General features: G+C 42.4%; 48 protein-coding genes and 2 pseudogenes (1 of these 50 running past the window's edge). 28 read left to right on the top strand and 22 right to left on the bottom strand.

Annotated elements, in window-relative coordinates; all coding sequences use genetic code 11:
* A protein-coding gene (locus RM347_RS08165) for an aspartoacylase (RefSeq protein ID WP_322720017.1) crosses the window boundary here: on the bottom strand, positions 1-72 show its 5' portion. The gene continues 828 nt to the left of window position 1, outside the view; only the first 72 of its 900 coding nucleotides appear in the window; the start codon lies at positions 70-72; its stop codon lies off the left edge, out of view.
* 190 nt (positions 73-262) lie between these two features.
* Here RM347_RS08165 and RM347_RS08160 point away from each other — a divergent pair, with 190 nt between their 5' ends.
* A complete protein-coding gene (locus RM347_RS08160; protein ID WP_322720018.1) occupies positions 263-1444 on the top strand; it encodes an AGE family epimerase/isomerase in 1182 nt (393 codons plus the stop codon).
* A 38-nt stretch (positions 1445-1482) separates the two neighbouring features.
* A complete protein-coding gene (locus RM347_RS08155; RefSeq protein WP_322720019.1) occupies positions 1483-1965 on the top strand; it encodes a cupin domain-containing protein in 483 nt (160 codons plus the stop codon).
* Between the two features lie 46 nt (positions 1966-2011).
* Here RM347_RS08155 and RM347_RS08150 read toward each other — a convergent pair whose 3' ends face one another.
* From RM347_RS08150 to RM347_RS08140, 3 genes are all read right to left on the bottom strand, one after another.
* Positions 2012-3340 carry an ATP-binding protein gene (locus RM347_RS08150; RefSeq protein WP_322720020.1) on the bottom strand — a complete coding sequence of 443 codons (1329 nt, stop codon included), beginning with the start codon at positions 3338-3340 and terminating at the stop codon, positions 2012-2014.
* 96 nt (positions 3341-3436) lie between these two features.
* Positions 3437-4726, bottom strand: a complete 1290-nt coding sequence (locus RM347_RS08145) for a tellurite resistance TerB C-terminal domain-containing protein (RefSeq protein WP_322720021.1) — start codon at positions 4724-4726, stop codon at positions 3437-3439.
* Positions 4727-4996: 270 nt separating this feature from the next.
* Complete coding sequence (locus RM347_RS08140) at positions 4997-6346, bottom strand: ATP-binding protein (protein ID WP_322720022.1); 1350 nt, start codon at positions 6344-6346, stop codon at positions 4997-4999.
* Between the two features lie 87 nt (positions 6347-6433).
* On the opposite strand from RM347_RS08140, the gene RM347_RS08135 reads away from it, so the two are divergent.
* The gene (locus tag RM347_RS08135) at positions 6434-6754 is read left to right on the top strand and encodes a TMEM14 family protein (protein ID WP_322720023.1); all 321 of its coding nucleotides are present in this window, start codon (positions 6434-6436) and stop codon (positions 6752-6754) included.
* Between the two features lie 222 nt (positions 6755-6976).
* Here the strand turns inward: RM347_RS08135 and RM347_RS08130 are convergent, their stop codons facing one another.
* The gene (locus RM347_RS08130; RefSeq protein WP_322720024.1) at positions 6977-7123 is read right to left on the bottom strand and encodes a hypothetical protein; all 147 of its coding nucleotides are present in this window, start codon (positions 7121-7123) and stop codon (positions 6977-6979) included.
* A gap of 644 nt (positions 7124-7767) precedes the next feature.
* On the opposite strand from RM347_RS08130, the gene RM347_RS08125 reads away from it, so the two are divergent.
* Both RM347_RS08125 and RM347_RS08120 read left to right on the top strand, forming a co-directional pair.
* Complete coding sequence (locus tag RM347_RS08125; RefSeq protein ID WP_322720025.1) at positions 7768-9027, top strand: aminoglycoside phosphotransferase family protein; 1260 nt, start codon at positions 7768-7770, stop codon at positions 9025-9027.
* 101 nt (positions 9028-9128) lie between these two features.
* Positions 9129-10217: a T3SS effector HopA1 family protein gene (locus RM347_RS08120; protein WP_322720026.1), complete on the top strand. Its 1089-nt coding sequence runs from the start codon at positions 9129-9131 to the stop codon at positions 10215-10217.
* A gap of 107 nt (positions 10218-10324) precedes the next feature.
* Here RM347_RS08120 and xth read toward each other — a convergent pair whose 3' ends face one another.
* A complete protein-coding gene (xth, locus tag RM347_RS08115) occupies positions 10325-11107 on the bottom strand; it encodes an exodeoxyribonuclease III (protein ID WP_322720027.1) in 783 nt (260 codons plus the stop codon).
* Positions 11108-11562: 455 nt separating this feature from the next.
* Between xth and RM347_RS08110 the strand changes: the two genes are divergently transcribed.
* The 5 genes from RM347_RS08110 to RM347_RS08090 all read left to right on the top strand — a co-directional run bounded on the left by RM347_RS08110 (position 11563) and on the right by RM347_RS08090 (position 14782).
* Positions 11563-12633, top strand: coding sequence for a glycosyltransferase family 4 protein (locus RM347_RS08110; protein ID WP_322720028.1), 1071 nt, complete (start codon positions 11563-11565; stop codon positions 12631-12633).
* A 56-nt stretch (positions 12634-12689) separates the two neighbouring features.
* A complete protein-coding gene (locus tag RM347_RS08105) occupies positions 12690-12875 on the top strand; it encodes a hypothetical protein (RefSeq protein WP_181931823.1) in 186 nt (61 codons plus the stop codon).
* A 115-nt stretch (positions 12876-12990) separates the two neighbouring features.
* Positions 12991-14013, top strand: coding sequence for a zinc-dependent alcohol dehydrogenase (locus tag RM347_RS08100; protein WP_322720064.1), 1023 nt, complete (start codon positions 12991-12993; stop codon positions 14011-14013).
* Positions 14014-14046: 33 nt separating this feature from the next.
* A complete protein-coding gene (locus tag RM347_RS08095) occupies positions 14047-14346 on the top strand; it encodes a hypothetical protein (RefSeq protein ID WP_322720029.1) in 300 nt (99 codons plus the stop codon).
* A complete protein-coding gene (locus RM347_RS08090) occupies positions 14336-14782 on the top strand; it encodes an HNH endonuclease (RefSeq protein ID WP_322720030.1) in 447 nt (148 codons plus the stop codon). The genes RM347_RS08095 and RM347_RS08090 overlap by 11 nt, the downstream gene beginning before the upstream one ends.
* 18 nt (positions 14783-14800) lie before the next feature.
* On the opposite strand, the gene RM347_RS08085 is transcribed toward RM347_RS08090, so the two are convergent.
* Together RM347_RS08085 and RM347_RS08080 are read right to left on the bottom strand one after the other, a co-directional pair.
* Positions 14801-15388 carry a hypothetical protein gene (locus RM347_RS08085; protein ID WP_322720032.1) on the bottom strand — a complete coding sequence of 196 codons (588 nt, stop codon included), beginning with the start codon at positions 15386-15388 and terminating at the stop codon, positions 14801-14803.
* 36 nt (positions 15389-15424) lie between these two features.
* Positions 15425-15685 (bottom strand): ribbon-helix-helix domain-containing protein, encoded by a 261-nt coding sequence (locus tag RM347_RS08080; protein ID WP_322720034.1) that lies wholly within the window; start codon positions 15683-15685, stop codon positions 15425-15427.
* Between the two features lie 158 nt (positions 15686-15843).
* Between RM347_RS08080 and RM347_RS08075 the strand changes: the two genes are divergently transcribed.
* Positions 15844-16455, top strand: coding sequence for a hypothetical protein (locus RM347_RS08075; protein WP_322720065.1), 612 nt, complete (start codon positions 15844-15846; stop codon positions 16453-16455).
* A gap of 73 nt (positions 16456-16528) precedes the next feature.
* On the opposite strand, the gene RM347_RS08070 is transcribed toward RM347_RS08075, so the two are convergent.
* Positions 16529-16897 carry a Dethiobiotin synthetase gene (locus tag RM347_RS08070; protein ID WP_322720035.1) on the bottom strand — a complete coding sequence of 123 codons (369 nt, stop codon included), beginning with the start codon at positions 16895-16897 and terminating at the stop codon, positions 16529-16531.
* A gap of 210 nt (positions 16898-17107) precedes the next feature.
* On the opposite strand from RM347_RS08070, the gene RM347_RS08065 reads away from it, so the two are divergent.
* The 4 genes from RM347_RS08065 to RM347_RS08050 all read left to right on the top strand — a co-directional run bounded on the left by RM347_RS08065 (position 17108) and on the right by RM347_RS08050 (position 21109).
* Entirely contained in the window at positions 17108-17344 is a 237-nt protein-coding gene (locus tag RM347_RS08065) for a hypothetical protein (protein WP_322720036.1), read from the top strand.
* Between the two features lie 752 nt (positions 17345-18096).
* On the top strand, positions 18097-18342 hold the full coding sequence (gene psaC / locus RM347_RS08060; protein ID WP_012411495.1) for a photosystem I iron-sulfur center protein PsaC: 246 nt from the start codon (positions 18097-18099) through the stop codon (positions 18340-18342).
* 390 nt (positions 18343-18732) lie between these two features.
* Positions 18733-20613, top strand: coding sequence for a glutamine--fructose-6-phosphate transaminase (isomerizing) (gene glmS / locus RM347_RS08055; RefSeq protein WP_322720037.1), 1881 nt, complete (start codon positions 18733-18735; stop codon positions 20611-20613).
* Between the two features lie 259 nt (positions 20614-20872).
* Complete coding sequence (locus RM347_RS08050) at positions 20873-21109, top strand: hypothetical protein (RefSeq protein WP_322720038.1); 237 nt, start codon at positions 20873-20875, stop codon at positions 21107-21109.
* On the opposite strand, the gene RM347_RS08045 is transcribed toward RM347_RS08050, so the two are convergent.
* Both RM347_RS08045 and RM347_RS08040 read right to left on the bottom strand, forming a co-directional pair.
* On the bottom strand, positions 21087-21629 hold the full coding sequence (locus RM347_RS08045; protein WP_322720039.1) for an ImmA/IrrE family metallo-endopeptidase: 543 nt from the start codon (positions 21627-21629) through the stop codon (positions 21087-21089). The two genes, RM347_RS08050 and RM347_RS08045, sit on opposite strands and share 23 nt — an antisense overlap.
* Positions 21630-21649: 20 nt before the next feature.
* A complete protein-coding gene (locus tag RM347_RS08040; protein WP_322720040.1) occupies positions 21650-22012 on the bottom strand; it encodes a helix-turn-helix domain-containing protein in 363 nt (120 codons plus the stop codon).
* A gap of 109 nt (positions 22013-22121) precedes the next feature.
* On the opposite strand from RM347_RS08040, the gene RM347_RS08035 reads away from it, so the two are divergent.
* Genes RM347_RS08035 through RM347_RS08025 form a run of 3 tightly spaced genes read left to right on the top strand, consistent with a single transcriptional unit; the run spans position 22122 to position 29843 of the window.
* On the top strand, positions 22122-23273 hold the full coding sequence (locus RM347_RS08035) for a hypothetical protein (RefSeq protein ID WP_322720041.1): 1152 nt from the start codon (positions 22122-22124) through the stop codon (positions 23271-23273).
* Between the two features lie 4 nt (positions 23274-23277).
* Complete coding sequence (locus RM347_RS08030) at positions 23278-26898, top strand: hypothetical protein (protein WP_322720042.1); 3621 nt, start codon at positions 23278-23280, stop codon at positions 26896-26898.
* On the top strand, positions 26895-29843 hold the full coding sequence (locus tag RM347_RS08025; protein WP_322720043.1) for an RNaseH domain-containing protein: 2949 nt from the start codon (positions 26895-26897) through the stop codon (positions 29841-29843). The genes RM347_RS08030 and RM347_RS08025 overlap by 4 nt, the downstream gene beginning before the upstream one ends.
* A 205-nt stretch (positions 29844-30048) precedes the next feature.
* Here the strand turns inward: RM347_RS08025 and RM347_RS08020 are convergent, their stop codons facing one another.
* The 3 genes and pseudogenes from RM347_RS08020 to RM347_RS08010 form a co-directional block, all read right to left on the bottom strand.
* Positions 30049-31284: an LL-diaminopimelate aminotransferase gene (locus RM347_RS08020; RefSeq protein WP_322720044.1), complete on the bottom strand. Its 1236-nt coding sequence runs from the start codon at positions 31282-31284 to the stop codon at positions 30049-30051.
* 157 nt (positions 31285-31441) lie between these two features.
* Positions 31442-32800 (bottom strand): NAD(P)/FAD-dependent oxidoreductase, encoded by a 1359-nt coding sequence (locus tag RM347_RS08015; protein ID WP_322720045.1) that lies wholly within the window; start codon positions 32798-32800, stop codon positions 31442-31444.
* A gap of 224 nt (positions 32801-33024) precedes the next feature.
* Positions 33025-33786: pseudogene (locus RM347_RS08010) on the bottom strand (IS5 family transposase).
* A 416-nt stretch (positions 33787-34202) separates the two neighbouring features.
* Between RM347_RS08010 and RM347_RS08005 the strand changes: the two are divergent.
* The 3 genes from RM347_RS08005 to RM347_RS07995 all read left to right on the top strand — a co-directional run bounded on the left by RM347_RS08005 (position 34203) and on the right by RM347_RS07995 (position 38835).
* Positions 34203-35690, top strand: coding sequence for a tetratricopeptide repeat protein (locus tag RM347_RS08005; RefSeq protein ID WP_322720046.1), 1488 nt, complete (start codon positions 34203-34205; stop codon positions 35688-35690).
* Positions 35691-35806: 116 nt separating this feature from the next.
* Positions 35807-36313: a hypothetical protein gene (locus RM347_RS08000; RefSeq protein ID WP_322720047.1), complete on the top strand. Its 507-nt coding sequence runs from the start codon at positions 35807-35809 to the stop codon at positions 36311-36313.
* Positions 36314-36456: 143 nt separating this feature from the next.
* Positions 36457-38835, top strand: coding sequence for a DUF3160 domain-containing protein (locus tag RM347_RS07995; protein WP_322720048.1), 2379 nt, complete (start codon positions 36457-36459; stop codon positions 38833-38835).
* A gap of 110 nt (positions 38836-38945) precedes the next feature.
* Here RM347_RS07995 and RM347_RS07990 read toward each other — a convergent pair whose 3' ends face one another.
* Complete coding sequence (locus tag RM347_RS07990; protein ID WP_322720049.1) at positions 38946-39140, bottom strand: hypothetical protein; 195 nt, start codon at positions 39138-39140, stop codon at positions 38946-38948.
* A gap of 292 nt (positions 39141-39432) precedes the next feature.
* On the opposite strand from RM347_RS07990, the gene ilvC reads away from it, so the two are divergent.
* From ilvC to tnpA, 3 genes are all read left to right on the top strand, one after another.
* Complete coding sequence (gene ilvC, locus RM347_RS07985) at positions 39433-40428, top strand: ketol-acid reductoisomerase (protein WP_322720050.1); 996 nt, start codon at positions 39433-39435, stop codon at positions 40426-40428.
* Between the two features lie 292 nt (positions 40429-40720).
* A complete protein-coding gene (locus tag RM347_RS07980) occupies positions 40721-42229 on the top strand; it encodes a hypothetical protein (protein WP_322720051.1) in 1509 nt (502 codons plus the stop codon).
* A 102-nt stretch (positions 42230-42331) separates the two neighbouring features.
* Positions 42332-42739, top strand: coding sequence for an IS200/IS605 family transposase (gene tnpA / locus RM347_RS07975; protein ID WP_322720052.1), 408 nt, complete (start codon positions 42332-42334; stop codon positions 42737-42739).
* A gap of 147 nt (positions 42740-42886) precedes the next feature.
* Here tnpA and RM347_RS07970 read toward each other — a convergent pair whose 3' ends face one another.
* Positions 42887-45043 carry a polyribonucleotide nucleotidyltransferase gene (locus RM347_RS07970; RefSeq protein WP_322720053.1) on the bottom strand — a complete coding sequence of 719 codons (2157 nt, stop codon included), beginning with the start codon at positions 45041-45043 and terminating at the stop codon, positions 42887-42889.
* A gap of 101 nt (positions 45044-45144) precedes the next feature.
* The gene (locus tag RM347_RS07965; protein WP_322720066.1) at positions 45145-45690 is read right to left on the bottom strand and encodes a GNAT family N-acetyltransferase; all 546 of its coding nucleotides are present in this window, start codon (positions 45688-45690) and stop codon (positions 45145-45147) included.
* Positions 45691-45833: 143 nt separating this feature from the next.
* Between RM347_RS07965 and RM347_RS07960 the strand changes: the two genes are divergently transcribed.
* Positions 45834-49133, top strand: coding sequence for a DEAD/DEAH box helicase (locus RM347_RS07960; protein ID WP_322720054.1), 3300 nt, complete (start codon positions 45834-45836; stop codon positions 49131-49133).
* 885 nt (positions 49134-50018) lie between these two features.
* On the opposite strand, the gene RM347_RS07955 is transcribed toward RM347_RS07960, so the two are convergent.
* Positions 50019-50171 (bottom strand): hypothetical protein, encoded by a 153-nt coding sequence (locus tag RM347_RS07955; protein ID WP_322720055.1) that lies wholly within the window; start codon positions 50169-50171, stop codon positions 50019-50021.
* 49 nt (positions 50172-50220) lie between these two features.
* Between RM347_RS07955 and RM347_RS07950 the strand changes: the two genes are divergently transcribed.
* From RM347_RS07950 to RM347_RS07940, 3 genes are all read left to right on the top strand, one after another.
* Positions 50221-53304, top strand: coding sequence for a beta strand repeat-containing protein (locus RM347_RS07950; protein ID WP_322720056.1), 3084 nt, complete (start codon positions 50221-50223; stop codon positions 53302-53304).
* A gap of 94 nt (positions 53305-53398) precedes the next feature.
* A complete protein-coding gene (locus tag RM347_RS07945; protein WP_428850528.1) occupies positions 53399-53548 on the top strand; it encodes a hypothetical protein in 150 nt (49 codons plus the stop codon).
* A gap of 191 nt (positions 53549-53739) precedes the next feature.
* A complete protein-coding gene (locus RM347_RS07940; RefSeq protein WP_322720057.1) occupies positions 53740-54576 on the top strand; it encodes an SWIM zinc finger family protein in 837 nt (278 codons plus the stop codon).
* Positions 54577-54663: 87 nt separating this feature from the next.
* Here RM347_RS07940 and RM347_RS07935 read toward each other — a convergent pair whose 3' ends face one another.
* From RM347_RS07935 to RM347_RS07920, 4 genes and pseudogenes are all read right to left on the bottom strand, one after another.
* Positions 54664-55320: a Uma2 family endonuclease gene (locus tag RM347_RS07935; RefSeq protein WP_322720058.1), complete on the bottom strand. Its 657-nt coding sequence runs from the start codon at positions 55318-55320 to the stop codon at positions 54664-54666.
* A 21-nt stretch (positions 55321-55341) separates the two neighbouring features.
* Positions 55342-55527: a PCP reductase family protein gene (locus RM347_RS07930; RefSeq protein WP_322720059.1), complete on the bottom strand. Its 186-nt coding sequence runs from the start codon at positions 55525-55527 to the stop codon at positions 55342-55344.
* Positions 55528-55655: 128 nt separating this feature from the next.
* On the bottom strand, positions 55656-57047 hold the full coding sequence (gene psbC / locus RM347_RS07925; RefSeq protein WP_322720060.1) for a photosystem II reaction center protein CP43: 1392 nt from the start codon (positions 57045-57047) through the stop codon (positions 55656-55658).
* Positions 57031-57671 (bottom strand): annotated as a pseudogene (locus RM347_RS07920) (photosystem II D2 protein (photosystem q(a) protein)); the annotation flags it as partial. The gene psbC and the pseudogene RM347_RS07920, both read right to left, overlap by 17 nt.

The raw sequence follows: 57671 nt of genomic DNA, 5'->3' as shown, positions 1-57671 counted from the left end.
GACTAAATGTACTCCTGTTAACTCATTACCGTGGTTTCCTCCAACGATCGCAACTCGTTTAATCTGACTCATAACAACCTCACTGTCTCCCCGACGGTTATTGAGAATAGTGCAAGATACAAGATAGAAGTATAACTTCTGCTGACTAAATCTTGTAAAAGACTGACGCGATGTCTACGACGGGCTACACCTACGCTCCATGTTCGAGCCAAAATGTGATAACTGTTAAGCTGTTGGTTTGAGCACAAAAGGGGAGGAATTTATGGAGCAGGACTTTCAAGCAATCGCTGAACTTTACAAAAACGCTCTCCTTAACGACGTACTCCCATTTTGGGAAAAATATTCTCTCGACTGGGAGCAAGGCGGCTATTTCACCTGCCTCGATCGCGAGGGTAAAATTTATGATAGAGACAAATTCATCTGGCTGCAAAACCGCCAGGTGTGGACTTTTTCCATGCTTTACAACCAGCTAGAAAAGCGCGAAAACTGGCTAAAAATTGCCAGCAATGGTGCTAATTTTCTCGCCCAACACGGCAGAGATAGTGATGGTAACTGGTACTTTGCTCTCACCCGTGAAGGAAAACCATTAGTTCAACCTTACAACATCTTTTCTGATTGCTTTGCAGCGATGGCATTTAGTCAATATGCACTCGCTGGCGGCGAAGAATGGGCAAAGGATGTGGCAATGCAGGCTTATAACAATGTGTTACGCCGCAAGGACAACCCAAAGGGCAAATATAATAAAACCTATCCCGATACACGCGCGATGAAATCATTGGCTGTACCGATGATTTTAGCCAACCTGACTCTAGAAATGGAATGGCTGCTACCAAAGGAAACACTAGAGAATGTCCTAGCTGAGACTGTCCGGGAAGTGATGACCGATTTTCTCGACCAAGAACGGGGGCTAATGTACGAAAATGTTGCCCCTGACGGTTCCCACATAGATTGTTTTGAGGGACGCTTAATTAATCCAGGTCACGGCATCGAAGCTATGTGGTTCATTATGGACATCGCGCGTCGCCAAAACGATACCAAAACTATTAACCAAGCCGTTGATGTGGTGCTAAATATCCTGAATTTTGCTTGGGATAGCGAGTATGGCGGATTGTATTACTTTATGGATGCAGATGGTCATCCCCCACAACAATTGGAATGGGATCAAAAGCTGTGGTGGGTTCACGTAGAGTCTTTGGTTGCATTAGCGATGGGCTATCGCCTGAGTGGGCGTGAGGTATGTTGGGAATGGTATCAAAAGATGCACGATTACGCCTGGTCACATTTTGCTGATTCAGAGTACGGTGAGTGGTTTGGCTACCTGAATCGGCGTGGAGAAGTATTGTTGAACCTTAAAGGTGGCAAATGGAAAGGATGTTTTCACGTACCGCGTGCATTGTACCTTTGTTGGCAGCAATTTGAGGCGATCGCTCTAAACACACAATGATTTAATTAAAGGTATTGCCCAAATAAAAAAATTTTAATATGAGAAAACTGTCTCTGATTCTCCCCTTAGCTATCCTAGCTTTTGGCAGTGTAGTTGTTAAGAGCCAAGAAATCTCCTCACCCAATACTTACACTCAATCTGTTACCCGTGAAGTTTTAGCGAGTGGTTATCCTACTCAAGATAAAAAACAGATTCTTGAGCTTGTACGCTATACCATCGCACCAAGAGCAAAACTCCCTACTCATACTCATCCGGGAATGCAGATTGAACGAGTAGAGGTGGGAAGTTTAACTTATACTGTTGTGCAAGGAGAAGCTAAAGTAACGAAAGCTAACGGCACAGAATTGATTCTTCAAAAAGATAAAACTATACAGCTTACAGTGGGAGATTCTTTAGTTGAATCTGCCGGAATGGTTCATTATGGAGAAAACCAAACAAACAAGCCGATTATTCTGTTGTCTGCTTCTCTATTTAATGCTAATCAACCCAAAGCTATTTTAACCAATCCTGAAAACAGATGAATTTTTCAATCTGCTTGTTCTTCTGGCTCAGTGTCTTCATTATTAATTACAAACTAAATTCTGCTGCACTATCCTCATCCACATCTGCATCTTTACCCATAGCAGTAGGTTTAAATTTAGAGCCATGAATTAATTCACTAAACACAATTCGTGGATTTTGGTGAAGAATATTCAGCACACTCATAAAATCTCGCACAATTTCCCCTGGTGTAAGTAATGCTTCTGCACCTAAGCGATTAATAATTTCTTGCACAAACTCCTTCAACTCACGATTGGTCAAAGTCTGTTCATACCCAAAATTGAGTGCATGAATCTCAGCTAAACGTTGTAGAAGCGTCAAAATTTCTGCTTCACTCAACGGATTCAGGCGAATCACTGGCCCTAAATGTTCCTGAACATTAGCTTGTGTGACAAAACGGCTTTCTTTTGTGCGTCTTTGCCAAGCTTGGTCTGCAAAAAGTCCTCGTTTGGGGTCTTCTAAAAATTTAGTTGTTCCACCAACGACAATGCCAAGATGTTCTGCTTTACACTGCATGGTGTCATTAAACATTGCGAGGAGTCGATTATAATTTTTTTCCCGCGTAACTGTGGTAGATATTTGATATAAATGTACGGCTTCATCAACTAAAATTAACAGTCCTTTATAGCCAATTTCAGCTACAAATTTCGCGAATAGTTTTATATAGTCATACCAACTATCATCATCAATAATGACACGCACTCCTAAAGCTGCTTTCGCCTCAACTTTAGTAGTAAATTCTCCCCGCAACCAGCGCATCGCCGCATTTTTTAAATTATCATCATCCAATCGATAGCCACGCCAATAAGCGATAATAACACTACCAAAATCAAAACCGTGAACTAAGTCTTCAATATACTGAACTACTTCTCTAATTTTTGATTCAACTTGGTCATCAAAACCATCGTCATTTGGACGCATTTCAGTTTCTTTAACCACTTCTTGTTGAATTTTATTAATCCATCCTTCTAAAATCGAGACTAAAGCACCACCATCAGGACGAGTTTTTGTAGCTAGGTGGCTCATTAATTCTCGATAGGTGGCTACACCTTCATTGTTGCTTCCTGCTAATCGGCGTTCCGGGGATAAATCTGCATCAGCTACTACAAAACCTTGCTCCATAGCACGGTTGCGAATTAGTTGCAGTAAAAAACTTTTCCCGGAACCGTAGTTTCCAATTATGAAACGAAACGCTGCTACACCTTCTGCAATATCATCGAGATTTTGTAATAGGCTTTTTAGTTCTTTTTCTCGACCTACTGCGATATATTCAACTCCCACTCTTGGTACTACCCCCGCACCAAGGGAATTGATTAAAGCAGTGGAGATTTTTTTCGAGATTTTGAGCTTTGCCATGTATTACACTTCACTTTATTCTAAACGCATAAGCACGCAGCAAGTAAGTAAAGTACATATTCACCTTACTACTAATCTGACGACGGCAATAATAATTTAATTTGACGAAGCATGTCTAGCCATGAGACTTTCATGCATTGCAATCATTTTTTTGACATGGGTAATATGCTCAGGGTATACTTCTAGACTTTCCAAATCTGTATTAATTATTAATTCACCAATAGTATCATTTGCCCGTTCATTTATAGAATCGATTAATAGATTCGGCATAGTGATGTTTGCTTCGGCAATTTTTTTAATAGCAGCCTGGGAGTTATCTTGTTCGACTATAGCTTTTAATACTTGTAGCTCGTATCCTGGAAGATTTTCTAAAAAATTAGTCCATTCTTCAGGTATATTCTCTAATATCTTAACTTCCGAATCGTCTGTGACTGTTGTAGTTTCCATTATTTCAGAAAAAGGAAACAATTCAGTATCATCTTCTTTGGAATTCTCAGCCAAAGGTTCTAGATTGAATGTTTCTAGTTGTTGGAGTAATTCCCATACTTGATTTTGTAATGAGTCTCGTTCTTCTTGCAATAATGAAATTTGTCCTTGCAACTGCTGTAATTCGGCTTTTTGTTCTGCAAGTTGAGTTTGTGAAGAATTCAGGATAGCTTGAATATTTTCTTTTTCGGTTTTTGTCGCTACCAACAATTGATTTTTTTGGGTTGTCTCAACTTCTAGTTCTTGAATTGCAATTCGTAATTCGTATAGTTTTTCTTCTAATTGGGGTTTGAGTCTGCCTAAAAGAGTTAAATTGCTTTCAACTTCTTGTTTTTCGTGCTGGAGTTCGGAAATTTGACTTTGCAAATGGGTGATTTCAGTACGAGATACATTACAATTCGACTCTAGACGGCGCTTCTCTGCTGTGAGGACAGAAAAAGCATTGTTTAATTCTGCTTGATTTTTCTGCAAGTTGTTAATTTCGGTTTGCAGGCTACTGATTTCGGTTTCTAACTGCTTTTTTTGCCCTGCAAATGTTCTTAATTCTCGATGTAGACTATCCCTTTGATTACGGCTTTCTGTTACTTGATTTTGCAGTTGTTGTGACTCAGCATATAGTAAATTATGATGTTCTTCGATTTGATTGATTTCTCTGACAACACGAGCCTTCAATCCCTCCATATCTTTAATTCGCTTGCGGAGAGAACCTAAAACAAACATTTCATAATTTCTGCGTCGCTTATCTACGAATAATGCTGCTGCATAGATAGTAACGGCAGTAATTATACCTGTAAGAAAGGCTTTATTAAAATCCCAGTTTGGGACAAGGCTAAGACCAAAACTTACACTAAAGGCAACTATGCCTAAGATAAATCGATTGCTGATCATTACTGATTGCATATTGCTATTTTTTAGCGTTGTTAGATTATCAGAATAAGTAGCTCTCATACATACTAATTTGTAATTCGTAATTCGTAATTTAAAAAACACATCCACAGAAAATACTTAATATAAGTGATTTCTAGTCTGTTTTTCTGTTCTGGGAAACAAGACATTTCTAGCAACTTTGGGATCATAGTCTTTCTAAAATCTCTAGTTTTTAGTTACTGGTGTATAACATTGTTCTGTAAGTAACAAAAAAGTGCAATAATCAATGAAATAATTTTAATGCTAGGTGTTGGATGTATTGTTATTTGCATGAAAAAGTGTTAAATCTGCTTTTAAAAAATCAACAAACTGCCGGGCTGTACGTCCAGAACGACCATTGTGGCGAGTTGCCCATTGTAATGCTTGAAATTCTAAGTCTTCTTGGGTAATATTAATTTCAGCTTGTGCCGCTAGATGTTGTACAATCTTCAAATAAGTTTTCTGGTTGGCTGGTTCAAAGGTCAAGGTTAAACCAAAGCGATCGCTAAACGAAAGTTTCTCTTGCATCGTATCCCAGGCATGAATTTCCTCGTTATCCTTAGGGGCAGGTCTATCCACAAAAAACTCCCGAATTAAGTGGCGACGATTGGAAGTAGCGTAAACAACTACATTTTGAGGCCGCGCGGTTAAATTACCTTCTAAAACCACCTTGAGGGCTTTGAAAGCATCATCATCTTCTTCAAAAGAAAGATCGTCGACAAAGATGATAAATTTTTGTGACAATCCCCGTAAATGTTCCACAATTTCTGGTAAGTCTTTTAAATCAGATTTTGACACTTCCAACAAGCGGAGGCTGCGATTACCATATTCATTCAACAAAGATTTCACCAAAGAAGATTTGCCAGAACCTCGACTACCGTAAAGTAATACGTGGAGTGCCATCTCTCCTGCTAATAAAAACTCTGTATTTTTCAGCAAAGCATCTCTTTGAGACTCGTAACCTACAAGCGCACTCAGCTTAACTGGGTCAGAATACCGAATACCGATAAACTGTCCAGCTTGCCAACGCAAAGCGCGATATTCTGCAAATAAACCAGAGCCATATTGCCGATAATAAGCTGCTAACTCTTTTACAGCATCACCCCAATTATCTAACTCGTGTAGATATGTAGCGAACTTTGTCTCTACTCCTACCAATTCTTGCTCTTTATACCACACTACTGGTGAAATCGGCATGTGAGCGACGCCTTGTATCCACTCACTCAAAGAAGCGCAGCTACATTCATGAAGACTTTGCAATACTTGTAAATCATGCTGGACTGCCGCTACTAAAGCCGGGGGCAAATCCTCAAATTCTCGCACTTGAGCAAGCCTTGTAAAAGGATTCTCAGAGAAGAGAAGTTGAGTAATTAAATAGTCTTCCCAGTTTTGATTTTTAGCAGCTAAAGCGTGGAAGTAACTGCCGTAAGCTTGGAGACAACTCCGTGCATCGGCGTCAGTGTAACGTATAGCTTGCAATAGTTCCAGAAATGCCATCCCCACTTCGCCTTGCAGAACAGACTGGTACAGTAAAAGTGACGCTGCTTGGCGCTGGAGATGTTGAACCTTTGTATATGAGGAAGTACTTGCCATTGGCATCGCTTGATTATCCATCAATCAATTGTGTGGTATAGCTAAATAGCTATGGTAAATTGTCTGCTGACCCTGGCAGTAAAGTCAAAATCTACAGATGTTTTAACAATGAATTTAGGTATAATTGCTGCTTTTGCCTACGGCATATTAGCGATTGTTGGTGGCATTATTGGCTACATTCAGGCTACAAGTAAGGTTTCACTCCTAAGTGGTAGCATTAGCGGTTTATTACTAATACTTGCCGCTTACTTTCAACTCCAAGGGCAAACCTGGGGTTTGATTCTAGCAGTGTTAGTTACTGCTGTTTTAGTCGTAGTTTTCGCATTTCGATTGGTAAAAACACGCAAGTTTATGCCTGCGGGATTAATGACGATTTTGGGTCTGCTAGCATTGGCGGTGATGGTGAATCAAATTGTGGCTTTAAGGTAGCATTAGTATCCAAGCAATAACCACCCTCCTGTTTTGTTGGCATGGCATGACCTCCTTGCCTTAAGTTACGTTAGTACATTTATATTACTATGACTTGTTACCCTTGCCTGATAACTTTCAGGATTCTCAGTGAGTTATGGCGATATAAATCACCGCACCACAACGGAACTGTAGATTATCTCTTAGACTTTCGAGCTTATATCCATCTAGTGAGTTCAGCCGTTATGTCTCTTCAGAAAAATTATTGGAGTTGAGTTGTAAGGTTTTCTGTGGAGCGATCGCATTTACATTGGTAATTATGTACTTGACAAAAGTGCAGTTCCATAAGATGCACTCATGTAGCCTTTGTTTGCGATCGCCTATAGTCATCTACAATTTATAGGTGACCAAATGACGTAATAACAAGGCTTCAAGGCATTAATTATCAAAATTCCAGAAAAATATAATGACTAACCGCCGAAAAAGTCCGGTTTTTTTGGCTTTGTGATGATAAATAAAAGTAATAGCGTTGAATGTCATGCTTCGTACAGCGAAGGATTACTGAAATTCTTCACTGCTTTCAGGATGACTACTGAACATCTAACAATATCTGCCGCCAATCAGTTTTTTGCTGGGGATGCTTCTTTGCTACAAAAAAGGAGATGGAGCTATATCAAAAGGCTCTACCACAACACTTACTTTAGATGTATCTAAGTAACTATGCTGATAAAGTGTAAAGATGTCACGGTATCTTGGAGCAAATTTTAAAAGAATTGTAAAGGACTTGGTGCCATTTTGGCAGGTTTTTACCCCCGAAATGAGATATTAGTAGATTGTACAAATCTTTATTGTTATTCACAACATTAGTGCAAGTGGCGGAAATAACTATCCAGTTGAAAAAGGCTAAAAAATCGGCGAAACAAGCAGTATTCCTTCAGCCTTCTTGCACTAGTTACTATCTACTGAAAGCTGTTAAGACCAAGCAAATTTGACACAGATAAGTTTAAGTAATTTAATGAAGTAGGAAATAATACATGGTATTATCACTGTCTTCTCATAACGTTATCCAGTATCTGCAAGACGCGGGTCTGTGTAGCTCAGAAGATGGCGCATCAGACATATCTGAGTTGCCAGGAAGTAGTAAGAACAATGTCAATTTACTAGTGACTTTAGCAGATAATCGCAAACTGCTCCTGAAACAAGAACGTAACGTTAACAACAATGACGCCGCGCCTCATGAATTGTTTCAGGAGTGGCTATTTCACCAGTTGCTCCAGCAGTTTCCAGTTCTAGGCAATATTTCAGCGATGCCTACGGCGGTAAACCACGCACCATTGGTGGTGCATTTTGACGAAGAAAATTCTATTCTCGTCTGTAACTACCTGAGTGAGTATTTAGAGCTTGCGACATTCTACCACAACAATGAGATTTTTCCACAAGAAATTGCTTCTGCGATCGGTACTACTTTAGCGGGACTACATCGAGCAACCTTCAACCGCCGAGAATATCGGGACTTTATGGCAACTGCTCCTCAAGGAGAGTTTCGTTATGGCTTTTACAATCCGGCGCAAGGGGTAGGGTCAATTGGGCCAGAGATTTTTGGAACGGTTCCGACAGATGCGCTGAAATTCTATCTACTCTACCAGCAATCAGAGAGTTTGGAGTCAGCGATCGCTGATTTGGCATACAACTGGAATCCTTGCTGCTTGACTCACAACGACCTGAAATTGAACAACATTTTGGTTCATTCCAGGTGGGAGCAACTAGACAATTGCCTAGTACGACTAATTGACTGGGAAGCTTGTTCTTGGGGAGACCCAGCCTTTGATTTAGGAACTTTACTGGCAAGCTACTTAGGAATTTGGCTCAAGAGCCTCGTAGTAGACCCCACCATTGAGTTAGAAGAATCTCTAAATTTGGCGTTGATACCGTTAGAAATTTTACAACCTTCAATTATTGCCCTAATTAGAGCTTATGTGGATGCTTTTCCTATGATTTTGGAATATCGCAGTGACTTTATTTTGCGCGTTATCCAGTTTGCGGGGCTGGCACTGATTCATCAAATTCAGGATATGATTACGTGCCGAAAATACTTTAATAATGCTGATATTTCTATGCTCCAAGTAGCTAAAAGTTTACTTACTATGCCGCAGCAAGCTGTACTGACCATTTTCGGGATATCAGAGTCAGAAATCCTGAATCCTGTGGCAAAAATCCATAAATTTCCTCAGCCTGTAAAGGAGCAGCAGTTACTTCGTATTTATTACGAAAAAACTCGGCTTCGTGGTTGTTAGTAATAGGGAGTAGAACAATTTGAAGAAGAACACACAATTCTGAATTCTGTATTCTGACTCCTGAATTCTATTTTATTAAAGTTTGAATTCTGAATGGATTAATGCTAAATTACTCTATCAATCAACCGCTAACTTCTCTATTTGACATTGCTAAGAATATCCAGATTGAGTCAAATTTTTGTATTTACCATCCCAATTATCAACCCTTTGCTCTGCCGACTAAAATAGCCGACAGATTTCAGCAAAACTCGGCTGATTTGCAACAGAAGTATCTCACTCTACTGCTGCGAAATTTTCTCTATGGGATCTATTACAATGGCTCTCTGCAAACTACTTTAGCAGTAAATAATGATAGTACTAATCGTTCGCCAAAGCATAATTTAGCAGATAATTCCATTTTGGAGATTGATTGGGACTTTTACGAGCAACTGCACGCGAGTAATCACGGCATAGGTTACTTTGACCCTCGATGGCAGGTGTTGCGGAAAGAACCTGATGGAACCATGGCGGTGACTAAAGGCGGTTTAACACTTTATGTTGAGCCAGACTGCCATCTAGAATCCAGTAAAAAATCTACCAAAGTGGGTGACATGGTAGCAATCTGGATGCCTAAAAATCGACTGCAAAACGGCTGTTACTTAGCAGTTAGCAATGTCGGACAGGAACGCCAGAGCAACCCCGATGCTGATTTAGGAGCAGGGCGAATTTACTTTAACTTTACGCCATCTGGTGCAATCGCTCTCATGGAAAGCTTGACACTGCAATTGAACGCAGCTTCAATTCCCTTTAGCTTTCAGGTTCTCCACAATCCCTGTGCATACGGACGTTATGATTCAGGGCTACTTTACTTTGAACTCCCCGACTATCCAGCAATCCGCACAATCCTTCAGGCTATTTATCCAGAGAATCAATTTCATTTCCAGCCCGAAATTCCCTTGTTTACCAAATTTTTAGCACCAGGGTTAGGTTTAGCTGAGGAACCAACCCAAAAATTTGCGGCACAAGAAAGTTTTGGGATGAACCGTTGCCAAATCGTCGCTAATGCTTTGTTAGAAGCTTGGCAAAAAGGTAAGAATGCGATGGAGGAACGGATGAGAACCATTGACCAACACTTTGCACGGCACCTAATAGATTTGCAGCGTCCTTATCTCAATCCCAGTTCTGAGGATATATACAAGCCTTTAAATTGATGGAGAGTGGGAAAAGAGGCAGGGGAGCAGGGAGCAGGGAGCAGAGGAGAAGAATTTACCCTTTTGCACCCCGTCCCTCTGACTCTTTTCAATGCCCAATTCCCAATTTAAAATTCCACAATTACCGGTGTATGGTCGCTGGGTTGGGTTAATTTTCTGGGTGCGACATCGATGATGCAACTTTTAGCACGCTCATACAAGATAGGTGTGAGATAGTGATGGTCAATCCGCCAACCTAAGTTGCGACGGAAGGCCGCGGCGCGATAATCCCACCAGCTATAGTTTCCGCCTTCTGTATTGAATTTGCGAAAAGCATCGGCAAATCCCAGCTTGAGAATATCCCGTAAGGCTTGGCGCTCTGCTTCTGTTGCCATAATGTGATTTTCTGTACTCACTTGCTCGTGAATATCCTTATCTTCCAGGGCGATATTGAAGTCTCCGCACACACAAATTGCGGGTTGTGATAGCACGAGCAATCGCAAATACTCGTGTAGCGCTGTCAACCAGCGCATTTTATATTCGTATTTCTCAGTTCCTACTGCTGCGCCATTGGGAACATATAAGTTCACAATCCGAACACCATCAATTACACCTGTAATTACTCGCTTTTGCTCATCCCATTCGTGGTGTAAATCTGGCAAAATCGCCCTAAACCCGCTACTTACATCTAAAAGTGGTTGGCGGCTAATCAGGGCTACGCCGTTATAGGATTTTTGCCCCGACATATAAAGGTTATAGCCTAATTGCTCAAAAGGCGATCGCGGAAATTCAGCATCCACAACTTTGGTTTCTTGCAAGCAGAGAACATCAACGGGATTCAGGGTTAACCAATCGATAACCTGTTCAAGGCGAGTGCGAATTGAGTTGACGTTCCAAGTAGCGATTTTCATTAGTTATCAGAATTTTTTGAAAATTAATAATTACAAATTATGTAATTATTGTACAATTACTTAATATTTATAATTTCTGTTTTATTTCCCAATTGCGTTTAAACGAAGCTTCAATGACTTGATCCCATTCAATATTTTAGTATTTTCAGCTACAAAATATTCAATTTTGTAAGTTCTGCTACAAAATATTCTACTTCATTATGATCCTCAAGACAGATGTAACAAGTAATTGATTTGCTATAGGTTAGAGATATAGCTCAGGGTTGACTTTTACCGATAGTCAGTTCGATTTGTCGGTAAAAGATTTGCGGTACGGTTAACCGTTATTGCGCTTTTGGTAGGCTGTTAAGTTAATTTAAATGTCAAAAGAGTAAGTAAAAATGCTCTTTACTCATAGAATAATGATGCAACTCATTATATTGAGGACAATTTCATAGACTGAACCAAAAAAACTTATGAAAATCGCTCAAGTTGCCCCCTTATGGGAAAGAGTTCCACCTCCTAATTACGGAGGAATAGAACTGGTAGTGAGTCGCTTGACTGATGAACTTGTTCGTCGTGGTCATGAGGTAACTTTATTTGCCTCTGGTGATTCTCAAACTTTGGCTCATTTAGAAGCAGTTTATCCGCGTGCATTGCGCTTAGACCCAAATGTTAAAGAGTATGCAGTGTACGAAATGCTAGAACTGAGCCAAGTTTACCAAGATGCTGCCAAATTCGATATTATCCATTCTCATGTAGGGATTTCGGCACTAGCTTTAGCGAGTTTGATAACAGCAACTTCTACAGTGCACACCCTGCACAGTAATTTTACAACGGACAACCGTCACGCATTTAGCTACCACCAAAAGCAACCTTATGTCAGCATTAGTAACTCGCAGCGTCAAATCGATCTCAATTATATTGGCACGGTTTATAACGGAATTGAGCTAGCAGATTACCCATTTGTTGCCCAACCGTCAGAACCTCCATATTTGGTATTTTTAGGTCGTTTTTCGCCAGAGAAAGGGCCGCAACATGCGATCGCTATTGCTAAACAGACTGGTTGGCGCTTGAAGATGGCAGGAAAGGTTGATTTAGCAGACTCTAAGTTTTTTGAACAAGAGATTGCCCCCCTCATAGATGGTCAGCAAATAGAATATCTCGGCGAAATTAACCACGTCGAAAAGACTGAACTTTTGGGCAATGCTGCTATAACTCTTTTCCCGATTAACTGGCAAGAACCTTTTGGCTTAGTAATGATTGAATCAATGGCAACTGGTACTCCAGTGATTGCCATGAATTTAGGCTCCGTACCTGAAGTGATTGCTCATGGTAAAACAGGTTTTATCTGCAATAGTTATGCAGAAATGGCGGCAATGATTCCACCAGCTTTGGAACTCAATCGTCAAACCTGTCGAAAATATGTAGAAAACAAGTTTAGTGTTAGCCAAATGGTTAACGGATATGAAGCTGTTTACAGACAAATTATTAAAGACCGCATAGAATCGAATGGCCGCATTCATGCAGCTAACATTCAGTTTTAATCAACTGCTTTTTTTACTTAGCTTAAAACAACAATTTTTTTAAGGAGGACATTGGTATGAGTACGAGAGCCAACACCTGCCCATGCTGCGGTGGTTCCCTCCTGCGTCATGCTCGTCATGGTGAACTATATTGGTTTTGCCTGTCGTGCCGACAAGAAGTACCGCTGTTAACTGTTACTCGTTTGCCTAATGTGGAAACCCGGAACACCGGAGTGGTTCCGCAGCCAGCAGTTAATACCTAGTTTTCGCCATTTTAAATTAATAAAAGCTGACTAGAAATCAAGACTGATTTGTTTAAACCTATCAACTAGCTTCAACTGGTAAAATCGGATGGAGCTAATTGATAGGTTTAAAGTTTTGTTAGCAGCGTTACTTCATGGGCAAGAAGATTTACGCCTAGAGCAAGTTCCTGACCCCACTCCGAGGGCTGGCGAAGTTGTGATCCAAGTGGGGGCAGCAACAACTTGTGGTACAGATTTGAAAGTCTGGCGGCGTGGTGGTCATGCCAAAATGCTGATACCACCGACGCTGTTTGGTCATGAAGGTGCTGGGCGAATTGTTGCCTTGGGTGCAGGGGTTACAAATTGGCAAGTGGGCGATCGCGTCGTCGCTAATAATTCCGCTCCATGCATGAAGTGCTTTTTTTGTCAACGTCAAGAGTATTCGTTATGCCCAAATTTGACATGGAATAATGGTACCTTTGCCCAATACCTGAAAATTCCCGCACCGATAGTAGAGCATAATTTATTGCAGATTCCCGATGAGTTGTCGTGGGAATTGGCAGCCATGACGGAACCTTTAGCTTGTGTGTTGCATGGTATAGCCCGTTCTAATATTAAACCCAAAGATAAAGTAGTCGTCTTAGGAGATGGGGCGATCGGGCTGATGTTTGTGGCGGCGTTGAGTGAGAAAGCTGAAGTTTTGCTGTGGGGAGGTAATAACCACAGGCTAGAAATTGGTGAGAAATTGGGTGCAGCCCAAACCTTTAATTATCATCAAATCCCGGATATTCCCAGTATGGTGAAAGAACTTACCCAAGGATGGGGCGCAGATGTAGTAATTGAAGCAACTGGTGTACCAAGTGTTTGGGAAACTGCGATCGCCTGCGCCCGTCCTGGTGCAACAGTCAACTTATTTGGTGGATGTCCACGGGATACCAGCATTACCGTCAACACAGAACAGCTACACTATAGCGAACTTACCCTGAAAGGCGTGTTTCACAATACACCAGAGTATGTGCGATCGGCTTTATCATTGATAGCGAGTCGCAAAATTCCCTTTGAGTTACTTATTAGTGAACAGCGACCATTAAAAGATTTAGAACAGGTGTTTTCTGAAATGAAGGCACGTAAAGTAATTAAGGTGGCGATGATTCCTTAGTATTTTGGCAGCCAATTCACAGGGCACACTACAATGACTAGATATAGCACCACAGACTTAGGCTCAAGTACTATGACTCCTCAAGTCATTACCCCAGTATTGATGATTGAACCCTCGTCATGGCTCCGCTCTGGCATCACTATCGAGAAAGTTGATAATGTTAACCTTGCTAAGTTCACAGATGAGTTACATACTCGTCTAGAAGAATTGCTTGAGAAACGAAAAGCTGGATTGCTGACTCCTGAAGAAGAAGCCGAATATGCTGGAATTGCTGAACTGGAGCGCATTCTAACTTTTGTTAACGCTAAACTGATTGCCAGTCGTGGGTGTTAAAGATGGCACTCGGCAATTTGTGCGCGAAAGAGCTAAATATCTGTGTGAATATTGCCACTCTCCAGAACGCTCCAGTTCAGATCGCTTCACAATCGATCATCTTGTTCCACAATCATTAGGTGGCTCAGATGAAGCTGACAATTTAGCTCTAGCTTGTCGTCGCTGTAATGAGCGTCGTTACAACTTCACAACTGGCGTTGAGCCTCAAACTCAGCAAGAAGTCGCCTTATTCAATCCTCGTCAGCAACGGTGGGTAGATCACTTCATCTGGACAGGCGATGGACTAAAGATCATTGGCAAAAGTGCTACAGGTCGAGCAACTTGTCATCGACTAGATATCAATGATGAATTTCACAACCAAGGATTTATCCAAGAATCTAGGCAGTTATGGATACAAGGAGGGTGGCACCCACCTGTAGACGATCCTCGTCTTTGATGCCTGAACTAGCGATGTCTATAGCTGCCAACATCGTGCAACAAGAATAAGACAACGATCTCCTATAAAAAGGTATGGCGCAAAACCACAATTCGAGTCATTATCATCTTCCATCTTGTAAAAGATAATCTCGTCTCCTAAGCAAGGTTGCACAGACTTGAGCCATATATTAAGTGCTTCCTCTTCTGACTCATCTGGACGGAATGTATCTTGCATCCAAATTGCAAAATCAAGCGCCTCAAGCACCTCAGCGGCATCTTGCATATCTTCCTCAGTCCACCATTCAGGTAATTGGGAATAATCATAGTCATTTGGATAAAAATTTCGGCAAAGTGTCAATAAATCAATAATTTCAATTTCTGTAGTCTCTTCGTCACAATCAAACAGGGTAAAGTCTTCAGGTTTTGTAAAAACTCGAATATCAACCACTCCGTGGTTCCAGGTTTTTCTGCCACCTAGCATTAAATCTAGAGAATTTTGCATTGCTGCATCAAAACCAAAGTTTGGAATTATGTATGTATTGCCAATTTCGATAGCCTCATTCGCGTAGGATTTAGTAGCTTCACCATGCTGTTGAATTAGTTTTTCCAATTCTTCAGGACACATATCTACAACTTACATAAATGCGGAACTCTGACAGACCTAAGACTCTTTTGCTTGCTTCAACTGTGTTAAAAGCTGATTCACAAAAGTTTCACTATCAATTCCTTCTCCCCTTTCAAGTGATGCTATCCCTTCATCAATTTTGGTGCGAGTTTCTTCGAGCCATGCTTCGTGAGAAAGAGTCTCTTTTGCTAAAAGGCGTAATGCAATTTGAATTACTTCATCAACACTGTTAAATTTACCTGTTGCTAGCAAAACTTGAATTATTTGTTCTTGCTCTGGGCTGAACGTAATACTCATAATGATTCCATTGTTGGCTTTTTCTATGATAAAGCGTTGATAAGTAAGATCCCTGATGCCTTAAGTTGGGTTGACGCTTGAAATAATCTTGCTAAAAAACGGGAAGACTATGATTACTCCCTAATGGGGAAATTTCTATGAAAATCCTGAACAGCAAAATGCTCAAAAAATCTCTACTTAACCTTTTAATTTTGCCTTTTTCTCTAGTACCCTGGCTTGGCGTAGGAACGCTTTTTGATTCCCAAGCTAATGCTTTACCAGGGCAAAGTACAGAGGAAGTAGGCACCTGGATTAAAGCACATCCCACACTCCGCCCCAGGAGTGGGGAAAAATTATTTGTGCAAAAGACTGATACTGCTGCCCAACGATTCACTTTTCAAGCATCGGTATTGCCTCCGGGTAGGGTGGAGTTTTCTAAAGACCGAGGCACAATTCGGACTGAGCGCATTGCTATGTATGATGCTATTAACGGCATGACATTTGCGCGTCTTCAAGAATCCTTGCGGGTGATTTATGGCTTGGAGATTTATCAAGACTACGATCGCGCCGAAGTCGTGTATCAATATCCCAACCAAAAGATGGTTAATTCAGCACGTCTAGCCAAAACTCCGATTCGGGAAGCCTTGAAGGGAGAATTACGAGTAGGCGATCGCTATGTATATTGGGTGGAAATTGCCCAACCCAAGACTGGAAAAGCTTTTACTGGTCAAATGACGATTTTGCTCAAAACTGACCTAGACAAGTTAGAAAGTGAACTGCAAATTCGTTAATGGGTATTGGTTATTGCCCTTGTTTCCCTCATACCATCATCACTTCTCATTGAAAGATTACTAAATCGGTATTCTACAACTTCCCCAACTCCATAGGAGCTAGGGTTTGCCATGTACCCGAAAAGATACTTTCAGATGCTAAGGAAATTCTTAGTAAATCTTCTTTCAGTAGTGGCGGCCAATCAACCCCGGCTTTACGCCCTGCGCCAAATAGCTGTTGCGCCTTAATGCTTAACTGATAAAGGGCCAAAGCCAGTTCTCGGTCTAGGCTCTTTGCATCTTTGAGGGCTTCAAACACCACTTTCAATGCCAACAAAATCGAAGTGATCTGACCGGGTACCGGTGGTTTACCCTGTTTCATACGCGTTAACAGCGCATCTGGGTTTTCCTCGGTTGTGATTGTCTGATCTATGAGGAGTTTCCGAGCTGTTTCGTAATTCATGTAGCCAGTTTAGCGTACATTCTGCTTCAGCAGTAATACTTAATTAAAAAGTCATAAAACTAGCTTCTAGTTATTTATCGCAATCTCATTTGATTTGTGAAAAGATAGGCTTGGGGAAAATGATGGGGAATTTGCGATGCTCTAGGTTAACCAGATAGACTGAAATATAATATCTTTGAAAAATACACCTTCCTAGGAATCATAAGCAAAATGATATCACCGAATTTACTAGAAATTGAGCGCTCCGTCCGTGCCTTGTCCGTAGAAGAACAACTTTGGCTGTTAGAAAGTATTGCTAGACAAATCCGAGAAAGTGAGTATCTAAAAAATAAATTGGCTGATGCCAACAATCCGGAAAAACAAGCAGAAGTGATGGATTTTGAGCCAAAAATTCAAACAGAAATTGCTGATATAAACGATGAGTTTGCCATTTCTGAAATCCTCTGATATGTAAAAGTAAAAATTATGAGAACGCCAAACTTAAAAACTAAAATATACAAGTTAGCGGTGAGCGATCGCTTAAAATTACTGACTGCGATCGCCTAACTCATATCTGCGAATCATCGCGCTAAAAATAGCTGCGATCGCAGTCTCTAAATTGCTCGTTTACGTAGTAAAAGCAGGGTTAATCAGTAGTAGAGACAACTTTCTATGTCACCTAGATAGCCGAAGTTCTTCTGTTTCCACGGGGAAGTTGCGATCGCAAAATTAGATTATTAGACATCTTCAGAAATTAATTATGCCTTGCCCTAAATCCTTCGTATACACAATTCATGAATTGTGCTTACCCACGTTATTTTCACTCCTATATCTATATACCCATAAAATTAATTTGGCATTTTTGATTAACAGTTAACATTTCGTTATAAATTAGCTCTATTTGACGGTAGATAGTTGCCAACCTATAAATACCATAGATAACTTCCCCATTTACATCTAGTCTTGTAGATTGACTTTTGTTTCATTTATCTTTACGATTTCACCCTGTTATGGTATACCACTGGGGTAAATACGCTCATATGATGTTGCTATTAATAGGTCAATAGGGACAATCTCGCAAAAACAAATATCAAGGGTGCTTATTACATTGTTTGAAGTTATGTAGCCTTTTGATTACGGCCTATCAAGCACTGCGGTAGACTATGCGTTGATTATGATTCTTTCGCAGAGAAGAACACTCGAAAGGAGCCGTTTTTTCAATGTCTCATACCGTAAAAATCTACGATACCTGCATTGGCTGCACCCAATGCGTCCGCGCTTGCCCGACTGATGTACTGGAGATGGTTCCTTGGGATGGCTGTAAAGCTGCTCAAATTGCCTCCTCACCCCGTACAGAAGACTGCGTGGGCTGTAAGCGTTGCGAAACCGCCTGTCCTACCGACTTTTTGAGCATCCGGGTTTACCTGGGCGCTGAAACAACTCGCAGTATGGGTCTAGCCTACTAAAAAGCTCGTGCCGAGTGCTGAGTGCTGAGACAGAAAAAAGTAAATCAAAAAAACAATTTCTTGATTCTTCACTCAGAACTCGGAACTCGGAACTCAAGACTTTTAAGTGTCTCAATAGCAAGCACCTTTAGCATCGTAGAGTGGACACTGCCCGCCTTACGAAATCTTAATTTTAGATTGGGGATACAATCTCTGGGTATCTAAATCCTAGAACCGTATTTGTACTGTCAGATTAAAAGCTGACAGGGAATCGGCTATCAAAGCCCAAAATCCATAACAATACCTAGTGGTAGAGGGAGTAAATTACTCCCTTTTTTTCTTTGCAAAACGTCGAGTTTGTGGTAAACACTATACTGGATTTAATCATCCTGAAAAAAAGTGGTGTGAGCAATGTGCGGAATTGTTGGATATATAGGCACTCAAGCGGCGACAGACATTTTACTGGCTGGGCTGGAAAAACTAGAGTACAGGGGCTACGATTCTGCTGGAATCGCCACAATTTGGGAAGGTGAGGTAAATTGTGTGCGGGCGAAGGGCAAACTCCATAACCTGCGTTCTAAACTGGAACAAATAGAAACCCCTGCCCAAATTGGTATTGGGCATACACGCTGGGCAACTCATGGTAAACCAGAAGAGTATAACGCCCATCCCCATCTGGATACGGCAAAGCGAGTGGCAGTAGTGCAAAATGGCATTATCGAAAACTACCGCGAGTTACGTGAGGAACTCAAAGCAAAAGGACACGAATTTCGCTCTGAAACCGATACCGAAGTCATTCCCCATCTCATCGCCGAATTTTCAAAGAATCTTCCCCCCTCATCTTCCTCATCTCCCTTCCTAGAGGCAATTCGTCAAGCTGTTAATCACTTGCGCGGGGCGTTTGCACTTGCAGTTATTTCTGCTGACTACCCCGATGAATTGATTGTTGTCCGCCAACAAGCACCTTTGGTAATTGGTTTTGGACAAGGGGAGTTCTTTTGTGCATCTGATACGCCTGCGATCGTTGCCTACACCCGTGCGGTGCTACCTCTGGAAAATGGCGAAATTGCCCGTCTCACACCTTTGGGCGTTGAGATTTACAATTTTGCTGGCGACAGGTTGAAAAAACAACCCCGGTTGCTCAACTTCAATCCTGCAATGGTAGAAAAGCAGGGATTCAAACACTTCATGCTCAAAGAAATCCATGAGCAACCAGGGGTAGTAAGAGCTAGTTTAGACGCTTACTTTAATCCAGATAAATCCACCGAATCGCCAATCAATCTTGGTTTACCTGCGGATTTATACAACGATTTAGAACAAATTCAGATCCTCGCCTGTGGTACTAGTTGGCACGCAGCATTAATCGGAAAATATTTACTCGAACAACTAGCAGGAATTTCAACTCAGGTGCATTACGCTTCTGAGTATCGTTATGCACCATCACCCGTAACGGCTAACACCTTGATCATTGGCGTTACCCAATCAGGTGAAACCGCCGATACCTTAGCAGCTTTAGCTATGGAGAAAGAACGTCGCCAGGGGAAAGAACCCAAATATCAAGCGCGACTATTAGGCATTACGAATCGCCCCGAAAGTAGCCTTGGTCATCTCGTACCGCATGTTATCAGTACCCTAGCGGGAATTGAAATTGGAGTAGCAGCGACAAAAACTTTTACTGCCCAACTGATGGCGTTTTATGCATTGGCATTGGATTTAGCAGCTCGTCGTCAGACAGTTTCAAAAGATACTTTAGATAAAATTATTAACGGGTTGCGACAGATTCCCAAAGAAATTGAGGCAACTTTGGAAAGTCAGGAACGTTTAACTGAACAGCTAGCCCATGAATTCGCCGAAACCCAAGATTTCATTTTTATAGGAAGAGGAATCAACTTCCCCATTGCTTTGGAAGGGGCGTTGAAATTAAAAGAAATTAGCTACATTCACGCTGAAGGGTATCCGGCTGGAGAGATGAAACATGGCCCGATCGCACTTTTAGATGCGAAAGTACCAGTAGTTGCGATCGCAATACCTGGTAGTGTTTACGAAAAAGTTATTTCTAATGCCCAAGAAGCCAAAGCCAGAGATTCTCGGTTAATTGGCGTGACTCCCGTCAAGGATGGCGAAGCTGCGGAAATCTTTAACGATCTTCTTCCCGTCTCTCATGTAGAAGAATTACTTTCTCCGATTCTGACAGTAGTTCCTTTGCAATTATTGGCTTATCATATTGCCGCCCGTCGCGGTTTGGATGTCGATCAGCCTCGTAACCTTGCTAAAAGTGTTACCGTAGAATAGTATAATTCTATACTTCAAAATTGAGTTAAAATGGTTTCTGAAGAGCTTATATGGCTTACAGAAGCCATTTTTATGGCAATGATTATAAGTATAATATATTTATTAATACTTAAGTAAGTATTCGCTGGATTTGCAGTAAAGGGTAAAGTTATCCAAATGCGATCGCAGAAACTCTAATGTATTAATGTATATTTATACTACATACAAGCTTGTAAGAATTTGATCCATAACATCAAAGTTAATTAAATCTATCAATATTATGAGTGAAATCCATCTACGTCAAATTAAGGCTTACCTTCAAAAAACATTTAATGGTTTGATTGACGTGTCAGATTATCAAAACAAATCTGAAACAGACAGAGAGTTGATTTTCTTAACAAGAAGTTTAGCCGCATTTACATTGATGGTTTTAGCCGATATTTCTCCTCAAGAAGCATCAAAATCAATAAAGGGCAAAATTTTTTATACAACATTTATCCAATATTTACTCCAGTGACGTTGCTACGGAATCGCACCATTTCCTCACTTGCATTAAAATGCACTGTTATTTCCGTCTGTGTCATTTGGCGTTGAACCGCCCAGAGTAGACCCCGCCGAGGAATCTGAAGGCATCCACCCAAATAAGTCGCCTCATCTTCATCGCTCTGTCGGCGCAGAGGAAGCCCAGTATTTGGATCAAAGTGGACAATTTTATGTCTTAATAGCAGGTGTCCAAACTCGTGCATCAGGTTTGACTCACGTCGCGCGGGGCTATGGCGTGGATTGTTGACAATCCAGAGTGGGTTTTGATGAATAATTCCTGCTGACCATTGGTCGCTATTGAGCAATACCGCTACTACACAAGGGTCTAAGCTGGGAATCTGTTCAGGCGTCAAAATTTTTGCATTCAGTTGAGCCGCCAGCATATCTGCTAGTAATGGGTTAAATGCCCGTAAATTTAATAAACTACGTTGCTCGGTGGCAATCCCTTCACACTTTTGCCTAAACTCAGTTGGTAATTTCTCTGTTAGTGTCATGATTCTTTTTAATCCGGCTGTTAGTTGTCGCTTTGTTGAGAACTATCCCGGTACGCTGCTTTGACTAGTTCTGCTAGTGCATTGGCGATCGCCGGATCGAGTTTTTTCGATGCTCGCAATTGAATTTCTATTCTCTCTGGTGTATTAGAGTCGGAGGGCGCTTCGGATTCCTCTGTTTTCTTAAAGAGTTCAGCAGGTGACGCTTGCAGCCAATCGCAAAGTAATAAAAAGGTTTCCATATCGGGTATTTTGCCATTTTCTACCCGTGAGAGTGTAGAAGAACTAATATTACCTATTTCTTTAGCTGTGTCTCGCAGCCCTTTCCTCCCTCGCTTCGTTTTCACCATTGCGGCTAATAAATTTGTGTCTAAGTTGTATCCCATATATTTTTTGTTTCATTTATGAAACAGTGTATCTTTTTTGTTCCTTGTAAGCTATAGTCGTTATGTGTTTTTAAACTGACAAGCTTGCTTTATACAAAGGAGATACTCCTTGGATAACAGTGAAATAATCATATTTGATTTCCTGGTTGTTGGTTTAGCAGAGTTTTTCCGTCCAGATACTCAATATCAACTTCCTAAATATCCATATCCTGATTTATTACGGCGTGTATGTAATACTTTGGCATTAAAGATTACAGATATTCCTTATCCACGTACTCTAGAAGGTCTTTTTAATCTTCTAGAAAAACCTTTGCAAACATGGTATCCATTGTCTATACCGAAGGAGTTTGATTCAGAATATGGACTAGTATACGATAGAGCAATAAGTGAGGAAGCCAGTCAGTATTTCTACGAGCAGTTATTAAAGCGAGGGCAACTTCCTGAGTTTGCTTCTGTGAAAGTACAACAAATTGCATTGGAGAACTTTCAGTTTTTGAGGTTGCTGGACAAGCTGCAACAAGCCAATGAAAAGGATGTTGAACGCTCTCAAAGGGAATATGTTTTGCTGCGTCAATTTTTAATTACGAATCCTTACACTACTCTAGAGAAGCTTCGCAACACCTTTTCTCAAACGCGTTATATCTCTATTGATGATATCGGCGAACTGTACGAAGACTGTAAGGAAAATGAATCTTATTGGTGCTGCGATCGCTGCGGCCCTTTAATTAAAAAACATGGACATCTACGTGGCGTTAAGCCAAGCGTCTGCAACGACCATCGTAAAAACTTGTCTCATGTCCGGCGTATTTATTGGAAGCAAGGTCTGCGTCGTCTCAAGTTTGGTATTCATTGGCGTGTCTGTTTGCCTGGAATCCCAGAGATACGTCTATTGGAGGCTTTAAAAAAGCTACATAAACAACAGCCAGAGTATCTTTGTGAAGTTCAGCTGTGGCCTGGTATTGACCGTTACGACCTGCAACTACGTTTTGGTGATGCCTCAGTGTGGGCTGTAGATATCAAAGACTACCGAAATCCGTATGATTTGGCTTTGCAACTGAAGCCGATATTTGGAGAAGGCGATTTGCGCTACGACGAAAGTTTTTATGTTATTCCTAACCATCGTCTGCATCAACGCCAAGATTACATCGAAATCCTGCGTGAAGAAGCAACAGGATTGCCAAAAAGCACCCATCTTGTCAGTGATACAGCTTTTGAAGAACGAGTCGTCGCCAAGATAATGCACCTGAGTAAAGGGAAATAGCATTATGAGCCAAATGACATTATTTAAGCCACCTGATATTTTTACAGAACGCTTAAAGGAATTAACAGATAACTCTGAGCTAAATCGAGAGCAAGCCCAATTATTGCTTGAGGTAGAACTTGGCTTTGCATTAATGGAGTGTTTAGGAATTGATGATGAACCTGTAACAGCAGTTTGGGCAACACTCAGTGGTATGCCTTTGCGACACTCACGTTTACAAAATTTGGATGAGATGCAACGGCGTGCAGTTGCTAACGCTCGGCAAATTATTCCGTTTTCTGCACGTTTTGCTTGGTTGAGTGCATTACGTTTTTACATCCGCAATATTCCGCAAAACAGACGTAATTATGATTTCGATATCCAGGATTTAGATTCTCAGATTATTCATGCTGCGAAACATCTTCGGGATCAAGTCAACCAAAATATATACGAAAACTCTCTGAGTGCGGATTTGGAGTTTCGCCAACGCAGGGTTAAGCCAGTAAAAGCAGGAGTTGTCTACCAATTCCAGGCTAAGACAGAAAAAGAAACAGTCACAATGCAAGTACAGTTCACACCAGAACATTTAAGTACTGCACGACAACAGCCTTGGTTTACTACACCCCGCTCTCGTGAGCCTTTTTCATTGCGAATCCCAGATTTAGAGTCAGATGCAGAGTTCCTCGATCGCCGCGAACAGTTACTCGCACGCCGATATGGTTGGTATGAAACACAAAAGGGACACTGGGTAAGCCGCTTTCGCAAAATCAACTTTCATAAAATTCAGGAAGACGGTACGCTGAGTGAGCGGAATACAAAACCATTAGAGTTGGATGGTTTTGTACATCTTGCGGGACAAGTCGCCTCTGGAAAGTCTACCCTGTCAACGTTGCAGGCCGTTAATGTACTAATAAATCACCCCGATCGCCGCATCACCTTGGTTGTCAGTGATGTACAGTCGGCAATTCGGTTAGCAAATCAAATTAATTGGTGGTTCTGTAACGATCCAGAAAACGATGAGCCGGTTGCTGTACCTTTACTAGGGCGTAGTAAACGAGACGCGCATCTGAAAAGCTTCTATGCCTCGAAAGACTTTCAGGAACACTGGCAACGCGGACAACCACACTGGGGCGATCGCTTTTTGGGAACAGCTTGTGCTTTGCAAGGATTGCTACAGTCTAGCGACATCTTCGACCGTTTGCAGGGCAAGCCACTCAAGCCTGGAACCGAGCCATGTCACTCTTTGAAAGAAGCACCAAAAAGTGAAAGCGATCGCAAAAAACAAAACGATAACCCTGGTATATCCCACTTATGTCCCTTTTTTGCCACTTGCCCATCACAGCAGGTATATCGTGATATGCCAACTGCCCGTGTTTGGATCACAACTCCAGGCGCAATGGCAATGGCTGGTTTGCCACGTCACCTAGAATTGCGTCCAATCAAAATAGGGGAACTGGTTTATCAACATTCCGATATTGTTGTATTTGATGAAGTAGATACAGTTATCAAGTGGTTTGACGACGTATATGCTGAGAAAGTTTTATTAACAAATGGTGGTGTGTTTGATGATATTGGGGTGAAAACTGAAGATTACATGAGGTTTAACCGTGTCAGCCCACCATTGATGCAGCGATGGACAACCGCAGAACGTCATGTACAGAGTGTAGTTACAGCAACATTAACGCTATTAGATAAACATTTAGGACACGAATTTTTGCGTAAATGGATAGAACGTGGCTATTTCACACCTAATTCTCTGCTCTATAAATTTGCTCGTCGCCTTGCTGGACTTGAAGAGTTAGATCATCCTGATGTCACTGAGCAAGAAATTAAGGCTAATAACCAACGTGTACAGGAGATAATGCAATATTTTGATGCATTACTTGACGACGATCCATTACTTGGGCAACCTAGATCCAATTCTAAAGTTAATAGGTTAGCACTTCTGATCCAACAGATAAACAGTATCGGCGAAAGTGCTACTGACGAAAGCATTTATCGTGCTTGCAAAGCCTGGATAGTTGATTTTTTCCCCAATACAGGAGAACTATTAGCGCGACTGCGATCGCAACTGGAAAAACGTCAAAACAATTCACAGCAGCCAGCTAAGAAAAAACGGCGAAACTCCTCAAAAAACGACGAACAATCAGATCCAGTAGACACTCTCGAAACCCTAGCTTATCGTTTACAGTTTGCGCTTACCATCACCCTTTTAGATCGGCACACACGCATTGTTTTTTACGAATGGCATCATCGACCGCCCATCCTGGATGACGAGCCACCACATCGTCGTATGCCGACAGCAATGTTAAATATTCTACCTTTACCACCAACAGGGCGGCAGTTTGGTACTTACTATTCTCGCAAGGATGACAATCACAATCAATCTGAGAACAGCAGCGAAAATGCATTATCCTTGTTTGCTTATACCAATATTGGTCGTTACTATGTTTTGAACTTTCATCGCTTGCTAACAGACTTGGATGGTCAACGCGGCCCTAACATCTTGGCATTATCAGGAACTTCTTATCTACGAGATTCCACACAATTTCATGTCGGCAATCCCCAAGGTATTTTAATGCCAGAGCCGAGTGCAACAGAAGCGATCGCCCAAAGCCGCTTTAAGTTTCTGCCTCAACCGAACCGCAAAGATGAACCTATCCGTATTTCTGGGACACCTGAACGTCAGAAAATGGGAATGTTTAAAGAGATGGCACAAGCGCTGGTTGGCAACAACGGTAGCGGTCATTTAGGACAGGAGCTTGAGGAATTGAAACAGCTTGGTGAGAGCGACCCAGATTTTTGGCAGGATAGGGAGCGCCTACTGTTACTCGTTAACTCTTATGACCAGGCGCGATGGGTAGCAGACGAAATCCGTCAATGTTGGTGGGGTATGCGCGAGCAAGTCTACCATTTGCAGCGCGATCGCACAGAAACTATTACTGATGATGATATCGACTATCAGTCAAGGATGGAAGTTGGCGCTCTCAACCGTGCTGACATCGAAACTTTCGCGCGTACTGGCGGCAAAATTCTGGCTGCACCGATCAGTGCTATGGGGCGCGGATTCAACATTTTGAATGCAAATGGCAAAGCTGCTTTTGGTGCGGTTTACTTTCTCACCCGTCCTTATCCTCATCCACATGATACTCAAGCGATCGCTCAAGAAATCAACCGTCGTGCCTTGGATTGGATAGAAGATGCGAATTTCGTCGCTTGGGAAGGAGACGGAATTTTAGGACGTGCAGAAGCCGTGCGTCGATTGGCTGCGCGTTATTGGCGATCGGTAGAACATCGTTCTTACTACAAAACACTGCGTGCAAATGAAGAGTTACGTGCTTTTCCCCGCCAAGATTTAGCCGCGACTACTGCGGGCGTAATTGTTCAAGCTGTAGGTCGTCTTTTGCGGGGAGGTGTTCCCTTTCATGCTTACTTTGTTGATGCTGCTTGGGCACCAAACTATGCCAAAGAACAACAGCCTGATACACCGCGTACCAGCTTGCTGGCAGCAATCATCGATTTGCTTTGTGACTATGTTAATGAAGATGTTATCAGTCAAGCTTTATACCAATCAATAGCAGATGCTTTGGTTAATATCGATGGCTTCAACTGGGAAATAGACGGAAGAGATAGAGGAAGAGTATGACTAGTAAAATTACACCAGCAAATATTTTGCTACCTGCCCGCATGAACTTGGTGACAGATGCATTTGCCAACCTAGAGATTGCTGTGCTGCCATTTCCTTTTGTTCAGGTAGTTGCAGACTTTTGCCGGGATATAAAACAAGTCTTGTATCGTAGCAACAACAGAGAGGTTAGGCCGCCCTATCGCCAGTTAAATAATGCTCTGCTTGCCTGTGCATCTACGCTCACATACGGTTTTGAGTTTCATAGTTTTGACGAGGAAAGCCAGCTTTCCTTATATCAAGCATTAGCTGTGGGAACACCAGAGAACCCACTGAAGACTCCCACACCCCAGCAAATACATCAATTAGTGATAATTTGGGCGCAGGAATGGACGAAGCAATATCGTGATAAAGGTAAAACAGATGAAGTGAATAGCGTGTGCGATCGCTTTCTTGAAAGAATAGCTGTAATCCCGCCAGATTGGGATTGGCAACCGATTAAACCGGAGACACTTGTGCGCGATATTAACGCAGAGAGAGGATTGGGATTTCAAGCCATTCCTAGTCTGCTCGCAACCATGTTGCACGGGAAGAAGTGCATCATTCACTCTGGAAAAACAGAGCAGGAAATTCAATGGCGCAAAGTACAGGGAGGTGGTTCGGGTAAAATTGGACTCTACCTAGTTAGCAAGCCGTTTAAGGCAAATTACACGGATAAAAATGGCAACGAAAGAGAAGGTTATTTTGCTTACCGCCTAGACTTTAATGTTGAGACGCAAGCAGGACGGTTCAATAATAACGGCAATTTAGAGCCGTGGATTTTCTTAGATTTAAGTTGCCAGCGATATCCTCATGAACCCTTATCAGATAGCAATTACGGCCGTGACATCTCTGTTCTCATGGGTATGAACAAGGCACGTTTATCCGATTACGAGGTAGATTCGACGCTAGTACGTCTGGCGATCGAAAACAATGGCAAAGAAAAAGAGAATTTGTGGGGATTGCAACTGCCGGAACTGCTTGCGGCCTTCAAGGCACGCGCCCTAGAAAAGCCAGAAACTATTCTTAATAACCTCGCAAAATTTGGTAATTTAAACAACTCAACTAATTGGGGTGATAGGGACGAATATTATCTAATTCATGTTGAAGGATATGGGTATGAGCATGAGAAACGGAAACGAGGACATAGTATCAAAACGGGATTTAGTTTTCTGGAACGAGGCGATATCATTGCACGGGTCCTGGAACTGCTTAAAGGCGTTTTGATACCAGATAATCCGATGCGATCTGATATTCCTGCACCATCTGGTAAGAAAGTACCACTAGCAATGCGCGATTACGAATTTATTTCTAGACCTCGTAAAGGACGGCAACTGTACCAACAAATTGCTACTGATGCTATTTCCCGAGCATTGCAGGGTAAGCCAATACATATCTTTCTCATTTATCGAGAACAAGACACTTGTGAGACTGTTTACCAGCAATTACGTGATGTATTCCTTCTCAATGAAAATGAGGATTTTCCAGCACACATTACAGTTTCAAAAATTTTGATTGATAATGCCAAGCTTTTAGAAAAATTTAATACAGATGGACTTAAGCCTAAAGATGGTAGCCAATTCGACAGACGGATGCGTGATGAACATCAAGCGAAGCGAGACCTATGGCGTACCTTTCTCCAGCAACGTGCTATTCCTCTGATAAATTTTGAGACTGCTCCCCACTGTTTAGCGATTATCGAAATTGGCCGAATCAAAACAAAGGGAGTTCTTCCCCAACAAAACATTAAAGGAGCTATTCGTGAAGCTTGTATTAGAGAGGGAATTAGTTCCCAAATGATACAGACGGTTACACCAAAATCAAGTGACACAGAAGATGGCCAGGATAAATTACCATCCTACAGCAAACCAACAAAAGGACGTGTGATGAGTGCTGTACTGGATGGAACATTACGTCAAATTGGGGCGCTATATGGGCTACCTTCTCAAGTCTACGAGCAAGCAAAGATACCGAAAGAAATTGCTCAAGAATTAGATGTAATTGCCTTTTGTCGTCGCAAATCTAGCCAAAATCAAGGTGATATTCACTATGCTCTTGCGGTTCGTCTGCGTGCAACAGGTGCAGTAGATGTACTACTTCCCGATGCTAATGATTGGATTCCTTACACACAGGCGGGAATTGCTGTCGGAAAAATTTTTGCTGAAGCACGTCGCGATCGCCAAGAAAATAAAAAACGCCTTCAAAGTAAAATCAAGTTGAGCGGTACGGAATTAGTACAGTTTGTTGCACGCACAGTAACCAAACATTTAGACCGACCAAGCATTGTTCTAATTGAAGCTGAAGGATGGCGTAACGGACGCGGCGAAGACAATGATGGTATAATCTGGCCCCAGTTGCAAAATGAGAACCTTTTGGCAAAATGCAACGTTCTCGACTTCTGCCATGTTCCTGGTCACACTTGCGAGTATAAGCGTGACAACAAACAACTACAGAACTTATTAGCAGTAATTCGTATTCGCGCTGGTAAAGAAACACCGCAGTACATTACCAATCGAGAAGCTTGGAACGAAGATTGTCCAGCACGAGATTTCCCACATCTGAGCGGTTTTTACGATCAGTCAGCACCAGGACTACTGCATTTCTTCTCTGTGGGAAAGCTACCAAAAACACAGAAGGCACAAGGTGAAATGCCAATACCCGAACTCTATAAACTCGGGTTCCAAGAGGATAAATACGGTGCTAACATCCCATTTAAACATCAACAGATGGTGGAGATGGTGCCGTTTTTTGTACATCCAGATTTTCATTTTCAAACAGAAGAAGCTTTAAAGGCTCTATGTCGTGTTCCTCACTGTTTAAGATGTTCGCCTGCTTGGTCTATGGGAAATATCGTTTCTCCATACCCAAGGCATTTAGGTCAGGAACTCATAGAGGATCATCTGTGTATACTTGGTGTAAATTTATAAATTTAACGTGAGGCATAACGGAGGTTGCAGAACATTGGGATGAATTGGGGCAAGCAGGGGAGGTAGGGGATGACAGCAGTCATAACCAGAATATAAGTGATCTGAGTTTAAATAATTATCTGTCAGGTTGCGGTGGATAATACAGCCCACCGTAACCTTTAGATTAATCGAATGAGTTTAACAAAAGCAGCTAAAAGCGATCGCCTTACACTTTAAACTTCTCGGTAATCCGCTTCATCGCCTCTTCGACATTCTCCCGGTTGTTAAACGCCGAAATGCGGAAGTAACCTTCACCCGCAGCACCAAAGCCAGAACCAGGTGTCCCCACAACATTGACAGTTTGCAGCAACTTATCAAAGAATTCCCAACTGGATAAACCATTAGGAGTTTTCACCCAGACGTAAGGTGCATTCACGCCTCCATAAACTGATAATCCGGCGGCTGTGAGTTTCTCGCGGATAATTTTGGCGTTTTCTAGATAGAAACTCACCAATGCTTTGATTTGTGCCTGCCCTTCTTCAGAGTAAACCGCTTCGGCTCCCCGTTGGACGATGTAAGAAACACCATTGAACTTGGTAGACTGGCGGCGATTCCAGAGTTTCCATAGTTCCACATCGGAACCATCGGCGGCTTTTGCTGTGAGTGTCTTTGGTACGACAGTTAACGCACACCGAGTTCCTGTAAAGCCTGCATTCTTGGAAAAAGAACGAAACTCGATCGCAACTTCTCTTGCACCTTCAATTTCATAAATTGAGTGGGGAATCGATGGATCGGTAATATAAGCTTCGTAGGCTGCATCAAAGAAAATAATCGAGTTATTAGCTTTGGCATAGTCTACCCATGCCTTTAAATATTCCTTGGTTGCAGTTGCGCCAGTGGGGTTATTGGGAAAGCAGAGATAAATTAAATCGACTTTCTTTGAAGGAATCTCGGCAGTGAAGTTGTTCTCAGCCGTAATCGGTAGATAAACTAAACCTTCAAATTCACCTTTATCGTTGGCATTCCCAGTATTTCCCACCATAACGTTAGTGTCTACATACACGGGATAAACTGGGTCAGTAACGGCAATTATATTGTCATGACCAAAGATTTCCAGAATATTGCCGGTATCGCACTTGGAACCATCGGAGATAAAGATTTCCGAAGCATCTATATCGGCTCCCCGTGCTTGGAAATCTTGAGTAGCAATTTTTTCTCGTAACCAGGCATAGCCTTGCTCTGGGCCATAGCCTTTGAAGGTAGTGCGATCGCCCATTTCTTCCACAGCTTTAATCATCGCTGTGCGGCAAGCTTCTGGCAGAGGTTCGGTAACATCGCCAATGCCCAACCTGATAACCTTAGCATCAGGATTGGCTTCAGCAAAGGCATTCACCCGCCGAGCAATTTCTGGAAACAGGTAACCCGCTTTCAGCTTCAGGTAGTTGTCGTTAATAGTTGCCATAGTAAATATGAAAAACGCCCTCAAACAGCTTACTGCTAATTTATCTGGGCGATAACTTTGTTATGGAGAGTGGGGAAGAGGCAGGGGGCAGGGGGAGAATAAAGAATTTCTCTCTCCTCTGCTCCCTGCCCCTCTGCCTCTTATGCCCAATGCCCAACTAGACATTTACTGGCTGTTTATTATCAGCTGATGTGTAGGTGTTGCTATTATCAATTCCGAACTGCGTGAGTGATTCTTGACCTGTAATCAATCTTGCTCCGCGATTACGGGTGAAATAGTTCCATGCCCACTGAATTATTACTACTAATTTGTTGTCAAATTCAATTAAGAAGTAGATGTGAATCACCAGCCAAAACAGCCATGCAAAGAAACCTTTCAGCTTGATAAAGCCCAAATCTACCACAGCAGAATTGTGCCCAATCATCGCTAAACTACCATGATCGGTATAAGCAAAGGGTGGTAAATTTTTACCTGCAAGCCGCTGTTGAACTAATGTTGCTACATATTCACCTTCTTGTTTTGCTACAGGTGCAACACCAGGTAGCGGTTTACCATTTTGATGAGAAAAATTTGCTAAGTCTCCAACTACAAAAATATTGGGATGTCCCTTAATACTCAAGTCAGGTTCGACAATAATACGTCCAGCGCGATCGCACTCAGCATCTGTGTGTTCTGCTAGCACTTTTCCCATTGCTGAAGCTTTCACACCTGCTGCCCATAATACCGTTTTTGAGGCAATCTCTTTAACTTCATCGCCTTGTTTGAGGGTAACAACATCATTTTCAATATTCGTTACCAGTGTTTTTGTCTGAACAACCACCCCTAAGCGCGTCAGGGATGCTTCCGCTTCTTGTGATAACTCCGGTGCAAAGGGTGGCAGAATCCGATCCAGACCTTCTAATAACAAAATCTTGGCTTCCGATGTGTCGATGTTACGGAAATCTTCTTTGAGAGTTTGATTTGCCAATTCTGCGATCGCGCCCGCCAATTCTACACCAGTAGGGCCACCACCAACAATTACAAAAGTTAACCAAGCACGGCGTTTTTCTGGAGTTGTTTCTTTTTCTGCGGCTTCAAATGCCGTAAAGATCCGGCGACGCATTTCTATCGCATCTTCTACAGTTTTCAAGCCTGGCGCAAATTCTTCCCAGTTGTCTTTGCCAAAATAGGAATGCTTGGCTCCTGTGGCGACAATTAACGTATCGTAAGGTATTGCTTCGTCGCCGACCATTACTTTTTGGGCTTCTGGATCGATATTATTCACCTCTCCCAGCAGCACTTTCGTATTCTTGCTCTTACTGAGCACAGAACGCAACGGTGAGGAAATATCCGCAGGAGATAGAGCACCTGTAGCAACTTGGTATAGGAGGGGTTGAAATAGATGAAAGTTACGTTTATCAATCAGAGTAACGTTTACTGCCCCTTTAGCGAGTGTTTTGGCCGCATAAAGTCCACCAAAACCACCACCAACAATGACTACTTTATGGGGTGGATTATTGTCAAGAGAATTTACCATAAGAAATATTATCCTGAATTTTGACTATTGTAACTATTCTTAACAAATTTGTATCAAACTTGTCATCATATATTTTGTATTGTTTTTTACATTTGATTGAAGATTAAAGTAATCAAAACTACAGGAAAAACCGAACTTTTCAAGATGGAGGCTCAGACAACAAGAGTTGGGAATATTTGAATCGTTCTTTGCTTGTGTAAGTAAGTCGGTGCTAGGGCGTGTCATCAATTAAGCCAGATAACGGCAGCAGCAAGATAAATTGCGCCCAGAAAGTTCCTTGCCCGCTTATCATAACGTGTTGCGATCGCTCGATATTGCTTGAGTTGGGCAAAGAAATTCGAGGGGGAGATGTCGTGCTTTGTATAAGTCTTTGTCATAGTCACGAGAAACAATACGGTTGCGTTTGGGCGGAATAACTACGGTTTTGCCCTGTTGTTCAAGTCGGTCAATCACGCGCTGATCAGCATCGTATCCCTTGTCCGCAAGCAGTGTATCGGAAGAAAGCTCGTTGAGCAGGATATCGGCTCCATCAAGGTCACATGCTTGTCCAGGAGTCAAGTGAAAACCGATAGGATTGCCTAAGGCATCCACCAAAGCATGAATCTTGGTACTCAATCCACCCTTGCTGCGTCCGATGGCTTCCCTAGACCCATCCCCCCCTTTGCCCCGGCACTGTGTTGGTGGGCACGCACAATGGTCGAGTCAATCATCGCATATTCGTTGTCTGCATCCTCGGCTAACACTTCAAACACCTGTTGCCACACTCCGCGCTTTGCCCATCGACTGAAACGGGTATGAACTACTCGAAAATCCCCAAACCGTTCGGGTAAGTCTCGCCACGGAATACCTGCTCGGTAGCGATACAGTATGGCTTCGACAAACAATCGATTATTTTTAGCCGTCACTCCGACAGTCTCTTTTCGCCCTGGTAGTAAGTCTTTGATGCGTTCCCACTGGTCATCCCGCAAGGCATAGCGGCGCGTCATTTTAGCACTCCTCTTCATTACTCAACTCGCGCTCGGCTATCAATTCTAAATTAGATTGACACCTATTTGATGACACGCCCTAATATTTCCAGCTATGTTAAGGAATTTTAATGTAGGGTGTGTTGTCGCCAAGCGCCGCACCGTCAGCAATCCAAGGTGCGTTAGCCTACGGCATAACACACCCTACGATTAATTTATATTTCTTCATATACATTGAATTTCTCTGGCCGACTTACTTAGATTTATCAGCTGTAGCTTATGACAATTTTGCGGAATGTGGAATATGCGATTTGTATTAATGCTATGGCTGATAATAGAAATCATCTATAGCATCTTTTTATAGCCAAAATGATAACTATGTTTACGATATCCAGTTTATGCTACAAAGATCACATATTTTTAGATTATTAATAATAATGCCACTACTTGTGGTATTTGTGACTTTATTAAGTATAGGAAATCAAACTGCTTCTTTAGCAAATATTCTTAGTCAAGAATATGAGCATCACGCATACGTTAATAAATATAACAACTTGATTTGGAACATTGGTCAGTATTTTGTTCATAACACCCGCTTCGAGAACAAGATCAATATTAATCGTCCTCCACAGCAGGACACAGTTAATATCTATGTTGTAGATAAAAATTCAAAACGATTTTTTCCCAAAATCAATTGCAACTGTGCTTCCTTAGGGCAAAACAATACTATTATCTGTGATGCAGAATTACTAGAATACTTCCGTCATCTGATTGATATTTCAGAAGATGGGTTTGACTTACCTAGCAAGGAACAAGCTTCCAGAATCCGTTTTTATATGAATACCCGCTTTTCTTTTTTCTTGCTGCAATGGATGATGGGTCACGAAATTGGTCATTTAGTTCTAAATCATGGCACAGGAAAGTCCTACTTCCAAGCACCATCTACGCTTTTAGGTATTCAGCAGCAAACTTCATCAGGAAAAATTCGCCGCGAATATGAGCAAACAGCAGACCAGTTTGTAATCGAACATTTGCGTTTAAGTTCGGTGAGTGACCAATTTTGGGCGTGGCTGAGTTTATCTAATGTGATTTCAAAAATGTATGCTCAGGCTTTACATGAGCAAGGCGATCGCCAACTAAAGACTTTAGAACTCATCGACAGTGGTGAACCCCACCCCCCTTGGCTAATCAGGGCGCTAGATATGGCAACACTGCTAATTAATACCTCTGTGTTCCCATTAGACAATACTGGTTACTTTGATACCCTACGACAGACAATTCATATCAGATCAGCAAAAAATTCTCAGCCTTCTACTCTTTGCAAAGCGAAGGTAACTCCCAGTAACAATGACGTAGCTATAGCAACAACTAAGGAAAATGCATCTGGTGACGATTACAGCTTGCATCTACGGTTTGGTTTTGAGTACTCACAAGTGACGGAATATGATGCAGCGATCGCAGAATTCACCCAAGCGATCAATCTCATGATTGCTCTCAAAGCAACACCTCAGGATTTACTAGAAGCCTACCTTTCACGTGGTTCGCTCTACTTTAGGAAAGGTAAGTATGAGCAAGCGATCGCTGATTGGGAAGCTGCTACGAAGTTACAACCTAATGATGAACGGGCTTACGTTAATCGAGGCTTTGTCTATTATGAACAAGGTGAAATTGAGCAAGCGATCAATCAGTGGGAAATTGCCGTCAAACTAAACCCAATATCAGATGAGGGTTGGGCTGGTTTGGGTATTGGCTTCTATAGTACTGGTAATACAAAAGCAGCGCTCATAGCTTATCAAAAAGCATTAGCAATTAAAGCAAATTACAGTTCATTAGAATGGTTACGTTACGAGCGATTGTGGACAGATAAGTCACTAAGTCAAGCAGCAGTACTATTACCACAAATTCAGCCTCTAGTTAAATTCTAGACGCTGAAAATCTACATAAAAATTATTTTTTTTAAATGAGCCAAATACTATCATTAAAATAACCTCTATATTACATATATTACACAATCCACCTCACGAGTCAGGAGAAAGTATTAATGCATAAAAGTAAGCGAGTTAAGAAATTGACCTATATTTTATTAGTTGTAGGTATCTTCTTTCTTGTTGCTAGCACCTATTTCATGCAAAGTTTTATTGCCCAACAACTTGCAGTTAGGGAGCATAACTTTTCAAAACCAACTTCTGAAGAGCGATTCATTTTTGTGATGAAATTTGTTTTGATAGTTGTAGTCATGATTAGCGGTATCATCGGTAGCTACATATTTGAGAAGGCTAAAAATACAACTACCCAGACAATCAACTTGCGGACTGAACTAGCTGGAATGATATCCAGTTCTAGATTTATTATGGCACTGGTTGTCTGCCCCTTGACATTTAATTCCATCTACATTGTGATTGGCAATAATCCCGAAAATATTGGAGACTATCTACTTGCCTTTCAAAATGGTTTCTTTTGGGAATCTATTGTTGGCGGCGTGATTAAAACTAATAAATCTACACCTTCTAATATAGATTCATTTGATGATACAGAAGATCCTAGCTAATTTCTCGGATTGAAAAGTTACTGCTCGGTTTTCTGCGAAAAATTTCATTGAGTGTTTGGTTCTCAATTTATACTATCTAGCTCTACTGCCCAGCTTACAGACTTATTGAAGAAGTCTGTAAGCTAAATCCAAGGTAAATAATTATGCCTAACTTGAAAAAATTGCTTCTCTTACTTTGTGTATCATCAACACTTGTTGGATGTAACCGATTCGATGTGAACGATTCTGCTAGGGCAGAAACACCTGGTGATGTATTTGGCTATACTACTGCATTTAACCAAGAACTGAAAAAAATTGGGCAGATATCGCCACAGGAATTTGCTCAAAGATACAAGAGTAATGCTGAATATTTACCTCAAATCACATGGGACTCAACCACCGCTAAATTTTGGCAAGATTTTAACCTGAATCCAGAGGAAAATAACAAAAATCCCCAGCGTAAAAATTTGCGTTACAACGATTTTCGTCTCAATTCAGCAGAACTTGCTGTCTTCAAAAAAAATGGGTTTGTGGTGAGTGAGCGTATGGGAACGCAAAGTTTTGCGGAAATGTACTATCGCATTTACACTAATGATTTGCCAGTATTTGTCTCGGCTGATTCTATACTACATGCTTGGCATAATTCCTACGATTCTATGCTTGAGCAATTGGAAGAAACTTATTTAGCGAGGTCTTTGGATGAAATTCTCCGAGGTATGGCAAATAAAATTCCGGAAGCTGCAAGTAAATATGGTAATGGCGCACTAGGTTCCAGTCTCCAAGATGCTGATTATTTTCTGGCAGTAGCGCGTTCTTTACTGACAGGAAAGACCGTGAAAAGTTACTTAAATCAAGATGAACGTGTTGCTGTAACCCTTACTGCTATAGAGACTCAGCAAACACAGAAAATTAATTTATTTGGGCGCGATCGCACAGTAGATTTTTCTCAATTTAAAGTACGTGGTCATTATGAACACTCCGAACAGCTCAAAAAATACTTTCGAGCTATGATGTGGTGCGGTAGAATTGACCTCCGCATTGCTGGTGCACCTGAAACAAGCTCTCCACGAGAACTCGGTACAGCGATCGCTCTCTACGATCTTCTGCAAAACTCAGGCAAATTCCAGCAATGGCAGCAGTTTGACCAGATGATCCAAACTTTTGTGGGCAGAACAGATTCTATGACTTTTGCCCAACTTGGTGAAGTGTTAAATAAAGCTGGTATTAAATCGCCAGTAGATATCAAGAATTTAGCAACTTTAGCGACCTTAGAATATGATATTCTTAACGGTAAAATTGGGGTTCAAGACATTCGCGGGGACGTTTATAAATCACCGTTAGGAGTAGAAAAAGCTCAGTTACCAAGGTCATTTACAGTCCTTAGTCAAAAATTTGTTTTAGATAGCTGGGTGATGTCGAAAGTTGTATTCGATGACATTTTGTGGGACGGTAAGAAAGTTCAACGCTTTGTGCCAACGAGTTTAGATGTAGCCTTTGCAACACTGGGTAATAATCAGGTAGTACCAAACTTAATTGCCAGAATAAAAGATGGTTTTAATTATCAACATAACTTGGCAGCAGTCAGGAATGTTGTAGATATGCAAAAGCCTTCCGTCTGGCAAGAAAATATTTACATGAATTGGCTTGCAACGCTGCGTCAGTTGTCATCTCCAACTACAGATGTTAAATATCCCGAAGCGATGCGAAATCAGGCTTGGGCAATGAAGACGCTCAACACTCAATTAGCTTCATGGACTCAGTTGCGTCATGACACCATTCTTTATGCTAAACCTTCCTATAGCGAGCTTTCTTGTGAATATCCAGCTGGTTTTGTGGAACCAAGACCAGAATTCTGGGAACGCTTTGAGCAAATGGCGAAGCTAGCAGCGGAGCAAATAAAAAAAACACCCTTTCCCGATTCTGAAGTTCAGAAGCCGGGAGATGAATATCAACCGTCACTCAAAGATATTCAGGCTATACAAGTGGAATTTTTACAGCAATTCGCCCAAAAGTTAGCTGTCCTTAAAGAGATTTCAGCCAAGGAACTCGCGCAAAAGCCACTTACCGAAGTGGAAACTAAATTTCTCAAAGAGATTGTTGAGATTCAAAGGGATTACGTTGGGCAAATCCAATACAATGGCTGGTATCCTAGACTTTTCTACAGTGATCCTGATAATTCTGGCAAGTGGGATGCTTTAGTGGCAGATGTTCACACCAACCCGTCTAACTCAGGTAGTGTGCTGCACCAAGCTGTGGGTAATGTAGATTTACTGATGATAGCGGTGGATAATGGTAAAGACCGCATGGTCTATGCAGGACCAGTAATGAGTCATTATGAATTTGAGGTGCCTGGAAGTAGTCGAAAATCTGATTCTGAGTGGCGTAAAGATATCAATCAGGGTAGTCTTCCACCTCGACCTGATTGGACACAGGGCTATTTTGTACCAGGAGAAAACAAGGATGCAAAGTTGTATCCCAGAACAGATGAGCAATGGGTGCATAAAGAACAGTTCTCACCTGGTACTATTCCTTCTGGTAAATAAATGTAGATTCGACGGGTTGAAAATGGCACAAAAATAATTAATAGTCTGATCTACAGAGTTGACAGTCCAAGAGATTGCTGCCTTTTTGATGAGTTGGGGACGAGAACGGGCTATTGGTGCATTTGGTAAATACTGCTTTCATTAGCAGGTGCCATTGCTTGATTTGCCGCGCTATTGGCTGCAATTGGAGGTAAAGCCTTATTTGCTGATTGATGGGAAGAGGCGCAACTGGTAAAAATCACCCCTCCTAATAGCGCACTCACAAATACAGCAGATGTGCGCGGTAATTTAGCCGAAGCGTACACAATCTACCCCCAGATGGATGAAGATAATCTCAGTATTGCTGAAATCAAACTCAAAGCCTGTATTGTTGCGATTTATGTAACAGGGTTAGTCATTAGTCATTAGTCAAGAGTTACTCTCCCCTACCTCCTCTGCTTCCCCTGCCTCTCTGCCCCCTGCTCCCCCTGCTTTTCATTCCCCCTGAGTTCAAAGGGATAAATTCAATGGTTGACAGTTCATCTGTGGTTACTCAATTTGGGGTACAATCGGAAGTCTGCCAATTGATGACGATGCTTGCTGACAGGAGATGCTTCTATGGCCCGGATGTACTATGACGAAGATGCCAATTTAGACCTTTTGGCTGGAAAAACTATTGCTATTATCGGCTATGGTTCCCAAGGTCATGCCCACGCTCTCAATTTAAAAGATAGTGGTTTGAATGTGATTGTGGGATTATATCCGGGTAGTAAGTCAGTAGCAAAAGCTGAAGCCGCTGGGTTAACTGTGAAAAATGTTGCAGATGCTGCCAATGCTGCTGACTTCATCATGATTTTGTTACCTGATGAAGTTCAAAAAACGATTTATAAAAACGAGATTGAACCCAATCTAGAAGAAGGAAATGTGTTAGCTTTTGCCCACGGGTTCAACATTCACTTTGGGCAAGTTGTACCACCAGCTAACGTAGACGTGGTGATGGTAGCACCCAAAGGGCCGGGGCATTTAGTACGGCGGACTTATGAAAGTGGGGAAGGCGTACCAGCGCTATTTGCAGTTTATCAAGATGCCAGTGGTCAGGCACGCGATCGCGCCATGTCTTATGCTAAAGGTATTGGTGGTAGCCGCGCCGGTATTCTCGAAACTACTTTCCGTGAAGAAACTGAAACAGATTTATTTGGCGAACAAGCGGTATTGTGCGGTGGTTTGAGTGCTTTAATCAAAGCCGGATTTGAAACTTTGGTAGAAGCTGGTTATCAACCAGAATTGGCTTATTTTGAATGTCTGCATGAAGTTAAACTGATTGTTGACTTGGTTGTAGAAGGTGGTTTAGCCAAAATGCGCGATAGCATTTCTAACACCGCTGAATATGGCGATTATACCCGTGGGCCGCGGATTGTTACCGAACAAACCAAAGCTGAAATGCAGAAGATTCTTAGCGAAATTCAATCTGGGCAATTTGCACGAGAATTTGTTCTGGAAAACCAAGCTGGTAAACCAGGATTTACCGCCTTGCGTCGTAAAGAAGCTGAACACAAAATAGAAGAAGTTGGTAAAGATTTACGCGCTATGTTTAGCTGGTTGAAAAAAGCTTAAGCAATAGTACCAGACTAAATTGTTTACAGGGGAGCCGAACGACTGAAGTCGCGGCTACATGAACAAAGCCTGCCTACGCAGGCTGAGGGAATTCACAAGCAAAGCCTGCGTGGTGCGCTTCTTGCAGCGCAGGCTGGGGGAATTTACGGTAAAAAAATAGGGACGGTTTTTTATATTGATTATGAATTCCTCAACACTGTTATGAGTGTTTATTCGGTTGTTAATTATATGTAGGAGCGGCGATAGTTAAGTAGCAGTTTTGCTACCAAGCTCCTCATATTATTACTTAGCAATGACACAATCGAATATGGAATTCAGACAAGATGAGTTACATCACATCTTTGTACCTTATCAGACAGCCAGCCAAGGTGGAACTCAAAAAGTTACATTGAGGTCAGGAAAAAGCTATGAAGTCAATATTCCAGCCAACACTACAGAAGACGATAAATTACGCTTAAGAAACTGTGGTTTGCAGGGAAATAATGTTGTCCTTGTTCTACACACTCTATTTGATAAAACTATAAATATAGAAAAATCAGTAGACTTATTGATAACTACTGTAGATATCAAGCCAGAAAGCAAACAAAGATGTAGAAAAGTCTATCAGCTAATTAAAGATGGTAAATATAGTGAGTGTTTAGCGGCTCAGGACTTATTAGATTTTATTGTTTTTCCCTCTGAAAGTAACTCATTAGTTTGCCTGCGTTACAAAATTGCCAGTCAAAGTTCTAGGTTGATCAAAATTGAAGAGTGTATTGAAAATGCCCTAGCTGCATCTAACCTAGAGGAAACTAAGAAGCAGTCAATAAGAGGAATATATCAGTGTATTAGAGCAGGAGAAGGTATAACTGATTTGGATGTTCTCAATCAGCTTGACTCTATCATTCAAAATTCTTTCCTTCTGAACGAACTAAAACAAGTCTATTTTCAATACAGTGTTATATCTAGAGCAATTACTGCTGATTTATTTATCGTCAATCTGATTGATAATTCCCCTACCATCACAAGTAGTATATACAGAGCAGAGATACTTGCTGCCTACGCTACACTTAGAGATGGTAAGCAAGTTTCTGATAAAGCTTGCTTGCATTCATTAGACTCGCTAATTTTAAACTCAGATATTCCAGATGATTGTAAAGTAATTTACAAGCTGATGCGTGAGCCAGTAACGAGTCATAAGGGAAAGTCTCAGGAAGACGATGATATCATTGGCAAAGTAAAAAAAGTTCATGATTCAGTTAAAAGGGCATCTGTGGTTGTTCCTACTGCTACCAAAGTCGCTACAACTATAGGAGCAAAAGCAGGAACAGGAGCAGCATTTGGTACTTTCTTTGGAGGCGCATCGACTAATGCAACTCTAGCTTTGTTAGGGGGTGGTTCTGTCGCTACGGGTGGTTTGGGAATGTTGGGAGGATTAGCAGTTGCAACCGGTGGAGCTGCTTTGATTGGTGCAGCCGCTCTAGTATCTGTTGCCTCTGTTGCTCAAATGGATTCTGAAGAGAAAAAGAATTTAGGAATCGCAGCAGGAGTAGGAGTTGCAACTAGTGCAGCAGCTGTTGGAACCGCTTGGGCTGCTATCAGCGCTTTTGGTGTGGCTGGTACAGGTACAGCGATTAGTACTTTATCAGGAGCGGCAGCCTATAGTGCTGCTATGGCAGCCCTTGGCGGGGTTGGTGTTATGACTGGAGGAGCTGCTGTTGTAGCATTTGGCGCTGGTTTTGCAGCTTGGAAATTTCTTGGGGGGAATAAGAATGATCCTAAGCGGATCTTAAAACAGTTGGAGGCGAAACTATATTCCTAATAAAAAAATCAATTCCTATTCTGCTAATAGCCGAACGACTCAAGTCGCGGCTACAAAAACAAAGCCTGCGAAGGCAGGCTTTTAGATTAAAAAACAAGGGAAATGCATAGAAATTTTACGCAATTGCATATACATTGTGTTTGGGGAACTTGGGATAGATTGCCATTGATTACACCAGATGTTCAAGAGGTAATTTATTCAGCAATCACCAAGCAATGCTCTGACTTAGGATGCAAGGTAATTGCTATTGGCGGTACAGTTGATCACGTCCATTTACTAACTGGTTTTCCACCAAAATTGACTATATCTGAATTAATGCAAAAAGCCAAAGGTAGTTCTTCCCATTTGATTACTCATGAAATCAAACGCCACGAATTTTTTAAATGGCAAGGTGGTTACGGGGCATTTACAGTCAGTCATCATCTCATCGAGCAGACAGCAAATTACATTTCTAACCAAGTAACTCACCATCAACAAAAATCTCTCATCCCCGACTGGGAAATTATCTAATAATTGCATCCAGCCTGCCTTCGCAGGCTTTGTTCATGTAGCCGCGACTTCAGTCGTTCGGCTCATAATTAGAGAAGCATACGGCGATGCCTTCACGATAGGCATCGCGGATTTTAGATTTAATCTAATCTAAAATCCCAAATCGAGTTACCGATTCACCGCCGCAGCTTCCCTTGCTGCTGCTGCTTGATCTGGGTGGATACCCAAGCGAGTGAGATTAATCCGACCTTTGTTATCAATTTCGCGCACTTTGATAATCACTTCATCGCCCACCGCTACTTCATCCTCAACTTTGCCAACGCGGTAGTCAGCTAGTTGAGAAATGTGGATCATCCCTTCTTTCCCAGGCAAAAATTCCACAAATGCACCTATCGGTATAATCCGAGTAATGCGTCCTGCATAGACATCCCCTTCGTGCAGCTTGCGGGTCATGCCTTGGATGATATTTCTGGCTCTCTTCGCCTTGTTTTCATCCACAGCAGAAATTGTCACGGTGCCATCATCTTCGATGTCAATTTTTGCACCAGTTTCCTCTGTGATCCCCTTAATAGTCTTACCTCCAGGCCCGATGACCAAACCAATCATGTCTGAATCAATCTTGATTGTTAACAGACGTGGGGCATAAGGTGAGGTTTCAGTTCGCGGCGTGTCAATGCAGGCAAGCATTTTCTCCAGAATGTGCAACCGGGCTGATTTGGCTTGGTGGACAGCTTGGGAAATAACATCCAAAGACAAACCGGAGATTTTCATATCCATTTGCAAGGCGGTAATCCCAGCATCTGTCCCGGCAACTTTGAAGTCCATGTCGCCCAAAAAGTCTTCAATGCCTTGGATATCGGTCAGGACTCGCACTTCGTCCCCTTCCTTAATCAGACCCATTGCCGCGCCACTGACGGGTTTGAGAATTGGTACACCAGCATCCATCAGGGCGAGGGTGGAACCGCAGACTGAACCCATTGAGGTGGAACCGTTGGAGGAAAGTACTTCCGATACGATCCGAATTACGTAGGGAAATTGTTCTTTTGACGGTAGCACAGGTAGTAGCGATCGCTCTGCTAATGCACCGTGACCAATTTCGCGCCTTCCTGGGGCCCGCATTGGCTTGGTTTCCCCGACTGAGAAGGGCGGGAAGTTGTAATGATGCAGATAACGCTTGTGCTGATCTAGCTGCATGTCATCGTTGAGGTTTTGAGCATCCCCAGGTGTACCTAGAGTACAAGTGGATAATACTTGAGTTAGTCCCCGGTTAAATAAACCGCTGCCGTGGACTCGCTTTGGTAAGACATCAACTAAACAAGAAACAGGTCGCACTTCATCAAGTTTACGACCATCAACGCGAACGTTATCTTCGACGATTTGCCGCCGCATGAAGTATTTGGTAATGTCTTTAAAAGTGTTACCAAGTGCCTTGCTATTTGAGGTTGCGGCAACTCGAATTGGGTCTGCTTCTGGCAGTTCGGCGATCGTCGTCGCAATTTCATTCTTGACGACATCTAAAGCGGCATCGCGTTCTGGTTTGGTGAAAGTAAATTGAGACAGGATTTTCTTAATCTCGCCGCTAGCGCGATCGCGGATATAATTTTCCAGTGTCGGGTCTACTTCTGGTGGTGCTTCTTGCACTATTACCAGACCCAGTTCTGTTAATAAATCTTGCTGTGCTTTGATTAAGTCCCGCACTGCTTCGTAGCCAAAATCAATTGCTTCGATAATATCTCGCTCTGGCAACTGATTGGCTCCCGCTTCCACCATAATCACGCCGTGGGGTGAACCAGCTACTACCAGATCCAAGTCTCCGGCTTCAATTTCTGCATAAGTGGGGTTAATGATGAAATCATCTCCCACTAAACCAACCCGCACTGCTGCCATTGGCCCATTAAAGGGGATTTGAGCAATCAGGGTAGCGATGGAAGCACCTGTAACTGCTAACACATCGGGTGGCACTAACTCGTCCATCGACAGCGTTAAAGCAATAATTTGCAGGTCATCCCGCAACCATGAAGGGAACAAAGGACGCAGGGGACGGTCTATAAGACGGCTGGTGAGAATTGTTTTTTCTGGTGGGCGACCTTCCCGCCGCATGATCCCTCCGGGAATCCGACCAGCGGCATATAGCCTTTCTTCATAATCTACAGTCAGGGGAAGAAAATCAATGCCTTCTCTGGCTTGCGATCGCGTAGCCGTCACTAAAACGGATGTGTCCCCTGATTCTATCAAAACCGACCCACCTGCCTGGGGAGCTAGTAGGCCTACTTTCAGTCGAATATCCCTTCCATCGAAGGATATTGACTTATCAACTTCTGCCATTCAGTTTTTTTTCCTTCTCTTTCGCTATTCTCTTTCTGTGGCAATCCTAACATTTATGCCTTATGGCTGACTTCTGGTACATACAAAGATAAACAAGTCATTCAAGGCAAAGTGTGATACAAGATTAGCGCGTCTACTACCTGTCCATTCTCTAGCTTCGCCGCACCCGGAATTCGCCCAATAATTTCAAATCCTAACGACTGCCAAAGTGTAATTGAAGGTATATTAGTCTCAAAGACCAAATTGAACATTACTGCTTCGTAGGCCAGGTTTGCTGCTATCGAAAGCATAGCCTCTCCCATAAACCGTCCTAAACCCTGACCGCGTAACCCAGGTTGTACAATAAAACCAGCGTTGCAAATATGGCTACACCGACCGGGAAAGTTTGGCTTTAAATAAAACGCCCCTAATATTTCTTTTGGCTTGTGTGTAGGATCTAAAACAGATGTCCTGACAACAAAGGCATCCTTGCTTAACCAATAAGCTGAAAATTCTGTCGGAGAAAGAGGTTCTTTTTGAGGATAGGTTTTACCTTCAACAATTACAACATTGAGTAATGATCTTACAACCTCCTGTTCTTGAGGATGCATATAATCTAGTTCCACTAATATCCCATTTTTTAAAACTTTAATTAGGGGAAGTTTCATCATTGACAATGTTGATGTGGAATATTTGTTTAAATATTTATTATATGCAAAATTTGGTCAAAAAATCTTATTAAGAAGATGCAAAAATTAGAATAGTTACGATTTTAATTCTTGAGTTTTGGGTAAATCTAAATAGTTAGAAAATGGCGATTTTACATTGTAATTGGTTACTAAAAAATCAAAATGGTTGTTTATTTATTTGGGGGGAAACTTGGCGATCGCCACGAGGGAATTTCGAGTCTAGTGGATCTGGAGATATAGCACTACATCCATTGGCAATGACATCAGTTGAGTTGAGTGAGTGGTTGCGTTCGCGAAGCGTCGCCTTTGGCGATTCGCAGAATATGGCAATTACTAACTTCATCCAGCAACCCAAAGTTGCCATCGCGACTACTGGGCGAGCCTCCAAAGGAGGAGCTACGCTAACGCCCAAAGCTGCCAGTGCCACTGAGATAAGTTTGCCAACACATTCGCAAATCATTGCCCTACCAACTTATATCCCAGAAGGCAGTGGCGAAGGAACAGCAGCGATTTTCCCTGTGCATTCTGCTAGCTTGGGGCTAGATACAGACTCCCCGCAATATTTGCAACCGTGGAAAGTTGAGGGTTTTTGTCTTAACCCCAGTGAAGCAGTAAAATTTCTCGCTGCTGTTCCCCTAAATGCTGCTCAAGGGGAAGATGCCTTTTTGGGAGGAGATTTACGTTTTTGGTCGCAGGTTGCCCGCTGGAGTTTAGATTTAATCTCGCGGTGTAAGTTTTTACCAACAATTGACCGACAATCAGATGGTACATTTGCTGCTAAGTGGCAAGTACTTCTAGACAGTGCTGTAGATGGAACCCGCCTAGAAAAATTTTCTGCGGATATGCCGTTAGTTTGTCGCACTTATCAAGAAAGTGCTGATTTGAGAGAAAAAGACTCAACACTCAGCACTCAGTACTTAGCAGTAGACTTCCCTACCGAACCTCAAGAATTACTTTTGGAATTTCTCAACAGTACGATAGATGCCCAAGTGCGAGAAATGGTGGGTTCTCAACCTCCAATTGAAGCTAAAGCAATCGCATCTTTACCGTCTGGTGTGCGACATTGGTTGCAAGCTTTAACTAGTGCATCTCATACAGTTAATGCAGATGCAATTGAAGTGGAACGACTGGAAGCGGCACTAAAAGCTTGGACTATGCCGCTACAATACCAACTATCTCTTAAAACTCTATTTCGTACCTGTTTTCAACTGCGTTCTCCAGAGTCTGGCCAAACAGATTGGACGTTAGCGTATTTCCTGCAAGCGGCTGACGATCCTGAGTTTTTGGTGGATGCGGCAACTATTTGGAACAATCCAGTTGAACGATTGGTTTATGAAAATCGGACAATTGAGCAACCACAAGAAACATTTTTGCGAGGTTTGGGGGTAGCTTCCCGATTATATCCAGCGATCGCACCCAGTTTTGAAACCGAATATCCCCAATCTTCTCGGATCACCCCTATGCAAGCTTATGAGTTTATCAAAGCTGTAGCTTGGAGGTTGGAAGACAGTGGTTTGGGAGTAATTTTGCCTCCCAGTTTAGCGAATCGTGAAGGCTGGGCAAACCGTTTGGGTTTGAAAATTACTGCTGAAACCCCAAAGAAAAAGCAGGGACGTTTAGGGTTGCAAAGTCTGCTGAATTTCCAATGGCAATTGGCAATAGGCGGACAAACTATTTCTAAAGCTGAGTTTGATAAACTTGTGGCTTTAAATAGTCCGCTAGTGGAAATTAACGGTGAGTGGGTAGAATTGCGGCCCCAAGATATCAAGACAGCCCAAACATTTTTTACCACTCGCAAAGACCAAATGGCGCTTTCCTTGGAAGATGCCTTGCGTTTCAGTACAGGGGATACCCAGGTAATTGAAAAGTTACCAGTGGTCAGCTTTGAGGCATCTGGGGCGTTGCAAGAGTTAATTGGGGCGCTAAACAATAATCAAGCGATCGCACCTTTACCGACACCAGCAGGCTTTAAAGGGCAGCTGCGACCTTATCAAGAACGTGGTGCTGCTTGGCTGTCCTTCTTGGAACGTTGGGGCTTAGGCGCGTGTCTCGCCGACGATATGGGACTCGGTAAAACTATTCAGTTTATTGCTTTTTTGCTACATCTTAAAGAACAAGATGCGCTAGAAAATCCAACACTGTTAGTTTGTCCAACTTCTGTTTTAGGCAACTGGGAAAGGGAAATTAATAAATTTGCACCAAGCCTGAAAATTTTGCAATATCACGGAGACAAACGCCCAAAAGGAAAAGCGTTTTTAGAAGCAGTAAAAAATCACGATTTAATCGTTACCAGCTACTCACTGCTTCATCGAGATATCAAGTCATTGCAAAGTGTCTCTTGGCAAATAATTGTTTTAGATGAAGCCCAAAATGTGAAAAATCCAGAGGCGAAGCAGTCAAAAGCAGTGCAGCAATTAGAAGCTACATTTCGCATTGCATTAACGGGGACACCTGTAGAAAATAGACTACAAGAACTATGGTCTATTTTAGATTTTCTCAATCCAGGTTATTTAGGCAATAAGCAATTTTTTCAGCGGCGGTTTGCCATGCCAATTGAAAAGTATGGCGATACGGCTTCTTTGACTCAATTACGTTCATTAGTTCAGCCATTTATACTGCGGCGATTGAAAAGCGATCGCGACATCATTCAAGACTTGCCAGACAAGCAAGAAATGACCGTATTTTGTGGTATGACTGGTGAACAAGCCGCACTTTATCAACAAGTTGTAGAACAATCTTTAGTAGAGATAGAATCTGCTGAAGGATTGCAACGTCGGGGGATGATTTTGGCTTTACTAATAAAACTTAAACAAATCTGCAATCACCCAGCACAATATTTGAAACAGGCGACATTAGAGCAACATAATTCAGCTAAACTTCTGCGGCTAGAAGAAATGTTAGAAGAAGTTTTAGCAGAAGGCGATCGCGCTTTAATCTTTACACAATTTGCTGAGTGGGGTAAGTTACTTAAACCCTATTTAGAAAAACAGCTTGGTCGAGAAATATTCTTTTTATATGGCAGTACCAGTAAAAAACAACGTGAGGAAATGATCGACCGTTTCCAACACGACCCCCAAGGGCCACCGATTATGATTCTTTCTCTAAAAGCTGGTGGAGTAGGACTAAATTTAACACGAGCAAATCATGTATTCCACTTTGATAGATGGTGGAATCCAGCCGTGGAAAATCAAGCCACAGACAGAGTATTTCGGATTGGTCAAACCCGGAATGTACAAGTACATAAATTTGTTTGTACTGGTACTTTAGAAGAAAAAATTCATGACATGATTGAAAGTAAAAAACAATTGGCTGAACAAGTTGTGGGTGCAGGTGAAGAATGGTTAACTGAAATGGATACAGACCAACTTCGCAACTTACTACTACTCGATCGCAATGCAGTAATTGACGAAGATGCAGAATAAGTTCACAATCACATAAAAACTAGAAAGTCAAAAGTCAATCAATTTTGGATTTTAGATTGACTGAACCCACTCTTGGCAATACTTCTCGGTTAAAAATTAAGCAGTATTGAGAATAAAAAAATGCGTAGTTGAAATTTAGTACCCGTCCCTCTGTAGATTGGTTTTCTATGTGGAAACTTTGAACGAGGTTTTTTGACTACTCTGGGATTAACTCTGCTTCTAACGTTGGCGCGCTCAAGGAGAAATCTTTTAACTGTACCAGTTTTTCCGATTGCACTTCTTAAAGAACAATTATTATTTTACCCTGCTTTTGTCCTTTACCGAGAAGTCTTGCCCTTTAATCTCAACCCCAGCCATCAAATCTATCAACACTGCCCTCAAGGATTTGAGAATTTTTGACAACAGAGGTCATTTGATTGTTCTGCGCTTTGGAGCCAGAAGCACTAATGTCTGCGTTTGCGGGTTTCTTGGTTACAAACGTTGTACCAATCCTTAATAGCCTTCGGTAAGATTGAGTATCAAAAGATCAATAGTACATAAAACAATATATTTACATAAATTTATCAGCAAATAATATGAAGAATATGCAAAGATGTGTCTTTAAGCAAAGATATCTAAGTAAATACGGTAGTATATGGTCAGTGTTGGGTTATTTAGATGTTCCCTATTTTCAAGCTAGACATCTACGCAGAGAAGCCTACAAGGGGGGTATAAAAATATATTTTCCGCACAACACATGACTATTTTCTCTTCTATTAGCACTTAGACGCTCGCAAGAAACCAAATATCAAGTGTGGATTTTAGGTATTTGGTATTTAATTGTCAGATTTTTTAACAAAGTTGGAGATTTATTCCCCTGCCTCTACAGGCGGCAAGTTTTGATGCCTAATTAAAATCTCCGTTACAAAACGTAATTGCGTTAGCGAGTCCGCGTACCCCTGTGGGGAAGCAAGCTACGCGCAGCATCTCGTAGAGAGCGTCATTGCGTTGGCGCAGCGTTAGTGAGGAACGAGCGTCATTGCGAATTGGTTTAATCATCCTTGTTCACTGAAATTACTGAAAAAATCGATTTAGGTAGGTAAAAGTTATGGCAAATATCATTGGAACCAACGGAAATGATACTTTAGTGGGCAGCGAGTTAGCAGACACGATTAAGGGTCTTGCGGGCAGCGATACCATCACAGCTAACCAGGGCAACGATACTTTAACTGGTGGCGGCGGCAAAGATACATTTGTTTACAATTTGGGCGACGGTACTGATACCATCACCGATTTCGGTGGTATAGGTAAAGGAACAAACCCAACGGCAGCAGTCATTGCCGAAGTGGATACCATCAAATTCGAGGGCTATGCCTTCACTGCCCAAAATCTGCTGCTTACCCAGAATGGCAGCAATCTAGAAATCACCTTTGAAGGAGTAGGGACAGGTGGTGCCAAAGTCATCCTGCAAAACTTCAAATTAGAAAACTTGGAGAACCTGAAAGCTTCTGGAACAAGACCAGCCATTGGCAATATCCTATTTAGTGGACAAACTAGCATTACCGACAGTTTTGATGTCTTTGATGCTAACTCCACTCAAACTAGCCTGTCCACCAAGAACACGGTGACTTTCCTCAATGACCTCGACAACAACATTACGGGTTTAGATAACTCAGATGATGTCGTCAATGGTCAAGGCGGGAATGACAAAATCGACGGCAAAAGTGGCAACGACTTGCTGCGGGGTGGTGCAGGAAATGACACTCTCATTGGTGGTGTAGGCAATGACACCCTCGTTGGTGGTGCGGGAAATGACTCCCTGTTTGGCGGTGAGGGAAATGACTCCCTCGTTGGTGGTACAGGTGACGATTACTTGAATATTGACTCTCCAGGAGGGAATAATCTGCTCTCTGGTGGCGATGGCAATGATTTTTTTTACTTTGCCAATTACAACTCTGGCAATAACACACTCATTGGTGGTGCTGGTAACGATAACTTGAATGCTTACTATTTATCAGGTGATAATCTGCTCTCTGGTGACGATGGCAATGATTCTTACTTTGCCTTTGAAAGCTCAGGCAATAATACACTCATTGGTGGCGCTGGCGACGATCGCTTTAATTTTATCAATTCAACAGGTAATAACCTGCTCTTTGGTGGCGATGGTAATGATTCTCTTAGTGCCGAGCGCGAACCCCAGAGTGGTGGAAATGGCAATAACACACTCATTGGTGGCGCTGGCGACGATAACTTGAGCGCTAACGGCTCAACAGGCAATAACCTGCTCTTTGGGGACGATGGCAATGATTCTCTTAGTGTCTTAGGCGATGACTACTTCGGAGGCGCCTCAGGCAATAACACACTCATTGGTGGCGCTGGTGACGATGAATTAAATCTTTACTATTCAACAGGCAATAATCTACTCTCTGGGGGTGATGGTAATGATTCTCTTAATGCCAACGGTTTTGGCAATAACACACTCATTGGTGGCGTTGGCAATGATATCCTCACAGGTGGGAACGGTGATGATATCCTCACAGGTGGGAACGGTAATGATAAATTTTTCTGGAGCGGGGGCACTGATATTATCACCGATTTCGGTGGCGTAGGTAAAGGAACAAACCCGACAGCAGCAGTCATTGCCAAAGTGGATACCATTATACTCGCGGGCGAGAGTGCCCAAAATCTGGTGCTTACCCAGAATGGCAACAATCTGGAAATCACCATTGATAACTTTCAAGGGGTAGGTGGTTCCAAACTCATCCTGCAAAACTTCAAATTAGAAAACTTGGAGAACTTGAAAGCTTCTGGAGCAAGACCAGCCATTGGCAATATCCTATTTAGTGGACAAACTAGCATCACCGACAGTTTTGATGTCTTTGATGCTAACTCCACTCAAACTAGCCTGTCCACCAAGAACACGGTGACTTTCCTCAATGACCTCGACAACAACATTACGAGTTTAGATAACTCAGATGATGTCGTCAATGGTCAGGGGGGTAATGACATCATCAACGGCTTGAGTGGTAATGACCTTTTGAGAGGTGGTGCGGGAAATGATACTCTCATTGGCGGTGCAGGAAATGATACTCTCATTGACCGTGCAGGCAATGATATCCTTGACGGTGGTACTGGTGACGATAGCTTGAGTGCTGGCGGTTCAACAGGCAATAAAACCCTCAACGGAGGTATAGGTAACGATAGCTTGAGTGCTAGTGGTTCAAAAGGCGATAACCTGCTCTCTGGGGGCAATGGCAATGATTCTCTTGACGTCTCTGGCAACTCCGGAATCAGCGAATATAAATCATCCTCCTACTCCTTCGACTCTCGCTCCTTGGGCAATAACACCCTCAACGGGGGTGTAGGTAACGATACATTGAGTGCTGGCGGTTCAAAAGGTAATAACCTGCTCTCTGGGGGCGATGACAATGATTCTCTTGATGTCTCTGGCTCCGAGTACTCCGACCACCCTTACTTCGCTGGCTACGAATACTCTGACTCTCGCTCCTTGGGCAATAACACACTCATTGGAGGTGCAGGTAACGATAGCTTGAGTGCTGGCGGTTCAAAAGGAAATAACCTGCTCTCTGGGGACGATGGCAATGATTCTCTTAGTATCTCTGGCTACTACAGTGACTACAGCGACTATGAGAACGACTACTTTGACTCTCGCTCCTTGGGCAATAACACCCTCAATGGTGGGACTGGTGACGATAGCTTGAGTGCTAGCGGTTCAACAGGCAATAATCTACTGGATGGAGGCGATGGCAATGATACTCTCACAGCCTCTGGTGCCTCTGGTAAGAACACAGTCATTGGTGGTAATGGCAATGACTACCTCACAGGTGGCAATGGTAATGATAGCCTCTATGGAGGAGCTGGTAATGATACCTTTGCTTTTAATAGTTTCAATGAAGGACTCGATAATCTTTATGACTTCAACGCGACTAATGAACTGATTCAGGTATCGGCTGCTGGTTTTGGTGGCGGGTTGTCAACACCTTCACTTTCAGCTAGTCAGCTTATCATCGGAACATCTGCAACCACTACCACTCAGCGATTTATCTACAACAGCGCTACAGGTGGACTGTTCTTTGATTTTGATGGTAGTACATCTGGCTTTACTCAGGTAAAATTTGCACAACTAAGTGCTGGATTGTCACTAACCGAAGACAATTTTGTGATTGTTTAATCTTTATTAGTTCTTTATTAGTACTCTGCCATCACCAAGCGGTACGGTTTGCGAGGTGCTGTTTTTAGCATCTCGCATTCGATTGCTCAGTTCAATGCAAGTCGTTTTGGTAAGCGATAGACCGAATAGTTTAACTGATGAATTGATGACACCAGTTAATTCTTGGCACAACTTCAATCAAGCTTTGGATATTGCAGAATTGCTCACTCGCACTCTTATGCGAAAAAAAAGAATTAACAGTTAACTGTTCTGTAACGAATGGTAAATCAAGCCATCCATTCAGTCCAGTGTGGGGCAATACTTCTCGGTAAAGGACAAAAGCAGGGTAAGGTAATAATTGTTCTTTAATAAGTGCGATGCCTACAGCGGGCTGCGCCTACGGATTTTTTAGCCAATCCTCAATTCCCAGTTCCTTTTACTTTGAGCGAAGCAACTATGACCAATTATACCCTTCAGGCAAGTCGAGAATGGTGGTCACAACAATGGCTAGATTTACTCGATTCTTATCGCTTTAAAAAGCGTTTGGAACGTGCGAGAAATTATGCTCGTCAAGGAAATGTTCTCAGCATCGAATTTAAAGGTGCAAAAGTATTAGCTAGGGTGCAAGGTAGTGAAGTTGAACCCTATAAAGTCTCCCTTTCCCTTGAACCATTTACCGATGAACAGTGGGATTATGTAATTGAAACAATGTCCCAAAGGGCAATTTTTGCTGCCAAATTACTAGCAGGAGAAATGCCACAAAATATAGAAGAAGTATTCACAGCTAATGGTCTTTCGATATTTCCTTTTACCCTTGGTGATGTCCAGAGTAAATGCTCTTGTCCTGATAAAGCAAATCCCTGTAAACATATTGGTGCCCTGTACTATCAGTTAGGCGATCGCTTCAGTGAAGACCCCTTTGTACTATTTCAATTGCGCGGACGCACTAAAGAGCAAATTATCAGCGATTTACGACAATTACGTAGTACCAAGATTCAACCTAACACCACAGAAACGCCCGATATTCAACAATCAATTCCTAATAAAAAATACTCAGTGAAAATTGACTCTTTCTGGCAATATAATGAGCCACTAGAGTCATCCTTGGTAGTGATTGCGCCGTCCACTAGTGAGATGGTATTAGATGTATTAGGAGCAATTCCTTTAGCGAAGGAAGAGGAAAATACAGTAAATTCAACTTCGAGTGATCTGGTAATGAAGTATTTAAATACAGTTTACAGAGATGTGAGTCAGAAGACTTTTTTAGCAGCAATGAATGTGGGAGGAAGCTGATAATAATTCGTAATTCGTAATGACGCTCTCTACCAGAGGCTAAAAGCGAACGCGGACTCGCTACCGCTACGCTAACGTAATTTGTAATTATGAATTAGGTTCACTGGGTAGTTCACCCTTACCGCCTTCCCTCACCGATTCTCGCACTGCCTGACGAATTGCCCGTCTGCCATCCACCCGATTTTGCTCAATCAGTTTAGGCAAATCCCGAATTGCTAAAGTAGGAAACACTAGACTCTTCTCTGACTCGACATATTCCCCGTTTTGCAGGTGATAAATCTTGAGTTCACCGGAGTCACAACACCAAAGTTCTGGTACTCCCAAGCGGGCATAAATGGGAAAACGATTTAGAGACTTACTGGTAACATCAATTTCCAGTGCCAAATCAGGCGGTGGATCTTGTTTCAAGTCGAGATCCAATCTACCCCGAATCGCAGCTTCATTCTGGAAATAGAAGCAATTATCTGATTCCACCCCTACCATTCGGCTTTCTCGCTTCCAAGTAGTCGAACCATAACTTTCATAGTCTAAATCCAGCACATCAGCGATTTCTTTGACTAAATCGCTAATTACCTCTTTGTAATGTTCGTGTTCAGGTAAAGGTGTCATAATTTCCAAAGTAGTGCGATCGTAAGCTAACCGTGCTGCCCGATGCTCTCCTAAGTCTTTTAAAAGATTTTCAAACTGTTGCCAGCTAATGTCGTAAAGCATTACTCGGTCTGCTCGATTTTTGGCGACTGTCATTGTTACGACCTCCAGAATATTTTATTGTCCAAACTCAAGCCTAGCCTGTTCTACCACATCAGCGGTCACAAGCTCTTGTCCTGCTTCACGAGCCAGCTGTTCAATTCTGGCTTTAGCTTGAGAGCGGACAAAAAAGGGAATATTTTGCAATTTTTCCTTAGCTTCAGATGTCCATCGCAAAGCATCAATAAAATTGGAATCGCTCATAGTATTAATTCCCTTGATTAGTCGCTCAGTTTAATCAATAGATTACTAATTTTCTTATAAAAAAAGCCCTTGCTTTTAGCAAGAGCCTATAAATTATTAGTTGTCAGTGATGAAATAAACTTTACAACCTAATCTAGGTCATCCATGAACATCACTGGCTCAGTATCACGGTTAATTCCTTTCTCAAAACCACCAGCAGCAGCTCGTGCGCGACCAGCGTGCCACAAGTGACCAACTAGGAAGAAGAATCCTAGTACGAAGTGAGAAGTCGCCAACCAAGCGCGAGGAGATACGTAGTTGAAGGAGTTAATCTCAGTAGCCACACCACCCACTGAGTTCAAAGAACCCAGAGGAGCATGGGTCATGTATTCAGCAGCGCGACGAGCTTGCCAAGGCTGAATATCGTTCTTGATTTTTTCCAGGTCAAGACCATTGGGGCCACGTAGAGGCTCCAACCAAGGGCCGCGGAAATCCCAGAAGCGCATGGTTTCACCACCGAAGATGATTTCACCAGTTGGAGAGCGCATCAGGTATTTACCTAGACCTGTGGGGCCTTGGGCAGAACCGACGTTAGCACCCAAGCGTTGGTCACGAATCAAGAAGGTCAAAGCTTGAGCTTGAGAAGCTTCTGGACCAGTAGGACCAAAGAATTCGCTAGGATAAACGGTGTTGTTGAACCAAACAAAGATCGAGGCAATAAAGCCCATCAGGGAAAGAGCGCCCAAGCTGTAGGAGAGGTAAGCCTCACCAGACCAGATGGATGCACGACGTGACCAAGCAAAAGGCTTGGTAAGAATGTGGAAAATACCACCAGCAATACAGATAAAGGCAACCCAAATGTGACCGCCGACCACATCTTCTAAGTTATCGACGCTGACAATCCAGCCTTCGCCACCGAAAGGAGACTTGATTACATAACCGAAGATAACCGCTGGGTTCAATGTCGGATTGGTAATAACACGAACGTCACCACCGCCTGGTGCCCAGGTATCATACAAACCACCAAAGAACATTGCCTTTAGCACCAACAGCAGCGCACCGCATCCCAAAATAATCAGGTGGAAGCCGATGATGTTGGTCATCTTGTTCTTGTCTTTCCAGTCGTAACCAAAGAAAGAAGAGTATTCTTCTAAGGTTTCTGGACCACGAACGGCATGATAGATACCGCCAAAGCCAAGGACGGCTGAGGAAATTAGGTGGAGTACACCGACAACAAAGTAGGGGAAGGTGTCGATGACTTCACCACCAGCACCAACACCCCAACCCTGGGTAGCGAGGTGAGGTAACAGGATCAAGCCCTGCTCATACATGGGCTTTTCCGGAATGAAGTGAGCGACTTCAAACAAAGTCATCGCTCCAGCCCAGAATACAATCAAACCAGCATGGGCAACGTGAGCACCCAGTAGTTTGCCAGATAGGTTGATTAAACGTGCGTTACCAGACCACCAGGCAAACCCAGTGGATTCTTGGTCGCGTCCAGCGCCGCCTAAGATATTTGGTCTATTAGAGAGCGTTACCACGTGGTAATACCTCCTCAGGGAATACAAATTGTTCGTGGGGTTGATCTTGAGGAGCCATCCAAGCGCGGATACCCTCATTCAGCAAAATGTTTTTGGTATAGAAGGTTTCAAACTCAGGGTCTTCCGCCGCCCGTAATTCTTGGGAGACGAAATCATAAGCCCGCAGGTTGAGTGCTAAACCGACGATGCCGACGGCGCTCATCCACAAGCCTGTAACTGGCACGAACAACATGAAGAAGTGCAACCAGCGCTTGTTAGAGAAGGCAATACCGAAAATCTGTGACCAGAAACGGTTTGCCGTCACCATTGAGTAGGTTTCTTCAGACTGGGTGGGATTGAAGGCGCGGAAGGTGTTAGCACCATCACCATCTTCAAACAAGGTATTTTCGACTGTGGCTCCATGAATGGCGCACAATAATGCACCACCCAAGACACCAGCAACACCCATCATGTGGAAGGGGTTGAGTGTCCAGTTGTGGAAGCCTTGCAAGAATAGCAGGAACCGGAAAATTGCCGCTACGCCAAAGCTGGGTGCAAAGAACCACGACGATTGTCCCAATGGGTACATCAGGAATACGCTGACGAATACCGCAATGGGAGCGGAGAAGGCGAGGGCGTTGTAAG

This window comes from Nostoc sp. ChiQUE02 (assembly GCF_034531305.2).
Lineage (GTDB): Bacteria > Cyanobacteriota > Cyanobacteriia > Cyanobacteriales > Nostocaceae > Nostoc.
The sequence above is the reverse complement of the archived record's forward strand: the minus strand, read 5'-3'. Positions and strand labels throughout refer to the sequence as shown.

What these genes read in the sequence shown, in the direction of transcription:
- RM347_RS08160 (WP_322720018.1), top strand. Translation starts at nt 263, where the DNA reads ATGGAGCAGGACTTTCAAGCAATCGCTGAACTTTACAAAAACGCTCTC.
- RM347_RS08155 (WP_322720019.1), top strand. Translation starts at nt 1,483, where the DNA reads ATGAGAAAACTGTCTCTGATTCTCCCCTTAGCTATCCTAGCTTTTGGC.
- RM347_RS08150 (WP_322720020.1), bottom strand. Translation starts at nt 3,340, where the DNA reads ATGGCAAAGCTCAAAATCTCGAAAAAAATCTCCACTGCTTTAATCAAT.
- RM347_RS08145 (WP_322720021.1), bottom strand. Translation starts at nt 4,726, where the DNA reads ATGCAATCAGTAATGATCAGCAATCGATTTATCTTAGGCATAGTTGCC.
- RM347_RS08140 (WP_322720022.1), bottom strand. Translation starts at nt 6,346, where the DNA reads ATGGATAATCAAGCGATGCCAATGGCAAGTACTTCCTCATATACAAAG.
- RM347_RS08135 (WP_322720023.1), top strand. Translation starts at nt 6,434, where the DNA reads ATGAATTTAGGTATAATTGCTGCTTTTGCCTACGGCATATTAGCGATT.
- RM347_RS08130 (WP_322720024.1), bottom strand. Translation starts at nt 7,123, where the DNA reads ATGACTATAGGCGATCGCAAACAAAGGCTACATGAGTGCATCTTATGG.
- RM347_RS08125 (WP_322720025.1), top strand. Translation starts at nt 7,768, where the DNA reads ATGGTATTATCACTGTCTTCTCATAACGTTATCCAGTATCTGCAAGAC.
- RM347_RS08120 (WP_322720026.1), top strand. Translation starts at nt 9,129, where the DNA reads ATGCTAAATTACTCTATCAATCAACCGCTAACTTCTCTATTTGACATT.
- xth (WP_322720027.1), bottom strand. Translation starts at nt 11,107, where the DNA reads ATGAAAATCGCTACTTGGAACGTCAACTCAATTCGCACTCGCCTTGAA.
- RM347_RS08110 (WP_322720028.1), top strand. Translation starts at nt 11,563, where the DNA reads ATGAAAATCGCTCAAGTTGCCCCCTTATGGGAAAGAGTTCCACCTCCT.
- RM347_RS08105 (WP_181931823.1), top strand. Translation starts at nt 12,690, where the DNA reads ATGAGTACGAGAGCCAACACCTGCCCATGCTGCGGTGGTTCCCTCCTG.
- RM347_RS08095 (WP_322720029.1), top strand. Translation starts at nt 14,047, where the DNA reads ATGACTAGATATAGCACCACAGACTTAGGCTCAAGTACTATGACTCCT.
- RM347_RS08085 (WP_322720032.1), bottom strand. Translation starts at nt 15,388, where the DNA reads ATGTGTCCTGAAGAATTGGAAAAACTAATTCAACAGCATGGTGAAGCT.
- RM347_RS08080 (WP_322720034.1), bottom strand. Translation starts at nt 15,685, where the DNA reads ATGAGTATTACGTTCAGCCCAGAGCAAGAACAAATAATTCAAGTTTTG.
- RM347_RS08075 (WP_322720065.1), top strand. Translation starts at nt 15,844, where the DNA reads ATGCTCAAAAAATCTCTACTTAACCTTTTAATTTTGCCTTTTTCTCTA.
- RM347_RS08070 (WP_322720035.1), bottom strand. Translation starts at nt 16,897, where the DNA reads ATGAATTACGAAACAGCTCGGAAACTCCTCATAGATCAGACAATCACA.
- RM347_RS08065 (WP_322720036.1), top strand. Translation starts at nt 17,108, where the DNA reads ATGATATCACCGAATTTACTAGAAATTGAGCGCTCCGTCCGTGCCTTG.
- psaC (WP_012411495.1), top strand. Translation starts at nt 18,097, where the DNA reads ATGTCTCATACCGTAAAAATCTACGATACCTGCATTGGCTGCACCCAA.
- glmS (WP_322720037.1), top strand. Translation starts at nt 18,733, where the DNA reads ATGTGCGGAATTGTTGGATATATAGGCACTCAAGCGGCGACAGACATT.
- RM347_RS08050 (WP_322720038.1), top strand. Translation starts at nt 20,873, where the DNA reads ATGAGTGAAATCCATCTACGTCAAATTAAGGCTTACCTTCAAAAAACA.
- RM347_RS08045 (WP_322720039.1), bottom strand. Translation starts at nt 21,629, where the DNA reads ATGACACTAACAGAGAAATTACCAACTGAGTTTAGGCAAAAGTGTGAA.
- RM347_RS08040 (WP_322720040.1), bottom strand. Translation starts at nt 22,012, where the DNA reads ATGGGATACAACTTAGACACAAATTTATTAGCCGCAATGGTGAAAACG.
- RM347_RS08030 (WP_322720042.1), top strand. Translation starts at nt 23,278, where the DNA reads ATGAGCCAAATGACATTATTTAAGCCACCTGATATTTTTACAGAACGC.
- RM347_RS08025 (WP_322720043.1), top strand. Translation starts at nt 26,895, where the DNA reads ATGACTAGTAAAATTACACCAGCAAATATTTTGCTACCTGCCCGCATG.
- RM347_RS08020 (WP_322720044.1), bottom strand. Translation starts at nt 31,284, where the DNA reads ATGGCAACTATTAACGACAACTACCTGAAGCTGAAAGCGGGTTACCTG.
- RM347_RS08015 (WP_322720045.1), bottom strand. Translation starts at nt 32,800, where the DNA reads ATGGTAAATTCTCTTGACAATAATCCACCCCATAAAGTAGTCATTGTT.
- RM347_RS08005 (WP_322720046.1), top strand. Translation starts at nt 34,203, where the DNA reads ATGCCACTACTTGTGGTATTTGTGACTTTATTAAGTATAGGAAATCAA.
- RM347_RS08000 (WP_322720047.1), top strand. Translation starts at nt 35,807, where the DNA reads ATGCATAAAAGTAAGCGAGTTAAGAAATTGACCTATATTTTATTAGTT.
- RM347_RS07995 (WP_322720048.1), top strand. Translation starts at nt 36,457, where the DNA reads ATGCCTAACTTGAAAAAATTGCTTCTCTTACTTTGTGTATCATCAACA.
- ilvC (WP_322720050.1), top strand. Translation starts at nt 39,433, where the DNA reads ATGGCCCGGATGTACTATGACGAAGATGCCAATTTAGACCTTTTGGCT.
- RM347_RS07980 (WP_322720051.1), top strand. Translation starts at nt 40,721, where the DNA reads ATGACACAATCGAATATGGAATTCAGACAAGATGAGTTACATCACATC.
- tnpA (WP_322720052.1), top strand. Translation starts at nt 42,332, where the DNA reads ATGCATAGAAATTTTACGCAATTGCATATACATTGTGTTTGGGGAACT.
- RM347_RS07970 (WP_322720053.1), bottom strand. Translation starts at nt 45,043, where the DNA reads ATGGCAGAAGTTGATAAGTCAATATCCTTCGATGGAAGGGATATTCGA.
- RM347_RS07965 (WP_322720066.1), bottom strand. Translation starts at nt 45,690, where the DNA reads ATGAAACTTCCCCTAATTAAAGTTTTAAAAAATGGGATATTAGTGGAA.
- RM347_RS07960 (WP_322720054.1), top strand. Translation starts at nt 45,834, where the DNA reads ATGGCGATTTTACATTGTAATTGGTTACTAAAAAATCAAAATGGTTGT.
- RM347_RS07955 (WP_322720055.1), bottom strand. Translation starts at nt 50,171, where the DNA reads ATGATTAAACCAATTCGCAATGACGCTCGTTCCTCACTAACGCTGCGC.
- RM347_RS07950 (WP_322720056.1), top strand. Translation starts at nt 50,221, where the DNA reads ATGGCAAATATCATTGGAACCAACGGAAATGATACTTTAGTGGGCAGC.
- RM347_RS07945 (WP_428850528.1), top strand. Translation starts at nt 53,399, where the DNA reads ATGCAAGTCGTTTTGGTAAGCGATAGACCGAATAGTTTAACTGATGAA.
- RM347_RS07940 (WP_322720057.1), top strand. Translation starts at nt 53,740, where the DNA reads ATGACCAATTATACCCTTCAGGCAAGTCGAGAATGGTGGTCACAACAA.
- RM347_RS07935 (WP_322720058.1), bottom strand. Translation starts at nt 55,320, where the DNA reads ATGACAGTCGCCAAAAATCGAGCAGACCGAGTAATGCTTTACGACATT.
- RM347_RS07930 (WP_322720059.1), bottom strand. Translation starts at nt 55,527, where the DNA reads ATGAGCGATTCCAATTTTATTGATGCTTTGCGATGGACATCTGAAGCT.